Source organism: Bombella intestini (assembly GCF_002003665.1).
GTDB lineage: Bacteria > Pseudomonadota > Alphaproteobacteria > Acetobacterales > Acetobacteraceae > Bombella > Bombella intestini.
Window position 1 is genome coordinate 170,880 of the sequence record NZ_JATM01000002.1, and the last position, 56,284, is coordinate 227,163.

At 54.7% G+C, this 56,284-nt stretch carries 55 protein-coding genes and 1 tRNA gene (1 of these 56 running past the window's edge); 33 read left to right on the forward strand and 23 right to left on the reverse strand.

What is annotated here, in order from left to right; all coding sequences use genetic code 11:
- Positions 1-254 precede the first annotated feature (254 nt).
- On the forward strand, positions 255-965 hold the full coding sequence (locus tag AL01_RS03935) for a MucR family transcriptional regulator (protein ID WP_077396138.1): 711 nt from the start codon (positions 255-257) through the stop codon (positions 963-965).
- A 104-nt stretch (positions 966-1,069) separates the two neighbouring features.
- Here the strand turns inward: AL01_RS03935 and AL01_RS03940 are convergent, their stop codons facing one another.
- The 5 genes from AL01_RS03940 to fliE form a co-directional block, all read right to left on the reverse strand.
- Complete coding sequence (locus AL01_RS03940) at positions 1,070-2,827, reverse strand: flagellar hook-basal body complex protein (RefSeq protein ID WP_077396139.1); 1,758 nt, start codon at positions 2,825-2,827, stop codon at positions 1,070-1,072.
- A 107-nt stretch (positions 2,828-2,934) separates the two neighbouring features.
- The gene (locus AL01_RS03945; RefSeq protein ID WP_077396141.1) at positions 2,935-4,047 is read right to left on the reverse strand and encodes an EscU/YscU/HrcU family type III secretion system export apparatus switch protein; all 1,113 of its coding nucleotides are present in this window, start codon (positions 4,045-4,047) and stop codon (positions 2,935-2,937) included.
- A gap of 6 nt (positions 4,048-4,053) precedes the next feature.
- On the reverse strand, positions 4,054-4,887 hold the full coding sequence (locus tag AL01_RS03950; RefSeq protein ID WP_241502691.1) for a flagellar biosynthetic protein FliR: 834 nt from the start codon (positions 4,885-4,887) through the stop codon (positions 4,054-4,056).
- Positions 4,888-5,163 (reverse strand): EscS/YscS/HrcS family type III secretion system export apparatus protein, encoded by a 276-nt coding sequence (locus tag AL01_RS03955; protein ID WP_077396143.1) that lies wholly within the window; start codon positions 5,161-5,163, stop codon positions 4,888-4,890.
- 29 nt (positions 5,164-5,192) lie between these two features.
- Entirely contained in the window at positions 5,193-5,549 is a 357-nt protein-coding gene (gene fliE, locus AL01_RS03960) for a flagellar hook-basal body complex protein FliE (protein WP_077396145.1), read from the reverse strand.
- Between the two features lie 209 nt (positions 5,550-5,758).
- Between fliE and AL01_RS03965 the strand changes: the two genes are divergently transcribed.
- From AL01_RS03965 to AL01_RS03985, 5 genes are all read left to right on the forward strand, one after another.
- On the forward strand, positions 5,759-6,001 hold the full coding sequence (locus tag AL01_RS03965; RefSeq protein ID WP_077396147.1) for a hypothetical protein: 243 nt from the start codon (positions 5,759-5,761) through the stop codon (positions 5,999-6,001).
- Positions 6,002-6,126: 125 nt separating this feature from the next.
- The gene (locus AL01_RS03970) at positions 6,127-8,880 is read left to right on the forward strand and encodes an ATP-binding protein (RefSeq protein WP_077396148.1); all 2,754 of its coding nucleotides are present in this window, start codon (positions 6,127-6,129) and stop codon (positions 8,878-8,880) included.
- A 25-nt stretch (positions 8,881-8,905) separates the two neighbouring features.
- Positions 8,906-9,307, forward strand: a complete 402-nt coding sequence (locus AL01_RS03975; RefSeq protein ID WP_077396150.1) for a flagellar basal body rod protein FlgB — start codon at positions 8,906-8,908, stop codon at positions 9,305-9,307.
- 41 nt (positions 9,308-9,348) lie between these two features.
- Positions 9,349-9,759 carry a flagellar basal body rod protein FlgC gene (gene flgC / locus AL01_RS03980; protein ID WP_077396152.1) on the forward strand — a complete coding sequence of 137 codons (411 nt, stop codon included), beginning with the start codon at positions 9,349-9,351 and terminating at the stop codon, positions 9,757-9,759.
- A gap of 33 nt (positions 9,760-9,792) precedes the next feature.
- On the forward strand, positions 9,793-10,593 hold the full coding sequence (locus tag AL01_RS03985) for a MotE family protein (protein ID WP_077396154.1): 801 nt from the start codon (positions 9,793-9,795) through the stop codon (positions 10,591-10,593).
- A gap of 42 nt (positions 10,594-10,635) precedes the next feature.
- On the opposite strand, the gene AL01_RS03990 is transcribed toward AL01_RS03985, so the two are convergent.
- From AL01_RS03990 to AL01_RS04005, 4 genes are all read right to left on the reverse strand, one after another.
- Positions 10,636-11,286, reverse strand: coding sequence for a hypothetical protein (locus AL01_RS03990; protein ID WP_077396155.1), 651 nt, complete (start codon positions 11,284-11,286; stop codon positions 10,636-10,638).
- Positions 11,287-11,409: 123 nt separating this feature from the next.
- Complete coding sequence (locus AL01_RS03995; RefSeq protein WP_077396157.1) at positions 11,410-12,279, reverse strand: hypothetical protein; 870 nt, start codon at positions 12,277-12,279, stop codon at positions 11,410-11,412.
- 3 nt (positions 12,280-12,282) lie between these two features.
- Positions 12,283-13,056 (reverse strand): GTPase domain-containing protein, encoded by a 774-nt coding sequence (locus AL01_RS04000; RefSeq protein WP_077396159.1) that lies wholly within the window; start codon positions 13,054-13,056, stop codon positions 12,283-12,285.
- Positions 13,057-13,227: 171 nt separating this feature from the next.
- Positions 13,228-14,208: a helix-turn-helix transcriptional regulator gene (locus AL01_RS04005; protein ID WP_077396160.1), complete on the reverse strand. Its 981-nt coding sequence runs from the start codon at positions 14,206-14,208 to the stop codon at positions 13,228-13,230.
- A gap of 395 nt (positions 14,209-14,603) precedes the next feature.
- On the opposite strand from AL01_RS04005, the gene AL01_RS04010 reads away from it, so the two are divergent.
- Positions 14,604-14,825 (forward strand): hypothetical protein, encoded by a 222-nt coding sequence (locus AL01_RS04010; protein ID WP_077396162.1) that lies wholly within the window; start codon positions 14,604-14,606, stop codon positions 14,823-14,825.
- A 26-nt stretch (positions 14,826-14,851) separates the two neighbouring features.
- Here AL01_RS04010 and AL01_RS04015 read toward each other — a convergent pair whose 3' ends face one another.
- A complete protein-coding gene (locus AL01_RS04015; RefSeq protein ID WP_077396164.1) occupies positions 14,852-15,520 on the reverse strand; it encodes a HEPN domain-containing protein in 669 nt (222 codons plus the stop codon).
- Positions 15,521-15,746: 226 nt separating this feature from the next.
- Here AL01_RS04015 and AL01_RS09380 point away from each other — a divergent pair, with 226 nt between their 5' ends.
- From AL01_RS09380 to AL01_RS04080, 13 genes are all read left to right on the forward strand, one after another.
- Entirely contained in the window at positions 15,747-15,884 is a 138-nt protein-coding gene (locus AL01_RS09380; protein ID WP_158075929.1) for a hypothetical protein, read from the forward strand.
- Positions 15,885-16,232: 348 nt separating this feature from the next.
- Positions 16,233-17,759, forward strand: coding sequence for a methyl-accepting chemotaxis protein (locus AL01_RS04025; RefSeq protein ID WP_077396335.1), 1,527 nt, complete (start codon positions 16,233-16,235; stop codon positions 17,757-17,759).
- Complete coding sequence (locus AL01_RS04030; RefSeq protein ID WP_077396168.1) at positions 17,759-18,061, forward strand: hypothetical protein; 303 nt, start codon at positions 17,759-17,761, stop codon at positions 18,059-18,061. The genes AL01_RS04025 and AL01_RS04030 overlap by 1 nt, the downstream gene beginning before the upstream one ends.
- A complete protein-coding gene (locus AL01_RS04035) occupies positions 18,051-18,434 on the forward strand; it encodes a response regulator (RefSeq protein WP_077396170.1) in 384 nt (127 codons plus the stop codon). The genes AL01_RS04030 and AL01_RS04035 overlap by 11 nt, the downstream gene beginning before the upstream one ends.
- Positions 18,407-20,689, forward strand: a complete 2,283-nt coding sequence (locus tag AL01_RS04040) for a chemotaxis protein CheA (protein WP_241502692.1) — start codon at positions 18,407-18,409, stop codon at positions 20,687-20,689. Before AL01_RS04035 ends, AL01_RS04040 begins: the two co-directional genes overlap by 28 nt.
- A gap of 23 nt (positions 20,690-20,712) precedes the next feature.
- Positions 20,713-21,240, forward strand: coding sequence for a chemotaxis protein CheW (locus tag AL01_RS04045; protein WP_241502693.1), 528 nt, complete (start codon positions 20,713-20,715; stop codon positions 21,238-21,240).
- A gap of 10 nt (positions 21,241-21,250) precedes the next feature.
- Entirely contained in the window at positions 21,251-22,093 is an 843-nt protein-coding gene (locus AL01_RS04050; RefSeq protein ID WP_077396174.1) for a CheR family methyltransferase, read from the forward strand.
- Positions 22,094-22,097: 4 nt separating this feature from the next.
- Positions 22,098-23,144 carry a protein-glutamate methylesterase/protein-glutamine glutaminase gene (locus tag AL01_RS04055; RefSeq protein ID WP_077396176.1) on the forward strand — a complete coding sequence of 349 codons (1,047 nt, stop codon included), beginning with the start codon at positions 22,098-22,100 and terminating at the stop codon, positions 23,142-23,144.
- Positions 23,145-23,224: 80 nt separating this feature from the next.
- Positions 23,225-23,614, forward strand: a complete 390-nt coding sequence (locus tag AL01_RS04060) for a response regulator (RefSeq protein WP_077396178.1) — start codon at positions 23,225-23,227, stop codon at positions 23,612-23,614.
- Positions 23,611-24,072, forward strand: coding sequence for a chemotaxis protein CheD (locus tag AL01_RS04065; RefSeq protein ID WP_077396180.1), 462 nt, complete (start codon positions 23,611-23,613; stop codon positions 24,070-24,072). The genes AL01_RS04060 and AL01_RS04065 overlap by 4 nt, the downstream gene beginning before the upstream one ends.
- 47 nt (positions 24,073-24,119) lie before the next feature.
- The gene (locus AL01_RS04070) at positions 24,120-24,506 is read left to right on the forward strand and encodes a hypothetical protein (protein ID WP_077396181.1); all 387 of its coding nucleotides are present in this window, start codon (positions 24,120-24,122) and stop codon (positions 24,504-24,506) included.
- Between the two features lie 96 nt (positions 24,507-24,602).
- Positions 24,603-25,442 carry a hypothetical protein gene (locus tag AL01_RS04075; RefSeq protein ID WP_077396183.1) on the forward strand — a complete coding sequence of 280 codons (840 nt, stop codon included), beginning with the start codon at positions 24,603-24,605 and terminating at the stop codon, positions 25,440-25,442.
- Between the two features lie 103 nt (positions 25,443-25,545).
- Positions 25,546-27,390, forward strand: a complete 1,845-nt coding sequence (locus AL01_RS04080; protein ID WP_241502694.1) for a carbohydrate porin — start codon at positions 25,546-25,548, stop codon at positions 27,388-27,390.
- Between the two features lie 93 nt (positions 27,391-27,483).
- Here AL01_RS04080 and AL01_RS04085 read toward each other — a convergent pair whose 3' ends face one another.
- From AL01_RS04085 to AL01_RS04100, 4 genes are all read right to left on the reverse strand, one after another.
- Positions 27,484-27,975 carry a phosphate-starvation-inducible PsiE family protein gene (locus tag AL01_RS04085; RefSeq protein WP_077396184.1) on the reverse strand — a complete coding sequence of 164 codons (492 nt, stop codon included), beginning with the start codon at positions 27,973-27,975 and terminating at the stop codon, positions 27,484-27,486.
- A 499-nt stretch (positions 27,976-28,474) separates the two neighbouring features.
- A tRNA-Thr gene (locus AL01_RS04090) sits at positions 28,475-28,549 on the reverse strand.
- A 122-nt stretch (positions 28,550-28,671) separates the two neighbouring features.
- The gene (locus AL01_RS04095; protein WP_077396185.1) at positions 28,672-28,884 is read right to left on the reverse strand and encodes a hypothetical protein; all 213 of its coding nucleotides are present in this window, start codon (positions 28,882-28,884) and stop codon (positions 28,672-28,674) included.
- A 47-nt stretch (positions 28,885-28,931) separates the two neighbouring features.
- The gene (locus tag AL01_RS04100; protein ID WP_077396186.1) at positions 28,932-30,050 is read right to left on the reverse strand and encodes an Mrp/NBP35 family ATP-binding protein; all 1,119 of its coding nucleotides are present in this window, start codon (positions 30,048-30,050) and stop codon (positions 28,932-28,934) included.
- Positions 30,051-30,163: 113 nt separating this feature from the next.
- Between AL01_RS04100 and AL01_RS04105 the strand changes: the two genes are divergently transcribed.
- Positions 30,164-31,780, forward strand: a complete 1,617-nt coding sequence (locus AL01_RS04105) for a Do family serine endopeptidase (protein ID WP_077396187.1) — start codon at positions 30,164-30,166, stop codon at positions 31,778-31,780.
- 15 nt (positions 31,781-31,795) lie between these two features.
- Here AL01_RS04105 and AL01_RS04110 read toward each other — a convergent pair whose 3' ends face one another.
- The 6 genes from AL01_RS04110 to AL01_RS04135 form a co-directional block, all read right to left on the reverse strand.
- Positions 31,796-32,629: a TerB family tellurite resistance protein gene (locus AL01_RS04110; RefSeq protein WP_077396188.1), complete on the reverse strand. Its 834-nt coding sequence runs from the start codon at positions 32,627-32,629 to the stop codon at positions 31,796-31,798.
- A gap of 36 nt (positions 32,630-32,665) precedes the next feature.
- On the reverse strand, positions 32,666-32,953 hold the full coding sequence (locus tag AL01_RS04115; protein WP_077396189.1) for a ribbon-helix-helix domain-containing protein: 288 nt from the start codon (positions 32,951-32,953) through the stop codon (positions 32,666-32,668).
- A gap of 334 nt (positions 32,954-33,287) precedes the next feature.
- A complete protein-coding gene (tgt, locus tag AL01_RS04120; RefSeq protein ID WP_077396338.1) occupies positions 33,288-34,436 on the reverse strand; it encodes a tRNA guanosine(34) transglycosylase Tgt in 1,149 nt (382 codons plus the stop codon).
- Positions 34,437-34,477: 41 nt separating this feature from the next.
- On the reverse strand, positions 34,478-35,542 hold the full coding sequence (gene queA / locus AL01_RS04125; protein WP_077396190.1) for a tRNA preQ1(34) S-adenosylmethionine ribosyltransferase-isomerase QueA: 1,065 nt from the start codon (positions 35,540-35,542) through the stop codon (positions 34,478-34,480).
- Between the two features lie 117 nt (positions 35,543-35,659).
- Positions 35,660-36,265, reverse strand: a complete 606-nt coding sequence (locus AL01_RS04130; protein WP_241502695.1) for an MlaC/ttg2D family ABC transporter substrate-binding protein — start codon at positions 36,263-36,265, stop codon at positions 35,660-35,662.
- A gap of 48 nt (positions 36,266-36,313) precedes the next feature.
- Positions 36,314-37,111 (reverse strand): MlaA family lipoprotein, encoded by a 798-nt coding sequence (locus AL01_RS04135; protein ID WP_077396191.1) that lies wholly within the window; start codon positions 37,109-37,111, stop codon positions 36,314-36,316.
- Positions 37,112-37,451: 340 nt separating this feature from the next.
- On the opposite strand from AL01_RS04135, the gene AL01_RS04140 reads away from it, so the two are divergent.
- The gene (locus AL01_RS04140) at positions 37,452-38,621 is read left to right on the forward strand and encodes an aldose epimerase family protein (protein ID WP_077396192.1); all 1,170 of its coding nucleotides are present in this window, start codon (positions 37,452-37,454) and stop codon (positions 38,619-38,621) included.
- Positions 38,622-38,875: 254 nt separating this feature from the next.
- Here AL01_RS04140 and cysE read toward each other — a convergent pair whose 3' ends face one another.
- Both cysE and AL01_RS04150 read right to left on the reverse strand, forming a co-directional pair.
- The gene (cysE, locus tag AL01_RS04145) at positions 38,876-39,610 is read right to left on the reverse strand and encodes a serine O-acetyltransferase (protein ID WP_241502704.1); all 735 of its coding nucleotides are present in this window, start codon (positions 39,608-39,610) and stop codon (positions 38,876-38,878) included.
- 82 nt (positions 39,611-39,692) lie between these two features.
- Entirely contained in the window at positions 39,693-40,913 is a 1,221-nt protein-coding gene (locus AL01_RS04150) for a UbiH/UbiF/VisC/COQ6 family ubiquinone biosynthesis hydroxylase (RefSeq protein WP_077396194.1), read from the reverse strand.
- Positions 40,914-41,103: 190 nt separating this feature from the next.
- On the opposite strand from AL01_RS04150, the gene AL01_RS04155 reads away from it, so the two are divergent.
- From AL01_RS04155 to AL01_RS04165, 3 genes are all read left to right on the forward strand, one after another.
- Entirely contained in the window at positions 41,104-41,442 is a 339-nt protein-coding gene (locus AL01_RS04155; RefSeq protein WP_077396341.1) for a P-II family nitrogen regulator, read from the forward strand.
- Positions 41,442-42,713, forward strand: coding sequence for an ammonium transporter (locus tag AL01_RS04160; protein WP_143280677.1), 1,272 nt, complete (start codon positions 41,442-41,444; stop codon positions 42,711-42,713). Before AL01_RS04155 ends, AL01_RS04160 begins: the two co-directional genes overlap by 1 nt.
- Before the next feature lie 121 nt (positions 42,714-42,834).
- The gene (locus AL01_RS04165) at positions 42,835-43,329 is read left to right on the forward strand and encodes a hypothetical protein (RefSeq protein ID WP_077396195.1); all 495 of its coding nucleotides are present in this window, start codon (positions 42,835-42,837) and stop codon (positions 43,327-43,329) included.
- Between the two features lie 87 nt (positions 43,330-43,416).
- Here AL01_RS04165 and AL01_RS04170 read toward each other — a convergent pair whose 3' ends face one another.
- On the reverse strand, positions 43,417-44,313 hold the full coding sequence (locus AL01_RS04170) for a 4-(cytidine 5'-diphospho)-2-C-methyl-D-erythritol kinase (RefSeq protein WP_077396196.1): 897 nt from the start codon (positions 44,311-44,313) through the stop codon (positions 43,417-43,419).
- Between the two features lie 183 nt (positions 44,314-44,496).
- On the opposite strand from AL01_RS04170, the gene AL01_RS04175 reads away from it, so the two are divergent.
- From AL01_RS04175 to purH, 8 genes are all read left to right on the forward strand, one after another.
- On the forward strand, positions 44,497-45,303 hold the full coding sequence (locus tag AL01_RS04175) for a uracil-DNA glycosylase (RefSeq protein ID WP_077396197.1): 807 nt from the start codon (positions 44,497-44,499) through the stop codon (positions 45,301-45,303).
- A 246-nt stretch (positions 45,304-45,549) separates the two neighbouring features.
- Positions 45,550-47,493 carry a transglycosylase SLT domain-containing protein gene (locus tag AL01_RS04180; RefSeq protein WP_077396198.1) on the forward strand — a complete coding sequence of 648 codons (1,944 nt, stop codon included), beginning with the start codon at positions 45,550-45,552 and terminating at the stop codon, positions 47,491-47,493.
- 329 nt (positions 47,494-47,822) lie between these two features.
- Complete coding sequence (gene edd, locus AL01_RS04185) at positions 47,823-49,691, forward strand: phosphogluconate dehydratase (protein WP_077396199.1); 1,869 nt, start codon at positions 47,823-47,825, stop codon at positions 49,689-49,691.
- Positions 49,688-50,308: a bifunctional 4-hydroxy-2-oxoglutarate aldolase/2-dehydro-3-deoxy-phosphogluconate aldolase gene (gene eda / locus AL01_RS04190; protein ID WP_077396200.1), complete on the forward strand. Its 621-nt coding sequence runs from the start codon at positions 49,688-49,690 to the stop codon at positions 50,306-50,308. The genes edd and eda overlap by 4 nt, the downstream gene beginning before the upstream one ends.
- A 243-nt stretch (positions 50,309-50,551) precedes the next feature.
- Complete coding sequence (locus tag AL01_RS04195; protein WP_241502696.1) at positions 50,552-52,171, forward strand: MFS transporter; 1,620 nt, start codon at positions 50,552-50,554, stop codon at positions 52,169-52,171.
- Positions 52,172-52,221: 50 nt separating this feature from the next.
- On the forward strand, positions 52,222-53,388 hold the full coding sequence (locus AL01_RS04200) for an HlyD family secretion protein (RefSeq protein ID WP_077396342.1): 1,167 nt from the start codon (positions 52,222-52,224) through the stop codon (positions 53,386-53,388).
- The gene (locus tag AL01_RS04205; protein ID WP_241502697.1) at positions 53,385-54,917 is read left to right on the forward strand and encodes an efflux transporter outer membrane subunit; all 1,533 of its coding nucleotides are present in this window, start codon (positions 53,385-53,387) and stop codon (positions 54,915-54,917) included. The genes AL01_RS04200 and AL01_RS04205 overlap by 4 nt, the downstream gene beginning before the upstream one ends.
- 87 nt (positions 54,918-55,004) lie before the next feature.
- Positions 55,005-56,284 carry the 5' portion of a bifunctional phosphoribosylaminoimidazolecarboxamide formyltransferase/IMP cyclohydrolase gene (gene purH, locus AL01_RS04210; protein ID WP_077396202.1) on the forward strand. Its footprint extends 310 nt past the window's final position, so only the first 1,280 of its 1,590 coding nucleotides appear in the window; its start codon is at positions 55,005-55,007; its stop codon lies beyond the right edge, outside the window.

Sequence of the window (56,284 nt, forward strand, 5' to 3'; positions counted from 1 at the left end):
AAGTAGGCCCGCCGAGAGTGTTTCCGGTGGGCTTTATTTTTTTTGAAGGCTATTTTCAAGAAATGGTCATGTTGGCCATTTTTTTGGCTTTTTCCTGCAGTATGGTCATGCTTATCAGATTGATGGGCTTTGTCTGTTTGAACTGGGATCAGCTTGCTTTTATTAGAGCAATGGCCTTGAAAAAGGTCTTATAGGCAAGGGCGCAACAATCATTTAATGTAGCGCAAGGCGTAGGCCGGAGAAGGGAGTGGGATATGACATTACAATCAGCAAGTACGTTCATTGAGAAAGGGATCGGGCGTCTTCTCTCACGGTTCCAGCAAGAATTTTCGTCATCCCAGACATTGAGTGATATTGTCGGTCAGGCGGATCGTCTGCGTGTAATGACAGAAACTCTTTTGGCACTATCCCAGCATTACCCCGAACGGGCTGGTGCGATATTGAATGTCCTGTCTGGTCTTGCAGATGTTGGTATCATTCATGATATGGCCAGTGCAGCCGATGAGATCGCTGCTCTTGCTCGCAAGATGGAAGCTGGTCTGGTTTCCGAGAAGGAAGGTAGCAACCAGTCGTTCACTGGGCTTCCGGCTCGCTTGCCGCAGCAGGAAAGCTATGGCATGAGCGGGCTTGGTAGCCACTTCGTGCAGGGTATGTCCCCGGAAGTGAAAGAAAAGCCCGGCCAGTGGATTGCAGACCGGAGCGAGCCTTATTGTGCACCGGAAGATTCCGTTTTTAGTGATGAGATCATCTGTCTGCATTGCGGCGGGTCCTTCAGCATGCTGAAGCGTCATATTGAACGGCAGCATCGGCAGAGCCCTGATGGTTACCGTGTTTATTGGGGGCTATCACCAGACTATCCCATGGCTTGTGAGAGCTATTCTACGATGAAGAAGCTGGAGGCCTCCAGAACCGGGCTAGGTCATTATGACCGTGGGAAGAAAGGCCGCTCTCGCATCAAGGCTTGATGCTGCCTAACTGGCATACGAGGTGTGTGAGACTATAAAAGTCAAAGGGCGCAGAGGGTGTTATACCCCTGCGCCCTTTAAGTTTATGGGATATTTTTAGGAAGTTATTGCTTCATGGCAATGGTCTGTTGAAGCAGATTATCCGCTGTTGTCACGGTTTTTGTATTAGCACTGTAGGCTTCCTGCGCCACGATAAGGGCTGAGAGATCGCCTGTCAGATTTGTTGTAGAGGATTCTACATATCCAACGGCGAGAGACCCGGTTCCATTCTCCCCAACAAGACCAGTCTTGGGTGTGCCGGACCGTGCTGTAGCAAGATAAGCCTGGCCATCCACGGCCTGAAGACCGTTCACATTGTTGAAGTTCGTCAGGGCTACTTTGCCAATGAGCTGGCTGTATCCGTTGTCAAACTGTGCCATGACAGAGCCATCGCTTTCGATCTCTGCGCCTTTGTAGGTGCCGGAGGTAATGCTGTCATTGGTCAGGGCACTTGTATCGGCCCCTGTGGATGTGCCAGTTGTCAGGGACGCATTAGAGAGGTCCAGGCTGTAATTGTTGCCATTGATGGTCAGATTTGCCGTGACAGGATTGCCCTTGGTAACGGCTTGGCCGTCAAAGCTCTGCATGCTGCCATCCTTGTTGAAGACGACAGAATGAACTTTGTCAGCTTGGACCGCAGATGTGGCGGAGCTGTCATAGGGGTTAACAGCCTGTACGGACCATGTAGGCGGGGAGGCGGCTGTCTGGGTCCATTTTACGGAAACAGGCGTGTTGGTGGTTGTTCCGTTTTTGTCCTTACTGCTGATGGTCAGCGGGGAACTCATATAGCTTTGCTGACTGTCCGTGGAGGTTCCGAGAGTGGTCGGGCTCATGGTCAGTTTTGTACCAGACAGGGTAAGGGGATTAGCCTGATTGGGAGCTGCAGAATTGTTGGAGGTTACCATAGTGGTGCCGCTGGTACCGCCAATCGTACCGAGGGAGAGCGTCATGGTCTGCTCTTCATTATTCGCATAATGGGCGGTGATGGGGATTTCCGCAGCGGAGCCAGAGGTGGAGGATCCAACAGTCTTACCCGTTTGTAGGTCGGTGATGGAAGATAAAGCACCAGAGTGGTCGAAAGCTACCTGATAGCTGTTCGGTGCAACAGTGCCGTTGCCATCAGCATCATAGGCAGAGACATTCCAGATAAGCGGGTTGGTATCGCTCTCCCGCCATTGCACGGCAATTTTATGCGGGTTGGAGCTAGAGTCGTATGTCGTGGTGGGGGCTGTCGTATAGCTCTGTGGTGTGTAATTTGTGGAGTCCGCAGGTAGCTTTCCGACAGCCGCATTCAGGGTCATGGTTGTGGTGGCTGTCGGTTTGAACCCGATGTTGCTGACATTAATGGGGGTGAGAATATTGCTCAGCGTTCCTGTTGAGTCTGCCATATAGCCATCCAGATAATATCCAGATGTGTTGACGAGATAGCCCTTTTTATCCTGCTGGAAATCACCATTCCGCGTGTAGAATTTCTGCTCGGAGAAGTTGGTTACGCCTGCATTGGCTGAACCGGCACCTGTCGGCTTGGAGGTAACGAACATGCCACTGCCGGAAATATCCATGGCCAGACCATTGCTGCTGCTGGTGGCTGTCCCAGAATTGTCGACATGCTGGACAGTAATGGCCTGAACCGTGTTGGACTCCGCCTGCGAGGCCGAATTGCCTGTGATGTTGCCAGCCACGAAGTCGGCAAAGGATGTCGTGTTGGCTTTGTAACCGACTGTCTGGCTGTTGGCGATATTGTTACTCAGGTTGGTAAAGGCGTCTGACTGGGCATTGATACCGCTGACAGCCGTCGTAAGTGCATTGAACACACCTGCCATGATTCTATCCTTGTCTGTGACCTGGTGATGAAGGCTATTTAGGAGAAAACCCTATGAAATGGCTTTGAATAAATCAAACATAACATGCTCATTTCCTGAACAGGGTGTTAAAGCTTTGGTGGTTCTGCCTCTGGTGAGCGCATTGTACGGGAGCCGGGTGTTCTGAGTCTGACGACATAGGCAATGATGGTCGCTACTGGTTTCCAGAATTCTTCAGGGATTTCACTGTCCAGCGGCAAGGCATGTAGGGCGCGTGCCAGAGGTGGGTTAGACATGATGGGAATCTTCTCCTCCCGGGCAACCTCGCGGATGCGGAAGGCCAGTTCATCTGTCCCTTTGGCTACGATCTGCGGTGCTGTGCCACTATTCTGGTCATAGCGGATAGCAACGGCGTAATGGGTCGGATTGACCACAATAACCGTAGCGTCTTGGACAGCCTTCTTCATATGGCGGCGAGAACGGCTGAGTCGGAGTTGTCGAAGGCGGTTTTTTACCTGAGGATCACCTTCGCTTTGCTTCATTTCATCTTTGATGTCCTGAAAGCTCATACGCAGTTTGGAAAAACGGTGATAACGGGACCAGACCTCATCCAGCCCGGTAATGACGCATTGTATGGCCAGAACCATAAAGCCCGCATAAATGAACCAGGATTTCATGGCATCGATAAGCTGATAGGTTGTCCATCGCTCTGTCTGTGGTGCTAAGGCGATGGTCTGGAGGGCCACTTTATAGAGGATCAGGCCAAACACGGTGATTTTGGCAATGGTTTTGAGCAGCTCAATGAGATTATTGAGGCTAACAATTCTTTTAATGCCCTTCAGGGGAGAGAGACGGGTGATGTCTGGCTTTAACGCTTCGGGTCGGAAGAGGAACCCAGTCTGAAGAAGGCCGCCCATCAATATGGCACAGGCCCCTGTCCCTACCAGTGGGCCTATGAGATGTAGCCCTGTCATGATGGCTTGGAGAGTGAACCCGTACAAGGCTGCAGGATCGTTGGGAACACGACCAAAATTGAGAAAGAGACTGCTCATTTCCCGCATGAACCGGCGTGCCGAGGCGGGGATGCTCAATGCAAAGACAAGAAGAAAGGTACCCAGTGCTACAAGGATTAGAAGCTCCTTAGACTGGGCAATATTCCCTTCTTCTCGGGCTTTTTGGAGGCGTTTCTCTGTTGGGGCTTGTGACTTTTCACCGCCCCCGCTGCCATTCTCTTCTGCCATGCGGGGTTAAGCGGGGGCCATGAGGCCGGGGAGTGTGGAAAGGTAAAGCTGCATTTTTTCTGTCCATGTGCCTGTCAGAATCTGGATCAGAAGGGCCATGAGTAGGATTCCCCCCAGAATCTGGGCCGGAATAGCGAGAGAATAAACCTGTATGGAGGGCATGAGGCGGTTCAGCACACCCAACATAGCCGGCCAGAGTGTCCCGAGTAGCAAATAGGGGGCGGCTAATTGCATGGCGATGAGAAAACTGGTGCTGACAGCCCGGGTAATATCTATGGCCATATCCCCGATGATCATGGCTGTTACATGCCCCGCTGGGAAGAGTGTATAAGACCCAGAAAGAGCCAGAAGCGGAAAAGCATAGAGGCCAGTGGAAAAGAGAATGATGGGTACCAGAGCACTTGTCATGTGGCTAACTGCTGTGCTGGAGGCCCCAAGCTGGTTATCGGTCTGGATGACACTGGCCATGCCAGTAAAAACGGCAATGATCTGCCCTGCAATGGCGAGAGACATGGTGAGTAGCCGGGCCAGAGCCCCGAGGAAGAAGCCGCAGAGCAGCTCTCCTGCAATCAGTTTGAGGGCCATGGCCGGCATCCGCAATGCCTCCCCGGATACAGCCGTCAGGCGGCTTTGGAGTACGGGTAACAGTGCCAGAGTGATCATTAAGCAGAGGCCAGCCCGCACCCGTGCCGGGGCACCACTCTCTCCTAATCCCGGTGCCAGCATAACAACGGCACTGACCCGGCAGAGAATGATGGCAAACATACCTGTCAGCACAGGTAATGAGCCATGCGGCGCCGTTAGATCAGGCGAACCGAAGAAGTCGGAGAGGGATAACATTCAGACGCCCCCAGCCTTGATGAGCTGGTCAAAGATCATTTCGGCATAAGCATGAATAGTGGCATGCATGAAGGAGGCTGTCAGGATTAATGTGGCTGTGGCGGCAATGAATTTCGGCACGAAGGACAGCGTAGCTTCACTGATCTGTGTCATGGCTTGGAAGAGGGATACACAAAGCCCCGCCAGCAAGGAGGCCAGTAGAGAAGGGGCCCCCAGCTTGACGGCAACAAGAAGCGTCTGACGTAGGACTTCCTGAACATCAACAGCGTGTCCCATGAACTGTCCTCCTGTTTTTGTTGTATCGGTCAGACCGACATCCGCATGACATCCTGATAAGCACTGACGAACCGGTCCCGCAGGGTCGTGACGGTCTGGAGGGTCAGTTTGGCTTCCTCCACAGAGGCTACGACGTCGGACATGTTGCCTTTGCCAGAAAGGGCTTGAGCTGTCTGGCTTTCAGCAACCTTACCTGTGTTGATGGCCCCCTGGATGGCATTGTTGAGAACAGAGCTAAAGCTGGAGACCGCATCGCTATTGTCGCCCTCGCCTGCGAGTGCGTTACTGGCGGAACTGCTGGATTGGCTGAGTTGCTGCGCACGCCCATAGGCTTGTCCGGCATCAAAATTATGCGCTGCGGAACTGGTAATGCTGGAGAGAGACATGGCTGATTCTAACCTCCTTTCCTTCATGGGTTAATGGCATGTTTGTAATATCTACACCTTGATAACGCCATGTTTTTTATCTTAACATAAGGTTTATGTAAGGTTATTTTCATATCTATGCACGTAAATGGCTTTGTTTTTCCTTTTGTATTCGGTATCAGGAGGGGCGGTTAGAGCGATACAGAATGCACTATCAGGGAGGATAGATCATGTCGGACACATCAGTAGCTTCCGAGATCGGTACAGCCATGCGACTTAAAACAGTTCAGCAGGCGAATGAGATGCGCAAGGCGGCCATGTCGGAGAAAGCCGCCCGTGTGCAGCTTTCGTCCCATCGCAGCAATGGGGCTGAGGCCTCCATGCAGTTTGATGCGACCGGTCAGGTCGTTCCTAGTGCCAAAGGAGTCCGCAAAAACTCCGCCACAGCTAGCTTTGTTAATTTGCTGGCCTAATGGCCGGTTGCGTCATGCGGAGCCTCTGTCACTTCGTATGACGTAGGGGATGCGGAAACGGATCAAGCACCACGGGGGAATGTGGCACCATGCTATGCGCTGTTCATAAGGCTGTCTCTAGAGCCATGGCGGGAGATGGAATCTGGCGCAGGGCTGGCTATGGTGTTGCCAGTCTGATCATGCTTAGCGGCGGGTCTGTAGCTGGTGGTTCGTCATGGTTGCTATGTGGCACGGCTTTGGCAGAGCAGACCACGTCCGGAGCATCCCCTTTTATGGATGCAGCCGCGGTTAATCATCCACCTCCGAAGCCTGTAGCAGACCATAAGCGGGCTCCTGTGAGTGCCCACCATAATCGCCCGCATGTGATGCAGAAGCAGGCGCAACCAAATAAGCCAGATTCATCGTCTCTACATGTGCAGGATCACGTAAAACCGGGTGATCCCCTTCTTCAGGGGGTTCCTTCGGGGTGGGGAGCGCATGTTCTAGGCGTTGGAGCTGCACAGGGAGGGGCCGTTGCGAAGAAGCAGGACCCAGCCGCTCCAGCAGACCACAAGGATCAGTCCCTTAATCAGTTTCTGGAAGAAGCGGGTCGGGAGCAGGCCAGCGCAGCCGGGCCTCGTGGCACAGAATCCAGTCACGTCTCTCAGACGGTAAGTAACGAGCCGGCTGCTTCCGTGTCGTCCCGCAATAGGGTTTTACTTCCTGTTCCCGAGCAGATGGGTATTGCGGCTTATCAGAGTGGGGATCGTTTCATCATTTTGGTGGATGCCCGCCAGCCCATGGATGTCTCAGCCCTGCATGGGGATGGTATATTTTCCCGGTTGGGTGTGACAACGCTGCCGGACCTAACAATGATCAGCCTACCCGTGCCAGATACACGCCAGCTTTATCTTTCTCAGCAGAGTGATGGATGGGTGTTGGGCGATCAGCCGCCACCTGGCATGGATTATACAGATAGACCAGAAATTACTCCTCAACCACGGGGGAATGGGTTGCTTTTCCCCATGCGGCGTCCAGGGCGTGTCTTTTCTATTAAGGACCCGGCATCAGGAACACCTCTGGTCGTGGGGACGACCGCTCTGGATGATGGTGGTCTGCTTTCTTTGCGTAAAGGCAAGGATTATGACGTATGGCCATCTCTGGAAGGTGTCGTGATTGCCCAACATGAACCGCCGCAGGTAGTCATGCGGGCTATCATGCAGGGAGACTTACTCCAACGGGCTGATGACCGCCCGTTGGCGGATATGGACAGAGCCGTCTATGCCAGTGATGTGGACTTGAACTGGCTTGGTCTGAAACATCTGACAGCATCGCAAGCGCAGGAGCGTTACCGTCAGGCTCTTGTGGCTGCAGCAGATTCATCCCCAAAAGATCGTTTTAGGAAACGGCTAGAAGCGGCGCAGGCTGCCTTGGGTGTCGGTGCTTTTCCGGATGCGCGGGCCATCATGGATGTAGCCTTGGAGGATGACCCAGAAGAGGCGTTTCGTCCGGATATACGGTTCTTCCTGGCAGCGACTGACCTGCTGACGGGCCAGATGAACGCTGCGGCTCAGTTGGTACAGGAATGGCCGGAGCAGGCCATGCGGGCTACGAAACTGTGGCAGGGCTTGTATGAGGCTCTTTCTGGCGAGAAAGCCAGTGATGCTACTCGTTTGCTGGCCCGGGATATGCCCCGCTTGTTGAATTATCCCGAACCATTGCGGTCGTCCTTGTTGCCTGTGGCGGCAGAACTTATCGCGCGCCGTGGAACGCCAGAAGAGCGTGAAGCCCTGAACCATCTGCCGGAAGACAGCAAGTTCCGTTTCATTCAGGCGGTGCGGGCGTTGCGTGATGGTGACGAGAAAAAGGCCACTAGTCTTCTGGAAGCGCTTTCGGTGGATCATGATCCCGTCATTGCCGAGAAAGCTATGGAAGAGGGTGTGGCTCTGAGCTTCCGGGATGGTCATCTGTCTGCCGAGAAGGCTGCCCGGCAATATGCTTCCCTGTTGCCGGATGCTCGTTTGTCTGGCCGGGACGGTATTGTGAATATGTTGCGGGCCGGGGCCGATATACGGGCGCATCAGTGGGAGCCAGCAATTCAGGCGTTGGATCAGGCTCGACAGGCCCCCCCACCACACGATGAAGCCCGTATGCAAGCCCTGCTGTCCGCTGCACTTTCCGGTGTTGTGCAGGGACTATCTGAGCCGGCAGGTGCAGGGCATAAGGTTACACCGCAAGATGAAGCTACCTTGCTGCATGAGGCTGCTCTTCTTAGGGCGCATATGCCAGACTTGCCCGCTAGTGCGAAGAAAGGGGACTTGCTGTTGGCTTACGGTAAGCTGCTAGGCAGGTTGGGGCTGGATGAACAGGCCGGAGACGCCATGAGTACGGCCATCCCCATGATGAAAAACCCACAGGACAAAGCTGCAGCCGGGGATGCTTTGGCCGAAAATGAAATCAGGCGAGGCCTGTTTGATAAGGCTTCTGACATACTGGCAAGCACAGGCAATACGTCTCTGCCTGCACAGGAAACTGCCAGACGGACCCGCCTGATGGCCAGTATGGCGGCGGCCTCGGGCAAGCCGGAAGTGGCCCTGTATCTGCTGGGGGCGGATCAGGACCCGCAAGCGGCGGATATGCGGGTGCATATTCATGAGAACCGGGAAGAATGGTCCCCTGCCATTACAGACCTGCGCAGCATGGCGGAGCAGCTTTTGCCGCCACAGGGAGAGTTGACGGTGGACCAGCAGCTTCTTGCCCTCCGTTTTGCCTCGGATGCCTCCCGTGCTGGGGATGCGGGAGCATTGGAATGGATACGCAACCGTGTAGGAGATCGGCCTTTTGAGGGTGATGCCGGGCGGATGTTCCGTCTTCTTGTGTCTGTACAGCAGGCCCCGTGAACCCACGAAGCAGGAGTGAAGTGAGATGAGCATGACGCATACAGGCGGAACGGACCTTCTAAATCTGGCGGAACGGCGGATGAGCTGGCTTCAGAACCGTGAATCCGTGCTGGCGGGTAATGTGGCCAATGCCAATACGCCCCATTACAGCCCTAAGGATGTATCGCCGTTTCAAGGTGTTTTGGAGAATGCCCATACCGTAGCACTGAAGCGCACGCAGCCGGGGCATATGTTGGGGCCTGCGGGGGAGACGCATGCCCGCAAGCAGGGCGGGCGGGCCTCTCTAGATGGCAACCGTGTGGTGCTGGAGGATGAGCTGGGAAAGATTGCCCAGACGAGTGATCAGCAGCGTTTCGCCACTACTGTTTATGGCCGGTACATGGGGCTTTACGGCATGGCTCTTGGTGCAGGTGGCGGCGGACAGTAAGGCCCGGGCGGGCAAAGCGGGACAGGAGAGAGGAGGATAGAATGGATTTTTCCGATACAATTGGTGTTTCAGCCGCCGGGATGCGAGCACAGACAGCCCGCTTGCGTGTTGCTGCCGAAAATCTTGCCAATGCGGAGACAACAGGGTCTTCCCCCGGTGCTGACCCATATCGCCGCAAAACGGTGACCTTCCGGGAAGCGTTGGACCGTGCCAGTGGTGTTTCCAGTGTGGCGGTGCGGTCTGTCGGGGAGGATCAGTCTGATTTTCAGATGCGGTATGATCCTGCCCATCCGGCCGCCAATGAGCAGGGTTATGTGAAGATGCCTAATGTCAGCTCCATTGTGGAGATCATGGACAGTCACGATGCCCAACATTCTTACGAGGCCAATCTTAATACCATGCAGGTTACCCGCTCCATGCTGGCACGGGCTATCAATCTGATGAAGGATTGAGGGGGAAACGTCATGAGAGGGACTGTCAGACCCATGAGAAAACCCGGATTTTCGCTGAGCAAGATCACCAATCTCGCCTCTTGCCTGATGACAGTGCTGCTGGCGTTGAACCTCCATTCTCTTGCGGCACAGATCAGTACTCCCTCTGCTCAGAGTGAGGAGCCTTCTAGTAAATCGAGGGGGGCTTCCCCTCATGGTACGGGTGCAAAGGCTGCGCCTGTAACGCCTGCCCCTGCCGGTGTGAAGGCACCTGAGAGCTTGCGGCCTAGTAAGCAGCGTCTTTTCATGAATCATCTTCAGGGATGGACGCCCGCCAATGGTCTGGCAGATGATGACCCCGCTACGGGTCAAGTTGACGAGGAGCAGCCGGACTCCCGTGTTCGTTTGGCTGAACAGGGGCTAAGTGGAGAATTGGCTACTCATCGGCGGGCCGTACAGGGGCAGGAAGAGAGTTTCCAACAGCAGCAGAAGGCTCTTGAGCAGCAACAGAAAGAATTGGATGAGAAGTTGCAGGCGTTGGGTCGGAATGCGTCTGAACTTTCAGCCCAGCAGGAGCAGCGCCGGCAGGATGTAGAGCAGAGCATTGCCCGGTTGGCTCATATTTATGAGCAGATGCCACCTCGTGATGCTGCTGCCATGTTCAATATTCTGGACATGAGGGTGCTTGTTCCCGTGGCACAGCATATGATTCCTCGTCGGATTTCGGATGTCATTGGCAACATGCAGCCTGACCGTGCGAATATTCTATCTCAGTATCTGGCTGGCATCCGCAAGCTCAGTTCCGATACGATTAACCGTATGAATAGTCCGGTTGATTCTAATATTGCTCCGTGAGGTTGCTGCCCCCCTCCGTAGTTATGGGAGGGGGGGATGATCTCACTGGCCTTGCATGCAGCCATCGGGTGCGACCCCGGGGGGGAGGGGCTGGTTGAGGAATGTGCTGAGGGCCACGGTGCTATTGCAGTAGCCGCCCATGGGAAGGGTGGCGATTTCTTCAAAGTAGTTATTCTCTGGCATGGCGACATCCGATGCCTGCGGAGCTAGTTTGAACAGGCTGATATGGGCTGTTGTCTCTGTTTTCGCATAGGTTGAATCACCAAGCGGCCGTTCCATGCGGATCATGAAGAGATTCCAACGGCCTTGGCTGCTCTCTACTCTGTAAAACCCGATGGTGGTTAGCGCATCTTCTTCGTTATGAAGGGCATCTTTCAGGGTGTACTCTTTCCCTTGTGTATCTTGGAAAGGCACAGCACAGCGAAGGGTCGCATTGCGGGGGCAGGGTTCAAAGGCGAGATATTCGTTCCATGACCATGCATTAGCGTTGTCGTGATAGAGCTTGAGGAGTTGAAGGACCTCACCTTTTTTGATGGGTACTTGCGCTTCTGCATCTAGTTTGACGGGAATGGCTTGGACTGTATCACGGACATCCCGAATTGTAGACGCCGCATAGCTTGCGCTGGATAGGCACGTTTGCATAAGTGCAATAGCAACTTTGAAAGTTATGGAGTGTTTTTTTTGTTTTGTCATGATGATGCGGAAAAGGTGGTTTCACTGAAGATATATACTGGTGCCCTAGTGGGCTTTGTATATTGTAGTCTACTAAAGCGTTAGTGATAAGTAAGTCATCACTAACGCTTTTTATCTTAATGTTTAGAGAGAGTTATCCTCTTTTAGGGGAGGCGTATCAGTCGTCGTTTCCACTGTTGCCACGGATGAGGTGCTCGCCTCGTTCTGTGCAACTGTTTCGAGAGACGGTTGTGCTATTGGGGCGTCGTTTTTGGACTGCCGAGTATTGTGAGGGGGATGGGGGGTGTTGTCTTGTGGACTGGAGCACTGCCGGACCAGAATAATGAAGCAAATCAGCAACACTATCGCAGAAACGAGATACTTGGCTTTCCCAGCCCCTTCGGCTAAAGGGCTACCCTGCCCTCCAGCGCCACCAAAGCAGGCAAATTCACTATCCGGTGGGTAGGCAGATGCCCCTTGGAAAGAGACGCTTGTGAAATATTGATACTGCCTTTTGGTCTGGAAATTATTCCACATTTTTTGCAAAGCCGCCTGACTGGCAGCATCACCACGGCTGTTCAGGGTGCTAATGGCCTTTTTCAAAGCGGGGAATTGATCATCCGGCACAAGGGCTTTCAGGTCATTTTCCAGAGATGAAAGGATATTTTCAGGGATATGTAAGGTAGGTTCTTCGCTATTGAGCGATGACGTGGGGCCTGTACTCACCAGTGTTAGAAAAACGGTGCGTCCAGTGTTATCTTGCCCCGCATGGCAGGCAAGAAAAACAACGGGGATATTGCGACGGATTATACGGCCTAGGACAAAACCGTCACGATTATTTTGGCCGACTATAGAGTTCGGTATACCACGGCTTGCTCCTTTAGGAAGATCAGAAGGTATTTCGCTTCTGTAATCTGATATCTTCCATGATTCATTAGGATTTTCCTGTACAAGAACAGGAATTTCCGGGTTTTTATTATAGTTTGGCAGGATTAATATTTTTTTCTGCGACATGACTCAGGCCTTTGCAATATTGCGTAGGATGACAGGGAATAGCTGGGCAAACATTTCTGAATCCTTGCAGCTTAGGGGAAAGACGCCAGCAAGAATATTCCTATGGACTCCGAGACCGCTCTCAGCAATTTTCGTTACGGCATTTTTAAGTTCCTGCAAGTCTTGTGAGTAATGTTGCATTTTTTCGTCTATTGTATCGCCCTCTGCATGCATCAAAGGAAGATCAATTTTATTAAGGATAATGGCTAGTCTTGCTGATTGCTTCTTATTTGCCACTAAGAAGCGCATATCGTGCGAAACGCGCTTAAGAGACGGAGAGGCCTTACGTAGCTCTCTTTCGTCCATTGAATTTAATTTTGTTGGAATATGGTTTATTTCGTCAAGGAATCTTCCAGTATCGACTAGATAAAAGATGACATCAGCATCTTGGGCAACATCAGCCCAATAGTCATCAACGTCATCGTCTTCGCCACCAACATTCATGCCTTCCGTGACATTGAAGCAAATGGTGTCGCCTAAGCCATCACTATATTCAATTTGAAAGGAAGACCTGCGCTCTGGGTCTGTCGTGTTCATGTGGACGGTTGGTATCTCATGGCCTTGTAGGCGCGCGAGAAGGGAATCTTTCCCACAACCTGTGATCCCTAAGATGGCAACACTTTTGCGGTCCCAATAGGCCTTGATGTTTTTCCAGATCGTAGGGCCGTAGCTTCGTGCCAGTTCCCAGCCGATTTCAAGGAGTATAGCCCAGATGCCACCTTTTATTTTTGTCTTCATGCTATCAGCCCTCATGAGATTCGTGTTTTTATGACAAAATGGTAAGCAGCTTGATTCTATCAAAGTCAAGTAAGAAATGTGTGCACTTATGACTAAATAGAGCTGCATGCCATTTATATGTGGTGTGTCTATATGTTATTGATACGGCAATAACGGTCGTATCTATGTAGATTATTTCTGATAACACTGTATCACATTCTGACACATCTCCAGTAGGATTGTCCTAAGCTCAGTAGGGGCAAGGATGGTGACTTCCTTGCCCCATGTGAAGAGGTGATAGGCCATTTCGTGCAGTCCGCTTGCCGTGAAGGTGACGTGTAGGCTACCGTCTTTTTCATCCGTTACGGTTTGGCTAGGGTGGAAGAGAAAACGGCGGGCGTCGGCAGCGGCAGTGGGTGAGAAGCGGAGAGCAACGTCATATTGCTTGTTCTGCCATACTCCAAAGGAACGGTTGGCAAAGTCTTGCAAGGACCAGTCTTCTGGGGGGAGGGTAGCTGGTCCTGCCTCTGTCACATCTTGGAGGCGGTCTAGCCTCCAGAGGACCGGCGTCTCCACGCCCTGCATGGGGCCGACCAGATAATAGGCCTTGCCGTACAGAAGTCCCCAAGGTGAAACAGTGCGTTTTTTTGCATTTTTGGTGGCTTGATAGGTGAAATGTAGAGCATGCCCTGCTTTTAGGGCATGGCGAATTGTGTGTAGAAGGGTCGCATCAGCCGTGGGGCGGGGGCCAGCCTGCATAGCATCGCCTTCTGCCAGAACAAGCGCATTGATGTCTGGTGCAAGACGGGTACGGGCTGGTGGGCGAAGCATGCTCTCAATTTTTTTGTAAAGTTCGGAGAGGAGAAGGGCCCGCCCTGTGGCATTCTGTCTCTCAAGTGATGTCGCTGCATTTTGAAGGGCGGCCATCTCATCGGCAGTTGGTGTGTTCATGAAACGGTCCATGATACCGGCAGGCAAGCGGAAGCGGTGTTTCGGTCCATCTGTTAGGACATCCATACCGGGAAATGCTTCTTGAAGAACATCACGGATGCGCTCGGCGGTGCGGCGACTGACCTGCATATAGCTGGCTATTTCATCTAGGGTCATGCCCTCAGCGGAGACAGAGAGGCGGCGGGCAAGTTTTATAATGTCGGCCAGTTTTTCTTTTCTCATAATGTGCTTTCCTTAGTGTATAGCTGTTGTGTCTATGTAACGGTTAGTGCTTCTACATAAGCTTTAACATATTGTTTTTTCAAGCTTCTTGGCTGTGCATAGTGGCGTTCAGCACGAAGATTGCTCGTGAGGTGATTAATAAGGCTGCATGAAGTGCAGCCATAGTAATAGCTTCTTATCTGTTGGTATGGGGTATGAAAGGAATAGTGATGAGATTTAGCTCGTTGTTACGTCAGAAATGGTCATAGGGGGCAGGAACAGCCCCGTTTTAGGGTAGAGATTTTGGGATAGAGAGGCGTATAGTCATCCACGGTAATGGAAGGGAGATTTCTTGGGTGATGGATTTCCTAGTGTCGTACGAAAAGATTCTTATATTTAGAGATGAGGAATGAGTGATGCCACGCAAATCTATTGCAGAAATCATGACGTTGGCTCAGCGGGGCGCAGGAATAAAGGTTTCGGCCTCTGTTTATAATGCCTCGGAGATTACAACATTGGCCCAATATGTTAAGCCGGGCTGTTATCTTATCATTACAGACGCATCTGGAGCATCAACGGCGGCACTTAGTAGCATTCTGTCTCAAGCGAAGTGCCAGATTATTTTTGATTATACCTGACTACCTTCGCCAGATGGTTTGAGCCGTTAATCCACGACCGGATAGAAGGGGCGCCCCCAGTTTTCATGAGGGTTAGCCATCATGATTTGCACGAAGAGGGGCATGAGAAAGGCGAGGATGGCGGCTCCATCACGTACTTGGTGACGGTTGATGCGGCTGTTCCATGTTGCTCCACCATGTACCAGCTGGTTGCGTAGGACATAGAGGCGATCGAAGACAAAACGGAGAACTTTGGAGACATTGCCATCCTGAAAGGCTTGTTGGAATGACCGCGTGGATGTCTGGAATGTCTCTTCCCAGTTTTCAAAGCCTTCCATACCATTCTGATGCTGCCAAAACTGATGGAATATATAGTGGTTGTTCATGAGGGTGCGGATAGGGCCGGAGAAGCGATGCCATAGGGCGGTGTAGATGGTTTTTTCTTTCATGTCATGCTGGGCCAACTTATTGAAGAAATTGATGAAGGTAGCCCGTTCGCTGATGGTAGTTCCCTGAAAATCGGTTTCATCAGCGTAAGCGGCATTGAAAGAAATCCAGAGGAAAATGAAGCGGGCATCTTCATCATTTCCGCACTGTTCGGCCCGGCCAATCCAGCTGATAGCACGGTGGACTCGCAACCCCATGGTTTCGGGGAAATCATGCCGAAGGTTACGTTGTCTTTCTTTCAGGGCTTCATAGTGTAATGCGGTGGTCATAAAGCCTCTCTCTGAGTGTATTTTCTATATAGCCTAGGGTGATATTATGCTGAAAAACAATGCTTCACATAGGGTATTTGTCATCTCATTGATTTTTTTAATGCTTGCGGGAGGGATATTTCCGGAGCCTGCAATGGCGGGGCGTCTATCTTTTCCAGTCAGGGGCGTTTTTAGGTTGTTCGGCAAGGTGCATCCGCCGAGATTTCACCTGAAGGGACGGGAGACCGTGCCTGCCCGTCCTTCCTCTGAAAAGCAGGCATCTACGATGCAGTTTTTCCGCTTTGTGGGAGCGGGTAGTGCTATTGCCCGCATGACGGACTGTCAGAAGGATGCCAAACAAGGGCAGGCCTGCAAGGCGAGGTGAGCGTTGGACCGTATAGAGGTTGAAGACTCGTAGGAGGGAAGGAACCCCGCCATAGAATGCCGTCCAAGTTTATATGAAGGACTGCATAGCTATTAACAAATAGCCAACTGTAAATAAGGCATAACCTAAATATTAACGTAAACCTTAATTTAAGGAATATTGTTCATCTATTTTGAAAAATGTCTTTTCTTTCGTTAAAAATTTCATCATGTTTTTGGCATAAGCAAGTCTAATCCATGCATTTTGTATGGTTTTTTTGAGAAATTATGTCTTGAGACTCTGTCATCAGCCAAGCCTTTGGTCATGCTGGCGGAAGGAATGAAATTTCTGGAGGGATGGGACATTTTCATGTTCAACTGGTTGTATAAGTCAGCTCCGTTCCGTGTGCAGGTACGGGTAGCAATGCTGGCCATCGAGCTTTATCTCGCTGTACAGCTCTTTGTAGAGACTGTCGGCTATATCCAGAGTGGTATATTCAGCCGTGTTTCCATCATTAATATGGCAACGCTCCTTTTTGGTATGGCCCTTACGTGGGCTATCTGGCTGTTCCTGACCAAAGCTCTGACTGAACCGATTGAGAAACTGACAGATATGGGCATGGCTCTGGGGCGTGGGGAAACGCCCGACCTCGGCCCGTATGAGAATAGGACAAACTGTGTCGGGCGGGTTGGCAAGATGCTGGCCTCGTTTGCCTTGAGCCTTCAGGAGCAGAAGGCAGCAGAAAAAGCGCATAGTGAGGCAGTCAATAAAGCTCTGGACACTACGGAGAAACTCAAAGAGCGTGAGGCTCGTACTCATGCCGTTGTGGAAGAGCTTAACCGTGTGATGCAGATGCTGGCGCAGGGTAATTTGTCCATTCGCATTACGAGTGCCCTGTTTGACGGTGAGTTTGGCCCTGTGCGGGAGGCCTTTAATGAGTCTCTGACCGGGCTGGGTGGTGCCCTGTCTGTTGTGGCAGAAAGCTCCAACATGATCGCCAATGGGGCCAGCGAGATTTCTACAGCATCGGACGATCTGGCAAAACGCACGGAGCGTCAGGCGGCAAGTCTCGGGCAGGTGACAGCGTCTGTTAAATCCATTGCTTCTGGCTTCAAAGTTACGGCCAGCAACTGTTCGCACGCCAGTAGCGAGACCAAGGCAACGCTGGAGAAGGTCAAAACGGCCTCCAACGGGATGGAACAGACCAGCGTAGCGATGAACTCCATCAAGACCTCCTCTGACGATATCGTACAGATCACACGGTCTGTGAGCGATATTGCCTTCAAGACCAATGTTCTAGCTCTTAACGCCAGTGTGGAAGCCGCTCGTGCTGGTGAGGCCGGACGTGGCTTTGCTGTGGTCGCTAAGGAGGTTCAGTCCCTTGCGGAACAGTCTGCCAAGGCGGCCGATATGATCCGTGATGTGCTGGAGACAGCCACGGCCCATGTGCAGGAAGGTGTCCGCCTCGTAGCCCGGACTAGCGGCCTACTTAAGGACGTAGAAGAAGGGACAGAAGCACTGGCGGACAGGGTAGAGGTTGTCTCTAAAGCGACCGAAGAGCAGGCCCGTAGTCTGGCAGAAGTATCGGATGCTGTGAGCAACATGGATGGCATGACCCAGCAGAATGCCGCTATGGTCGAAGAATCTACAGCCGCCAGCCACAATTTGACAACACAGACCGTCAAGCTGCGTCAGACATTGGCGACCTTTACCATTGGCTCCAACCAGAATCTGCAACTCTCTCATGAGAGACCGGCCCTTGCCAATGAGGCTCCTGCCCAGATGCCTCCAAAGAGCAGAACACCGATGCTGAGCAGTCAGCGCGGCGAGATTCAGCAAGATGGCAAGGTTCTGCCAACCCATTCGGATGATGAAACAGGGTGGGATCATTTCTAATGGCGGAGGCAGTACAGGGAGGGAGTCCTCTCATTTCTCTGCCGCAGCGTCTGGATACGAGTGCGGCGGCAGAGCTGAAGGCTCTCCTGCTGGAAGAGACCGGGGCGGCAGAAGGCGCAGTGCCGTTGTTGGATGCATCCGAGGTCGATTACGTTGGAGGACTCTGCCTTCAGCTTCTTCTGGCTAGCGGGCTGAAAGTCGGTCCGTGTTCTGAAAAAGCAGCGGAAGCCTTTGCGCTGTTTGGTGTTCAGCAGCAGCTTCTGGAAGCGATGGATGAGAAGGAGAGCCGCCATGACGGCTGAACAGAAGGTAAGAGTCCTGACGGTAGATGATTCCCGCACTATGCAGGGTGTTCTACGCAAGGCACTTAGCGAAGCTGGCTATGATGTTATTCAGGGGGGGGATGGTGTCGAGGGGCTGGAGGTCCTGCAGCAGGCTTCTCCAGCACCGCAGGCCATCATCACAGATATCAACATGCCTCGTATGGATGGTTTCCAGTTCATCGAGGCGGTGAGGAAGCTGGACGCTTTTTCCCGTATTCCCATCATTTGCCTGACCACCGAAACGGATGAGGAGAAAAAGAACCGTGCCCGGTCCCTCGGGGCTACGGGCTGGATAGCCAAACCCTTCAATGCCGAGAAGCTCGTATGGGCTATTCGGCGGGTTACAGCGTAAGGGAGCGTGATATGGGCGATGTCATGGACGATATTCTCAAGATATTCTTTGAGGAATGTGATGAGCTCCTCCCCGAGCTGGAAAGGGGGCTGGGCGAAATCTCCGAGGAAGAGTCCAGCCAAGAGACCATCAATGCCATCTTTCGGGCGGTACATTCCATCAAGGGTGGAGCGGCTTCCTTCGGTTTGGACCGTCTTGTTCGCTTCGCCCATGTGTATGAAAGTGCGCTGGATGGCTTGCGGTCTGGCAAGGTAGAACCGGACCAAGCCATCATCAAGACGTTCTTCCTTGCGATGGATGTTCTGAGTGATCTTGTCGCTGAGGCAAAACATACGGGTGATGAGGTCGATGAAGGGCGGATAGATGAGAATGTCCGTAAGCTGGAGGCGATCATTGGTCAGGGCGGGGATGCGCCAGCGTCTTCTGAGGTTGGTGAAACACCAGTGCCAGAAGATTTCACTCCCGTAACAGTTGACCTGGGCGGATTTGATTTTGATGATCCCGCTGAAGGTTTTGGCGAGACACCGCCGCAAATGCTGACAGTGACCTTCCGGCCGCATAGCGAACTATATAGCCGTGGTGACGATGCTCGGAATCTTCTGTTGGGGCTGCAAGAGCTTCTGCCGGTAGAAGAGGCCGGTGCTATGGATGTTGTCTGTAGCACGCAGGAGCTGCCCGCTCTGGTAGACCTCCCCGCTGAGGATGCCCGTTTGGGTTGGACAGTCCGTTTGCCAGAACCGCCGGGTAGTGCGCTGGAAGAGGACATTCAGGCGGTATTTGATTGGGTTGGTGATGTCTGTGATTTTCAGATTGCCCGAGACGGTCAGGCCGGAGAAGCCGTCGAGCCGGAGCCCGCAGAAGATGCCGCCGTGCAGGAAGATGTACCGGTTGTTCCGGTTCCAGCTGAGATGGTGGAGAGTGTACCACAGGCTGACCCCGCTCCTTCAGCTCCGGCGTCTGCTCCTGCCTCGGCTCCAGCGAAAGTGGGGCGTAAGCGGGAACAGAATGCTTCCATTCGTGTGGATATCGGGCGGATTGGTATGTTGATGGACATGGTCGGTGAGATGGTCATCGGTCAGGCCTCTCTTGAATCCGCTTTGACACGGGATGGGGCCTTGTATGACCCGGAATTGCTCAAGCGTTTGGCTGTTATCAAAACACTGACACGGGATATTCAGGAGGCTGTCATGGCGATCCGTGCGCAGCCCGTCCGTAATGTGTTTCAGCGGATGCAACGTGTGGTGCGAGAGGCCAGCAGTCTGGCGAATAAAGATGTCGCCCTCGTGCTGGAAGGGGAGGAAACAGAGGTTGACCGTACCCTGATCGAAAATCTGACAGACCCGCTAACCCACATGCTGCGCAATGCAGTGGACCATGGAATTGAAAGCCCGCAGGCTCGTCAGGCCGCAGGGAAACCGGCGCAGGGCACAATTTGGCTCTCTGCCCGACATCGTTCCGGGCGCATCCTGATCGAGATTCGTGATGATGGTGGTGGGATCAATACCCAGCGTGTTCTCCAGACAGCTATCAAGCGGGGCATTGTTGCCTCGGGTGCATCGCTTGGGGAGAATGAGATTAATGAGCTGATTTTCGCCCCCGGCTTCTCCACGGCAGAAACCGTATCGGACCTTTCCGGTCGTGGTGTAGGGATGGATGTGGTCAAACAGGCCATTCAGAATCTCGGTGGGCGTGTGAACATCCAAAGCACGCCGGGCAAGGGGACACTTTTCACCCTTAGCCTGCCGCTGACATTGGCCGTGCTGGATGGAATGCTCATTGAGTGCCGTGGCTCTACCATGGTTGTGCCGGTTTCATCTGTTGTGGAACTGGTTACGGTGCAGATGAAGGAAGATGTGTACACCATCCCCGATGGTAGCCATGTCGTTTCCGTACGAGGCCGGTGTATTCCGTTGATCTATCTGGGAGACGAGCTAACCCTCCCTGAGGAGAACGGTACGCAGGAAGAGCCTCACCATATGGGCCGTGCCGGAGAAGAAGGGCAGATGATCGTTCTCGTTGTGGAGAATGAGGCAGGTGCCCGGGCGGCATTGGTTGTGGATGGTGTCCGGGATCAGGCTCAAGTCGTCATCAAGAGCATCGAGAAGAATTACCGTCAGATCAAGGGCGTTTCGGCTGCCACCATTCTTGGGGATGGTAGCGTGTCGCTCATTCTTGATGTGTCAACGCTGATTGTGTCCGCAACGAAACGTGTAGACACCCGCGCGCTGGAAGCCATCGCAGAGCGGGCAGCGTAACAGGCGGGTTAGAAAAGAAAGTCATGGATCTTATGTCTCTGGAAGAAAAGAAACAGACGGACGGACAGGTAAACGGAGTTTCCCCCGTATCCTCAGGAGGGCGGGAGCAGATGATCATTTTCACGGTAGGGGAGCAGCGATATTGCATTCCTATCCTGAGCATCAAGGAGATCAGGGAGTTTGAGGACCCGACCTACCTGCCGCATTGCCCTGCCTATGTGGAGGGAGCCATCAATATCCGTGGTAATATTGTTACGGTCGTTAATCTTGCCAATTATCTTGGTACAGCCCCGCAGGCTGATAATGAGCGGCGTGTCGTTATCATCATAGAGGATGGTGCGAGCCGTGCCACATGCGGGCTGCTGGTGGATAGTGTCATTGGCATTACGGAGATCGCTCTGGATGAAATTCAGCCCATTTCTGTTGATGGTGGTGCGGCGGAGCTAAGCGGTCTTGTCAGCATAGGGGAGCGTGTTATCCGCATTTTGCGGTTGGATACTGTCCTGAGCCGTCTGCTGGGGGATCAGGCTGTCAGCACGGCAGCAGGGTGAGGGCAGGCCGATGACGACTATGGAGCCACAGGGCGGCTTTTCCTATTCGGAGGCTGATTTCCGGCGGGTGCAGGACATTGCCCGGAGGGAAGCGGGAATTAATCTGCCCATCTCCAAGCGCAGTCTTGTTTTCTCCCGTGTGTCCCGGCGCATCCGTGCGACTGGGCGGGCTTCCTTTCGTGATTATCTGGATTATGTCAGCGGGCGGGAGGGACAAGACGAGCTAAAGGAGCTCATTTGCGTTCTGACAACCAATGTGACGCAATTCTTCCGGGAGAAAAGCCATTTTGAGCATCTGGAAGCGCATGTCCTGCCGCAGCTGGGAGAAAAACTGCGTGCCGGGGGGCGGGGGCGGCTTTGGTCGGCGGCCTGCTCGACCGGGCAGGAACCGTGGAGCATGGCAATGTCCGTTATGGCGGAGCTGCCAGATGCCTTGCGGATGGACCTGAAGATTCTAGCTACGGACATCAATCACGCTGTGGTGGAGACGGGGCGCATCGGCCAGTACCCCGCAGAGGAGGTCCGAAGTGTGCCCCAACGCTGGCAGGATGCCTATATGGAACCTATGGAGATGGAGCAGGTTAGCATGGCGCGGGAGATACGGCGCCTTGTTACGTTCCGGCCGCTCAATCTTAATCGGGAATGGCCTTTCAAGGGCCAGTTTGACGTCATCTTTTGTCGGAATGTCGTGATCTATTTTGATGACGAAACCCGTAATGCTCTGTGGAAGAGGCTTGCGGATCGGCTGGTGCCGGGTGGATTCCTCTACGTTGGTCATTCCGAGCGGGTGGACTGCATTAGGGAATGTCACCTTGAGGCTGTGGCACCGACAATCTACATGAAAAAGGGTTGAGGCCATGAAAGAACGGGTCAAGGTTCTTGTAGTGGATGATTCAAGAACCGCCAGAGAGCTGATCAAACGCTCTTTTCTCAAATATCCCGAGATTGATGTTATTGGCATGGCCTCGAACCCGATCGAGGCACGGGATCTCATCATTGCTGACCAGCCGGATGTCATTACGCTGGATATTGAAATGCCGGGCATGAATGGACTTCAGTTTCTGGAGAAGATCATGCGGTTACGACCAATCCCGGTGGTGATGGTGTCCAGCATGACCACACGGGGGGCCAATACGGCCATTACGGCTCTTCAGATGGGGGCTTTTGAATGTTTCCCAAAACAGGGCGGGACAGGGGAGGCTTTTGCCGGTTTGGGGCAGATCGTGTTGGAGGCTGCCCGGTACCAGCCCGGCCTGCGGCAGGTTGTTCCAGCGGGGGGACGGCCGGTGCGGATGGCACCCCTCACGGGAAGTGCTGCCGCTACATGGCGTACATCGTTCGATGTAGTGGGCATTGGCTCCTCCACTGGCGGGGTGGAAGCGGTGGAAGAGGTGATCAAGGATTTCCCGGCTAACAGCCCACCCATCGTTATTTGCCAGCATATGCCATCACTTTATACATCCAGCTTTGCCGCACGGTTGGATAGCCTCATCCCTCAGCTTTCTGTTGCCGAGGCGCAGGATGGGGAAATGCTGGCCCCCGGTATGGTCCGCATCGCTCCCGGTGGAGAGACGCATCTTGTTTTGGAGGGCCACGCGCCGCGGCTCTTTACAAAATTGCGAGCGGGAGAGCCTGTTGGTGGGCATCGGCCCTCGGTGGATAGGCTCTTCCATTCCATCGCCCAGACGGCAGGCAGTACCTCGCTGGGCATTATCCTGACGGGAATGGGGCGGGATGGAGCCGAAGGGCTGCTGGCCATGCGGCAGGCTGGGGCCCGGACCATCGGGCAGGACAGGGCTTCCTCCGTTGTGTATGGCATGCCCCGTGTCGCTGCTGAGCTGGGCGCCGTAGAGAAGGTGGGATCCCTGATGGAGATCCCCGGTCTTGCTATGGGCATGCATTAGAAGACAGGAGTGCCCGATATGGCACTCTTTATGTCAGGCGATCCTGACGAGTGATTATCAGAAGGCAGAAAGGTTCATAAATGCCGTCCGCATCTCAGATTCGAGCTTTAATTGTAGATGATCAGGCTTCCATTCGGCAGGTTCTTGCTAGCCATATGGCGGCTCTTGGCTTTAAGGGAGTCGTGCAACGCAAGGATGGGAAAGAGGCTCTGGATTATCTGGAAGCTAATCCTATTCATCTGGTGATTTCCGATTTCAATATGCCGGGAATGGATGGCCTAGCCTTGCTGGAGGCTGTGCGCTCTAACCCGAAGACGGCTAAACTGGCGTTTATCATCCTTACGGGTGAGGCTAATGCCGGGCTTGTGCAGAAGGCCGTGGCAGCCGGAGTTAATAACTTTCTGGCCAAGCCGTATACGGTCGCCAAGTTGAAGGAAACCCTAGAGAAAGTTTTCGGGCCCATCAGGTGACGGAAACGCTGAAGATCACGACTGTTATTCAGGGGGAGATCGCCATTTCGGACGATCCCAGCGTGGTGTTCGGCACGTTGCTGGGGTCGTGCATTTCGGTCTGCATGTATGATCCTCAGGCAGGTGTTGGGGGAATGAACCATTTTCTCCTGCCGGGGGAGGACTGCCTAGGAAGCATGGATGCAGCAGCTTATCTGTATGGGATCAACGCCATGAAAGCGTTGGAGGCCGGGATCATAAAAGCAGGGGGTGGGCGGGAGCGTCTGCAATGCAAGGCTTTTGGCGGGGCCGCTGTGCTGTCCATCGCAAGCGATGTTGGGCAGGAGAATGTCGGTTTCCTTCTGGATTATTTCCGGAGGGAGGATATTCGCTGCGTGTCTTACAGCTTTGGTGGTAGCCAGGTACGGCGTATTCGTTTCTGGCCGACAACAGGAAAAGTCTTGCAAAACCTGTGCTGAGGTCTGGTTTTACAAGCCGGAGGCACTGGTATGGAGAAAGAAAGATAATGTCCAAGGAAACAGGAGCCCAGCCTGTCGGAGGGGCAGATACCATAAGGACTTCCGTGCTGATGGAGAGGCTGGGAGCCATTCTGGATGATGTCTGTGGTCGCCTTGCCGATGTTCAGGCCGTTGTCTCGGATTATGTCGGAACTGGGCAGCTTGACCACGGCCAGATGGAGCGGCTCCAGAGTCTTGACGCCCTAACGCAGGAGGTGGAGGCTGTCCGCACCGTGCTGGAGCAGGTAGAGCAGGCCGCTCCGGGGACTGGAAATCCATGTTACGGCATGGGAGTTGTTCTTGATGGTGTAAGGCTCTCCCAGATAAGGGACATGCTACGGCATGGTCAGATAGTGGCCAAGCAGGAAGATAGGGGTAATTTTACATTGTTTTGACCCTAACCTATGCTCTATGTGACGGGTAGAGCAAGGTTATACGTGGTGGCACTGCATGGTTGTGGCTGATCGCCCTGGAGTATCTGGAGGCAGGTGATGGCAGGCAGAGAACAGAGAACGGATCTGATTGGTGTCATCACTGAAACTGCGTATGGTGCTGTTTTTCAGCCGCAGGGCCGTATTGAGAAGCCAGCGGACCGTTTTTTGGCAGGATACCATGAGTCAGCCGGACTTGTGGGCATGGGTGTGCAGATGCTTCCTGTCCTTTTGCAAGGGCCATGGCCCTTCCCCGGTACGGGTAGGCCGGGGCATGAGAAACGCTGCCTTATCGGGCTGAATGATGGTAGCGGCAACAATAGTATTTATGACTCAATTTTGCGTCATCATCCACCATTGATACGGGAAGTGGATGAAATTGTTATTTCTTTTATCCCAGTTGATATGTTTCAGCACTGCTCTGTCAATGAAGCTTTGAATATTGGCCGACTCTCAGCTTGTTTTGACCTTGCTGCATGGTTTGTTGATACAATGCCTGGTCATGCAAGTAGTGGTTTTTATGAGCTGACAAAGCAGGATGTCAAAGTGCTGTCATTAGGTATTCTAACAAATATTCTGGTGACATGGCTTTATGGTATGGACGTTCTCTCTCGTAGAGCCTTGCAGAAGATGCGTCTGGCGATCTCCGGGATTGTGATGGAGAATCTGGCAGTGCTGAAGCTGGGGTCTAGGGCTTATAACGGCACTGCTGTTGCATCTGGAACATGTTTGGTGGAAGCGTTCATGAGGTTATATCCCGGTATGATGGACCGGGTGGCCAGAATGCTCGCTTGTTGCTCGGAGGAAGATATCCTCCAAACGGCTGTCAGCCCGGAAAGGCTGTGCCATGATGTGCTTAATAAGTCACTTAATTTTTTTCAAAGCGAACGACCCGTGTAAATCACTTTTTTTTGTCAGATTTTCCTTATAGATAGGCGCTGAACACCGCTTTGTAATGCGTTTTTGTGGTAGTCTGGGTTGGTCATTGGGGAGAATTAGGAATATGGCAGCGTCTTCTATGCTGGCTATTCTGCGTCTTTTTGAGAAAAAAGTATTTATGAGAGCAGGTTCTTCCTGTTTTTCAGCAGCGGCCGTTGTATGTTTGGGGGTTTCTTCTGCATGGGCGGCAGAAAGTGGCAGGGATGGTCAGCCTCTGCTCTATTCGGCACAGGGTGCATTGTCCCATGCTATGCAGACGCCTTCTGTTGTGAAGCGGACAGAGACAGCACCGGGAAAGCAGGCCGCCTTCACACGGGACGGCAGGACGGTATCTCAGCCTTCCGTGGTGAAAAAGCCAGAGATGGTGAATGCGGAGAAAGCCGCTGCGGCTTATATTCACCACATGGGGTTGCGGCGGCGTCCTTACTCTAATTACCCGGATCAAGAATTCGGCGTGTTTGGTGAGAACGGACGAGAACTGCTAGAGCGTGTGAACATTCCTCTGCATGAGGGAGATCCGCTTAACAATGATGGTCCGCCGCTTCCTCGGCCGGAGGCCATCTTGCAAAAAATGCATTGGAATGAATGGCTGCGTGAGCGTGGTGTGGCCTTCATGTTGGATAATACCAACGAATTTGCCGGTGCTATTACCTCCCCTACAAAAGGGCTGGGGCTGAAGCAGGGTTCTTCCAATGCTGGGCAGTACAGTCTTGAGAATGATATCGACTGGAACAAACTAGCGGGAATCCGTGGGTTTCAGACCCATATCATTGGTGTTGGCCGTTACGGTATTCCGGCCAGCAGGATGTTTGGCGATAATGTGAACCCCAGCCAGGAAATCTATGGCGGTGGCGGCAATGTGGTGTTCCACCTTATTCATTTCTATGGTGAGGAAACCCTTTGGGGAGGGCGGCTGAATATTGCTGCAGGCCGTATGTCCACCAATACGGACTTCGCCAACAGCCCGATCTACTGTAACTTCATGAACAACGCCTTCTGCGGAAATCCCAAGGCGGTTACAGATACATACACACGGTCATCTTACCCGGGGACGAGCTGGGGTGCCCGTGTTCGTGGGCGGCCCACGGACAGCACTTATATTCAGGTTGGTATCTATTTTCCTGAACGAGGCATCTATGGGGTGCAGGAAAACCGTACGGGTTTCAAGTTTAACGGTGCCAATATCAGTGGTGTGCTGACCCCGATCGAAATTGGGTGGGAGCCTGAATTCGGCAAGGCGAAGTTGCCGGGGCATTATAAATTTGGTTTTGCCCCAGATACATCAGATCATTACTTGGGTGTGTATAACCCGCCGAACCGCCGTAATGCGTGGCGAACTCGGATGACCGTTCCTAATTGTCCGACCTGTCAGGGGGTTGGTGATGAGGTACCGGGTACGGGTATTCGCCGTAACTTCAATTGGGGTCTTTGGTTCCTAGCGGATCAGATGATCATGAAGAATAAGACGGCTGATACGCTTGAAGGTGGTCTTGTTGCCTTCTTTGATGCCTACTGGAATAAGGCTGACACGGCCATGCGTGGTAAGCTCTACGCTTTCGGGCTGGTCGATACGGGTTTCTGGGCGGCTCGCCCGCTGGATACAGTGGGTATTTCCTTCTCCTACACCGGCTCCAGCCGTTACACTCGTGATGCTCAGCGGTTCCAGATCGCACATGGTATGGTCCCGGCCGCAGGCAGTGCTTATTACCAGAGTGGCGGTGCACCGCTCATGTGGGGGTCTTATGGTGAGCAGCGTTGGGGCGGTACATTTGAAGCAACTTATCGCATCCATGTCATGCGTGGTGTGACCTTCGCACCGGACTTCCAGTACTTCTTCAACCCGGGTATGCAGCGGGTTTTGAAGGATGCGGCCATGCTAGGTTTCAAGTCGCACATTCAGTTGTTCTGATGATGAATACAGCCTGCCGCTCCTGATGAAGGAGCCGGGCTTTTTGCCCCCTTTCCGGCGCTACGGCTGGAGAGGGGGTTTTTTATAAGGTGGTTACTGATTGGGTGATGATGTTTGCTGGGGAACAGCAGAAGGGTCCGTACGGGCCATGGCTTTGCCACGGACGAGCCAGTAAGCAGCGGAGAGGGATAGAACAGCGGCTGAAAGAGCCAGAAGCTCACTGACATTCACGCCATTCAGGTCTAGCACGATGAATTTGCGCACAGCGGCCATCATGCCGATGAGAAGAACAGAGCGCATACGGATCATCCCCTGCGATTCAGAACCGGGGAGAACGAGAATGGAATGGCGGAACTCCAGCGCAATGAGAACAGTGAAGAAGAGGCCGAAGATTTCCTGAAGGACAGCTGGCTCTGTCGGATTGAGGCCAGCATGGATGGTCAGTCTTGCCACTGCCACCACGACATGCAGCAGCCCAAGGCACGCCACCAGCGTAATACAGACAGACAGGATCAGCATGGCCGCTCCCTCGAACATGTCGAACAGACGGGACAGCCTGAGGAAGCCGGGCAGTGTGTTTTTCATAAGGTAGGGGGTGCCTCTGTTATGGGAGGGTAATGAAATTATGCCGCTTCTAACTTATTCTACCGAGGGAAGGAAAGCAGGGGGGAAGTGAAGGCACGGGAAAGGCGCTTTGGCGGCTATGTGGATATAGAGAGCCATTATTTTACGGCGATTCATGAGATGCTGCCGTACGGAGGGAGGCTAAATAAGATGGCGAGAGCGACCGTATTTTTACGGTTTTAGACGCAGCATTGCTTGTGAGCGATGGGGTCGTAATAGCTGTATGTCGTAGCTGATTAAGGCATGACGTGCAGAAGCACCGATATACGATGTGACCCGAGGCCAGGTCATAGCCTAATGAAAATGATCGAGATGTATGGAGGGCTAACCAAACGAATCTAGTAAGGGACGATTCGTCTATATCCGGGTTTTTATCCGATCCTGTACACGCCATATGCGCTGCGTGCGCTACATGTGCGCATCCTGAGATGCCTAAAAACGGCAGAATGACGGGAAACTGTGGTGCCGGATGAGAGATTCGAACTCCCGGCCTTCGGTTTACAAAACCGCTGCACTACCACTGTGCTAATCCGGCGACGGAGGCGTACATCTCATCTTTTCTCTTAGAAATCAAGTGAAAAATCATGAAGTGGAGAAAAAAATCCCGGCCATTAGCCCAAGCCGGGATAAAAATGAGTGAAAACTCACCCGGTAATATCAATGGGTTGTAGGGACGGTAGGTGTCTGACGCTGCATGAGATGCTCCGGAGGTGCCAGAACAGGGCCATCTTGTACGAAGCCATACCCATCAGACGAAAGGCCACGATGGCTGACAGTCTGGTCGGCTCTGGTGCAGGCACTTACGCTGAGCAGAGACAGGACGGCGAGCCCGGTCGGGAGAAGAGCGTGTGAAAGAGAGAAACGGAACATGGTTTTTTCAGTGCTCAATCAGAAGAGGATAGGACGTCTCTGGAGGGTTAGCCTTGGGAGGGGAATAGTCTGTCCTTCAGGGCAAGGGCTATAGCCCTATAGGCCTGAGATGCCTGATGCTCTGGCTCCCGCAGGACAAGAGGTGTGCCCTCATCTGCACTGCATCTTATGTCCCGTAGGAGGGGGATCTCACCTAGGAAAGGAATATTGAGTTTTTCTGCTTCTTTTCGTGCCCCACCATGCCCGAATAGATCGGTTCTTTCTTGGCAGTGTGGGCAGCAGAAGTAGGACATGTTTTCAATTAGCCCTAGAATAGGCGTGTCTGTTTTTTCAAATAGCGTTACACCCCTGCGGGCATCCAGAAGGGCAATATCCTGCGGGGTGGAGACAATGACAGCACCACCAGCCTGCAATTTGTCTGAAAGTTTACGGGTCAGGGTCAGTTGGGCATCGCCGGTGCCGGGTGGCAGATCGACCACCAGCACATCTAATGCTCCCCATGAGACATCACTCATGAGCTGGGTTAAGGCACCCATGACCATTGGGCCACGCCAGATCATCGCCTGTTCTTTGTCCACCAGATAGCCTATGGACATGCTTTCCATGCCCCAACGCTCTAGCGGGCGTAATTTGCCATCCTCGACAGTAGGCTTTTGGTCTTCTCCGAGCATGTGGGGCAGGGAAGGACCGTAGATGTCTGCATCTAGTAGGCCAGTTTTTAGGCCCAACCGGGCTAAACTACATGCCAGATTAACGGCTGTAGTGGATTTTCCTACCCCACCCTTGCCAGAGGCCACGGCAATGACGGACCGGACGTTTGGCAGGCACGCCTCCGGTGGGGCCGAGCGGCCTGTTGGTCGCTTCCCTAAGGCCAGAGGACGATGCCCGCTCTCTGCGCTGGCCTTGCGGGGAGTGGCTGCAGTAGGGCGATGAGCAGTCAAGGATAGGGTCAGATTGTTGACAGAAGGATGCTGCTTGAGCCTCTCCTCCAATGTGGTTTGAGCTTTATGAAGAAAAGCTGCACCGTCTGCGGTAGTCCGCAGAATGAGGTGGAGATGGCCATTCTTTAATGTCAGGGCCTCTATACTGGTTGGGGTTGAGGGGCCTTCTGCTGTGAGAAATTCAGAGATGAGGTCTTTCAGGGAAGACATGTCGGTAGCTGTCATGGGGCAAGACCTCTCATGCGATGCCCTTTGTGAGGCAAAAAAACATAAACTTATCGGCTGGAAGGATGACGTCCGCCCTGCCGTGGAGTAGATTTTACAGCATGATCCGATTCATGTCTTCCTGTCTTCCGTCTTCCTCCCGCAAGAGGGTAGCCCGCTGGCTCTCCTGCGCTGTCGTATCTGGTGTTCTGGGGAATACTGCTGGGGCTTGGGCGCAAGCCTCCGAGCCTGAGCCGACCTTGCCGGTTGAAGAGACGCAGCAAGGGAGCAGCGCAACCACTCGTGCAGCGCATGAGGCGGCCATGATGCCCGGTTTTGCGGCGTTGGTGGATAGGCTCTTGCCAGCGGTGGTTAATATTTCCGTCTCTAGTGTGATCCATCCTGATGATCACCAATCGGAAGGCCCGGATGGCAGTACGCCGTCTGGTCCACAATCATCGCCTTTCCCACCGGGGTCGCCACTGGAGAAGTTCTTTCATGATTATCTCCATCGCCGGCATGGGGATGGCAAACCAGCCCGACAGGTGCAGGCATTGGGGTCTGGCTTCATCATCGACCCATCCGGTGTGGTGGTAACGAATAATCACGTCATTGATAATGCTCAGCAGGTGAGCGTGACTCTGTCGGATGGAACAGAATATCCAGCCCGGATTGTGGGCCGGGACAGCAAGGAGGACCTGGCCGTCCTGCAGGTGAAGGCTGATCGGCCTCTGCCTTCTGTTCCTCTGGGGCATAGCGATGAGGCCCGCATTGGTGATTGGGTGCTGGCCATTGGTAATCCGTTCGGGCTGAGCGGCACAGTGACGGCAGGCATCATCTCATCCCGCAAGCGTAATGTGGATCATGGTTTGTATGATGACTTCATCCAAACGGATGCGGCTATCAATCATGGGAACTCAGGTGGGCCGCTTTTTAATCTCAAAGGTGAGGTTATTGGGATTAATACGCTGATCTATGGTGGCTCTGGCGGGGATTCTATTGGCATTGGTTTTGCCATCCCTTCTGATGATGCACGGGGCATTATTAACCAGTTACGGCAGACCGGTTATGTCCGGCGGGGTTGGCTGGGGGTGCGTTATCAGGATGTCACTCGGAGTATGGCAGAAGACCTTGATTTTCATAAGATTGATGCTGGTAAAGAGCGAGGTACGGGGGCCATTGTCGCAGAAATTGACAAGGGGGGACCTGCCCAGAAGGCGGGGGTGCAGATTGGCGATATCCTAACCTCTCTGAATGGCCAGCCTGTGACAGGTCAGACCTTACCGCGGCTTGTGGCGGGGTATCAGCCGGGAGAGACGGTACATTTTATTCTTTGGCGGCGGGGGGTGTATCAGAATCTGGACCTAACGCTAGGTCGAAATCCTGAGGAGAAAGACCCTCTTCCTTCCGATACGCATCCGCCCGAGCATCCGGTAAAAACTCTGCGGGAACTTGGTGTGAAACTGGGGGTAGTCGACCAGACAGCACGCACACAGTACGGTCTGACGGATAGCCAACGTGGCGTGCTGGTGATGCGGGTTTATGATGGTAGCCCCGCTGCTAGCCGTGGGCTGGCGGAAGGGAATCTTATTCTTCAGGTCGGGCAGCAGGAGGTCAATACGCCAGAGTCTTTACAGACTGCGCTGGATCGTGCTCGTGAGCTGAAGAAGGCGGATATTCTGCTGCTAGTGCAGGATGGTGAGGGTTTGCGCTGGGTGGCCGTACCGTTGGGGGGACAGCCCCAGCCCTAAGGGGAAAGGCCTGTTTTACAGGCCACGGTCCCGTTTGATCTGGTCCCATGCGGCATTGATGCGGGCTACACGTTCTTGCGCTGCTTGACGTTGGGCATCGCTCATAGGCCGCTGGGCGAGACGGTCCGGGTGATATTCACGGATCAATATGCGCCAGCGGGCTCTGACCTCGCCGTCACTGGCTGTCGCACTGATCCCCAGAATGCGATAACATTCTGCTGCGGAAGAGGTAGAGGCAGCTCGGGACTGCCCTTCCTCAGCTCGTTCCCATGCTCGTTTTGAGAGGCGGAAAGCCTTGTGCGTGCGGAGGAGGTAATCCATTTCCGCAGGATGTAGCGGCGCACCGGCGGGTAGGTCTGCCTTAGCGATACGGAAAAGAACGCTAAGTAGTGTTTCCAGTGGTTCCGGCTTGTCGGCAAAAGCCCGGCCTAGCTCCCGTGCGTAAAGCTCGAAATCATCTGTCCTATTTCGGGCTTTGTCAAAAAGCAGACCAACTTCTTTCTGGTTTTCTTCAGGAAAGCGGAAAGCCCCTTTGAAGGCATTAATCTCTGCCCGGTTTACGGGGCCATCAATGCGAGCCAATTTTGCCGAGAGCGTAACAACCCCCAACCCGTAAAGCTGATCTGTCTTGCCCATGAGGGCAGAGAGCTTGGCTGCGGTGAAGAAGGCGGCATTATGTGGGTCAGGCTGCCCCCGTGCGGGGAAACGGTCCCCCCATGTGCCAGAAAGTGGGGTGAGGAGTCTGTCCGTGTCGCTCATATGCCCTAAGACAGCCCCTAGAACGCCGCCAATGGGCCCTCCTGCGGCAAATCCGGCAATGCCACCAAACATCTTACCCCAGAAAGCCATTATTGCCTCTCCCTGTTTATATGGTCCGAAACTCTATCATGGGGATGGAAGAGGCGGAACAGGAATATCGTGTCCCTTTGCGCTGGTAGGAGGCTGACGTAGGGCAAAGCGCAGCGCGGTAAGGCGGAGCAGTGAAGCTAGAGTTTGTTCTGGGGGGCGGTGCCGGTCCAGCCGGGCTATAAAGGCCGCAAGGGCGAGATTCTGGGAACGGGCTATGCTTTCCACTACCTGCCAGAATTCGGGTTCCAGAGCGATGGACGTCCTGTGCCCGTATAGGCTGAGGCTACGTTTCTGAAGCTGGGGAGGGGGCGAGTTTTCGTTCATCTAGGAAGTGTGGCAGCTAGTATTATAGATGGAAAGGGATTTTATTTTTAGTTCCAGCGTATTCCGTCTTTATAGGCCCCGAATTTCTTGTGCTTATTTGCTGTTATTATTAATTTTTTCTTTGTGAGGGCGGTAGATTAGACGCTGGAGTTGTAGGTTTGATATGCCCCCGATGGGTGCCCCGGTCCTCATGCTGGTCCATGCCGACATGGGGAACAGCTACCGGGCCTTTATGCCTCTACCAGCGCAGCCTATCAGGTGGCCAGTCCAATCATGCTGGATCTGGCCACTTATCGGGGGAATATGAAGGGGGCAAGCCCCCCGAAAGAATGGTTTAGCCCTGTTGATAGCGGGGCATGGGCCATTCATCTTCACTCCAGTCACCTTTAGCCCAGTTTTGGCGGAGTTCGGCGGCAGTCTGTTCCAGCGTTCCAGCCACGATGGCGGCTCGTATCTGGCGCATGAGCCGCTGGTAATAGGCAAGATTATGGAGTGTCAGGAGCATCGGCCCTAGCATCTCATTAGCCCGGAAGAGATGGTGCAGATAGGCGCGGCTGTATCGGCCTGCCATGGGGCTGTCATCCTCAGGGGAGATGGGGCGGGTATCCTCGGCAAAGCGTGCATTGCGGAGATTGAGCGTGCCGCGCTCTGTATAGGCTCGAGCAGTACGGCCCGCACGGGAGGGCATGACACAGTCGAACATGTCACAGCCTCGCATGACGGCACCTAACAGGTCATCCGGCGTGCCGACACCCATTAGATAACGGGGCTGGTCCTCGGGCAGCATGGGAGTGGTGTAATCCAGCGTGGAGAACATCAGCTCCTGCCCTTCGCCTACAGCCAGCCCGCCGATGGCATAGCCTTCAAAGCCGATCTTTCGCAGGGCAAGGGCGGAGCGTTCCCGCAGGTCTTGCTCCGTGCCACCCTGCACGATGCCGAATTGCCCATAGCCGGGGCGGGCGATGAAGGCCTCACGGGAGCGGGCAGCCCACCGCATGGAGCGTTCCATGGAGGCTTCCAGAACATCCTTTGTGGCAGGGAGGGCGGGACATTCATCAAAAGCCATAGTGATGGTGGCATCTAGCTTGTACTGGATGTCCGTTGAGCTTTCGGGCGTGAGCCGATGGGAGCTGCCATCAATGTGGGAACGGAAGGTGACACCGTCCTCATCCATCTTCCTCAGCGGCCCTAGAGACATGACCTGAAATCCGCCAGAATCTGTCAGGATGGGGCCGGGCCAGTCCATCATGCGGTGCAGTCCGCCGAGACGTTGGACACGTTCAGCCGTAGGGCGCAGCATGAGATGATAGGTATTGCCCAGCACGATGCCAGCCCCGGTAGCCCGGACATTATCCATCGTAATTCCTTTGACGGTCCCGACAGTACCAACCGGCATGAAGGTCGGTGTCGGCACACTGCCGTGGCGGGTATGCAACCAGCCAGCACGTGCTTGCCCGCATTGGGCGTCTTTCTGCCAGTGCATATGGTCAGACGGGGTCAGGGTGGGGCGGATGGATTCAGTCGTCATGGGGCACGTTCCAGAAGGCAGGCATCACCGTAGGAATAAAAGCGCAGCCCCTCGGCGATGGCATGATGATAGGCATGGCGCATGGTCTGTGTACCGGCAAAAGCGCAAACCAGCATAAAAAGCGTAGAACGGGGCAGATGGAAGTTGGTCAGCAACGCATCTACGGCCCGGAAGCGATAGCCGGGTTTGATGAAAATGGAGGTTTCGCCCGTCCATGGATGGACGATCCCTTTTTCATCAGCGGCACTTTCCAGAAGGCGCAAGCTGGTTGTTCCTACGGCAACGACACGCCCCCCATTGGCACGGGTCTCGTTGATGAGGCGGGCCGTTTCTTCGTCAATATGTCCCCATTCCGCATGCATTTTATGTTCGGCAATGGTGCTGCGTACGGGCAGAAACGTGCCAGCCCCGACATGCAGGGTCAGGGTCTGTTTTCTGATTCCTTTAGAGGCCAGAGCCTTCAGTAGGTCTTCTGTAAAGTGCAGTCCCGCTGTTGGGGCAGCTACTGCCCCACGGAAGCGGGAAAAAATGGTGCGATAATCGCTATTGTCCGCCTCGGTTGGGCCGTGAGGGCGGGCAATATAGGGCGGTAGGGCCAGGGCAGCCCGACGTTCCAGAAACGCATCAAACTCATCACCTTCAACCGAGAAACGGATGGTGACGGCACCGTCGCCTTCGTTGGTCAGCACTTCGGCGGTGACAGGGTCGTCCTCAAAGCGAAGTTGATCGCCGGGGCGGAGCTTGCGGGCATTGCGGGCTAGGGCGTGCCATTGGCCTTCTGGCAGGATGCGATCTAGCGTGATACCGATTTTTGCCTCGCCCCGCCGGGCTTCCATCTTGGCCCGTATAACCTCTGTGTCATTGGCTATGAGCAGATCGCCGTCTTTTAGCAGGTCAGGCAGGTTGCGGATGCGATGGAGGGAGAGGGATGCCTCATCGGTCCCGGCAAGGGCAGGTGGGACAACATGCAGGAGCTGCGCCATATCACGGGGGCGGGCAGGCTCTGTGGCGATATGATCCCGAGGGAGGGTGAAGTCAAAAAGTGCGAGATCGTCAGTCATTCAGGGCGATGGTAGTGGGGAGTGCGGGGTAGCTGAAAGGTAGAGTCTTCATTCAGCTAATTAGAGAAAAGGGGGCCGGAGCCCCCTTCCATTGGTTGATTCGTCGCAGGGATGTGCTCAGTCACGACCCAGCTGGTGCTTGAGAGCCATGATGAGTGTCTGCACCTGTCCACCATGACGGGTGAGATAGGTCGTATAATCACTGCGCTGTGTCAGGCGCATGCTGGCACCCTCGCCGTATAGGTCTACGACTTTGGGCGGCTCGCCATCAATGACTGCCGTCATCATGATGGACGGCTGATGGGGGCGGGAAATTTCAAGGGTCACTTTCTGGCCAGCGGGTGAGGGCACAGTGTCTACCAGACGGATGGAAATGTTCTGGTATTCTCCCACACGGGCCATGATTGCGTTCAGCAGGACATCTTGAAACAGTTCAAGATAGAGTTTCTGCTGCTCTGGTGTAGCAACCCGCCAGAAACGGCCGAGGCAGTAGCGACCGATTCCTTGTACATCCACATTGGCAAGCAGAAGTGGCAGAAGGACCTCACGCTTCTTCTCTAGGGAGCCGTCACTATTGAGAACATTGACCAGTTTCCCGCCAAAGTCATTGACGAATGCTTTGGCCTCATCGCCGGAGGGTGCGGCAAAGGCTAGTGTGGGGACGAGAGCGAACAGGCTGGCAGCTCCCAGAATGGTGCGGCGTGTAAGCTGACGGAGCATCATATGTAGGGATCCTTCCAATAAAGGCTATCCTCGGGGAGGATGGAATGGTCAGTACCAGTCAGGGGTAGTAGCGCGGTGGTCAGCCTTAAGGGCGTCGATCTGGCTCTGACGTTGCTGCTGCCATGCACTCCTCATGAAGGCGTAAGGGTCGAGGCTTTGGTGTTCCAGCTGGTCTAGCTGGTCTGTACTATCTGCAAAGGTATTGAAGGTACCAAGAATATTATAGCCCCAGTTGAAGCTAATGAGACCATATCCTCTTGGCACATAATTGATGGGTGTCAGGCCCTGCCCGATGGCATAGCCTGTGGCGTCACGGAAATTGGTAGGCCCTAGGCCGGGCAGGAAGATGTAAGGCCCGGACTTGATGCCCCAGAGGGCCATTACCATGCCGGGGTCTGTCTCATGCTGTTTGTAGCCGAGATGCTGGGCTACGTCATAGAAACCAGCCGTTGTCATGTTCAGCAGGAAACGCATGAAGGAATCACCGGCCCGCCGTGGGCGTCCAGCTCCCACATCGGAGAAGAACACAGCTGGCTGGCGCCATGTTTCATTCAGCGTAGCCACAGATGTGCGGATGGGCTGAGGGATATTGTTCTTCCAGAAGTGGCCTACTGGCCGCAGGGCCTTGTGATAGACCCACATGTTCAGGTTGAACATTTTGCGGTTGAACGGCTCGTAAGGATCGTTGACAGCCTTATAGTCCGCCAGATCATCCGGGTCGGTTGGCGGTTTAGCATGGAGGGAGCCGCACCCGCTAAGGGACAGCAGAGCCAGGCAGCCGACCAATGCGGAAAGTACAGGGAGTCTGCCCCGATGATGCCGTTCTGTGCTGCCTGTGCACGCCATGCTGCTGCCGCTCCTGTTTCTTCTTTCTCAAGGCCCGGCTATGGGAGGTGTTGCCATGGCCATCCATGAAGGGGGGCAATGGTGAACCTAAACGGGAACGGGCCGTAACACACAATTTTGATTCTGCATGTGTCAAATCGAGAGACCGACACTCCGCAAGCATATGGCACTTACCTCATGCTGCCTACCCCTTTCAGATATTCAGGAATATTAAGAAAAAGAGGTATTGCATTTTTGCATCGTTAGGGTCTCTGATGAAAGTCAACCCCGGCGGGAAACGGGTTTTCTGTCCATCTCACGCTGACGGGTTATGTATTTTCATAAGGTTATGAGAGATTTTATGTCCCGTTTTCTAAAGAGTCGTAGTTGGCTTCTCTCTGCCAGTGCCTTGGTTGCTAGTGTGGCCCTGTCTGGCATGGCTTCTGCAGCACCAACGGTCCAGACGAAGAGTTGGGGCCGTCTTTCTACTGGCCAGAAGGTGCAGGCTGTTACCCTGACCAACGATCATGGCGTGAAGGTTGTTGTGCTGACTTATGGGGCGATCATTCACGAAGTGGATGTGCCGGACCGTAATGGTCACTTGGACAATGTCGCTCTGGGTTTCCCGAACCTTGCCGGGTATGAAAATCATAACTCCGACCCGCATTTTGGTGCCGTTCTGGGACGTGTTGCTAACCGCATTGCCGGTGGTACTTTCACTCTGGAAGGTGAGAAGTACCATACGAATGTCAATGAAGGGCCGAATACCCTGCATGGTGGCATTGATAGTTTCGACCGCAAACTCTGGAAGATCGTACGCAAGGGCGTAGATTCTCAGGGTGCCTATGTTGTGCTGAAGCTGGTTAGCCCCGATGGTGATCAGGGCTTCCCCGGTGAGCTGAAGACGCAGGTTACTTACCGCCTAAGCGGCAATGATACGCTGAGCTTGAAGTTTAATGCGGAGGTTGCGAAGGCTCCGACCGTTGTTAACCTGTCCACGCATAACTACTGGAACCTCAACGGTGAGGGGTCAGGGACTATCGCTCCGGAAGTGGTGCAGATTTATGCTGACCGTTTCTTGCGGACAGACGATCATTCTATCCCGACAGGTGAGCTGGCTTCTGTTGATGGAACGCCGTTTGATTTCCGTCAGCCCCGTGCCGTGGGTGAAGGCCTGCTGAGCCGTGACCCGCAGATGGTGCCTCAGGGCGGCTATGATAAGTGCATGGTGCTGATCGGTCCGTCCCAGCCGGGTAATACGGAGCGTGTCGTTGCCCGTGTGACGGATCCCCGTTCTGGCCGTGTGATGGAAGTCGCCACCAACATGCCGGGTATGCAGTTCTATTCTGCTAACCATCTGTACGGTAACTATCAGGGGCCTTCAGGTCGTGCGTACAACAAATGGGATGCTCTGGCTTTCGAGCCGGAATTCTACCCGAATAGCCCGAATATGCCGAGTTTCCCGAGCATCGAGCTGAAGCCGGGTCAGACATATGATTATGGGATGAGCTTCCATTTCTCCCATCAGTAAGGGCCAAGGCGTGTAACGCCTTTGGTTGAGAAAGGGCCGGACTGGTGCATGAGCACGGGTCCGGCCCTTATCTATAGGGGCTGTAGGGGCTGTGAAACGGATGGGAAGGGCTGCTCCAGATGAGAATAAGTCATCAACAGCTGGATTCAGCGGACTCCCAAGAGATGGTGGATTTTATCCACATTTCTCCCGTTATGGCACACAGGATGATGCCCCAACCTGTCCCCTGAACTGGGGATAAGTAGGGTGGCTGGTTATATTTGGTAGTTCGTGAAGTCTTGGTCCATATCGCCAAAACGGACGATGCGGGCAGGGTTGCCGACAGCGGTAGAATGAGGCGGTACGTTGCCCAATACGACCGAAGCGGCCCCGACACGGGCATGGGCACCGATTTCCAGATGGCCCAGTATTTTGGCACCGGCACCAATCATGCAGCCCCGACGGATGATGGGATGGCGCTGCCCGCTGTTTTTACCGGTTCCGCCGAGCGTCACACCCTGAAAGAGTGACACGTCATCCTCGATGATCGTAGTCTCCCCGATGACGATGCCTGTCCCGTGGTCAATGGTGATGCGTTGGCCGATCCGGGCTGCCGGGTGTATGTCGATCCCGAATTTCTCATTCACACGGCTTTGGAAGTGATAAGCCAATGGCTTACGTCCTGCCTGCCAAAGGTGATGAGCGATGCGGTAGGATTGCAGGGCATGAAAGCCCTTAAAAAACAGAAAGGGAGTGGCAAGGTCCGGGCAAGCCGGGTCCCTTTGGAGGGTTGCCACGATGTCCGAAGCAGCGGAACGAATGATGTCGGGGCTGGCCTCCAATATGGAAGCGATCAGGTGTATCAGGGCTGGTTCCGTCATGGCCCGATCGGCGAGCTTTGCACTGATTAGGGAGGCCAGTGCTGAGGCAAAATCGGCATGATTGCAGATATTGACGGCAAAAAGACCTTGAATCAGCGCATCGGAACAGCAGCAAGCCTGTGCCCGCATATTGACCCAGAACTCTTCCAGAAATCCGGGCTCTGATGAGGATTGTGGAAACCTGTCGAGAAAATTGGCCATAGCTGTTGTCTTATAATCCCATGGCTCGCTGAACAAAACCATGCCGCAGAGAGGGCAGGCGTTTCAGCATCATTAGCCCAGCATGACGGGCATGGCGGATGAGGGGCATGTCTGTGCTGAAGAGCCGCTCCATCATGTCGCAGCCCGCCAACATGGCGAGATTGCCCGGGCGGCTGAGGCGTTGATAACGCTGGAGCAGTGCTGGGCCCCCAAGGTCTTCTCCGCAGGCGTAAGCTTCGCCTAGAAGGTCATTGAGAGTACGGACATCACGGAAGCCAAGATTCATACCCTGTCCGGCGACAGGGTGCAGCCCGTGGGCGGCATCGCCTGCCAGAAGAAGGCGTGTGGCGTAATAGCGGTGGGCATATTGGGAGGCTAGCGGGTATGTCCAATGTTCGCCAGCTAGCTCGATAGCACCGAGGTCTTCCCCACAGAGGCGGTCTTTTACCAGTCGGGTGAAGCTGGCGGCATCAAGGCGTGTAAAATGTTCGATGCGTTCCGGTCGGTCCGTCCAGACAATGGCAGAACGGTGGGGGTGGGCTTCCGTACCGGGCAGAGGCAGGCGTGCAAAAGGTCCTTGAGGCAGGAAATTCTCAAGCGCACTGCCATGATGGGGGTTTTCATGGGCTAGCACGCTCACGAGGGCGAGCTTGTTGTAGGGAATGCGGGTCAGGCCGATACCTGCCTGCTGGCGGAGCAGAGACCGCCGCCCATCCGCTGCAATAACGAGAGAGGCCGTAACGGTCTCTCCTGTATCAAGGGTGATCTGGGCTTGTTCCGGCGAGAAGGTGAAGCGGCCTGTTGCCGGTGCCCGGACATCAAGACCCGGTTGGTTCATCAGGGTGCGAGCAATGGCTGCCAGCAGGTTATGGGCCTCCACCATCCAGCCGAAGGGGCGGTCTTCCGGAGCATCCTCGCCTGTAAAACTCAGCCCGTCTGCAATGGTGGTGCGGGAGGTCGAAGGAATACGGCCCTGACCATCCGTGACATGAATGGTGGTGATGGGTTGTGGGGCAAGTGGTAGAGCCTGCCAGATTCCGGCGTCCTCCAGCAGGGGGCGGATACCTTCGGCGAGGGCATAGGCCCGACCATCGGGGTTTTGGGCCGGAGCGGTCGAGAGGGGGGAGCGTTCCAGCAGGAGGATGCGTAGTCCCTTTTGCGCCAGCAGGCAGGCCAGTGTTGCCCCGATGGGACCACCACCATTGATGCAGAGGTCGTAATCTGTGCCCATAACAGATGCTCCTTTCCGGCCCGACAGATGGCTGGACGCTCCCACTATAGCGGCACTTTTTGCTGGGGGAGCAGGTTTATCGTGTCTAACGCTATCCTTGCCGAAAAGAAAGTCTTGCAGAAATCGTTATGAAGGTGGCACGATTTCACTTTCAAGCAGCAAAAGAGCCATGGGAGAGGGGCCGCAGGGGATGAAACTTGTAACGGCGATCATAAAGCCATTCAAACTGGATGACGTGCGGGAGGCTCTGGCTGAGCTTGGCGTGCATGGCCTGACGGTAACGGAGGTGCGTGGCTTCGGGCGCCAGAAAGGCCAGACGGAGATCTACCGTGGGGCGGAATATACGATCAATTTCATCGCCAAGATTAAGGTAGAAACGGTCGTACCGGACGAGCGTGTGCCCGACATTATTCACGCTATTACCGAGGCAGCACGGACAGGGCGCATCGGTGACGGGAAGATCATGGTTGCCAATGTGGAACAGATGGTCCGCATCCGGACGGGTGAAACCGGTGAGGGGGCTCTCTGATGCACGCGATTGATACAGGTGATACCTCGTGGATGTTGGTCAGCACGGCTCTGGTGCTGTTGATGACCATTCCCGGTCTCGCGTTGTTCTATGCGGGTATGGTGCGGCGGAAGAACGTGTTGTCCACCATGATCCAGTCTTTCGGCATATGCTGTATTGTTAGCATTGTCTGGATAGTGCTGGGCTATAGTCTGGCGTTTACGACAGGCACGGCATGGATCGGAGATATGTCTCGCTTCTTCCTGCGTGGGATTGCCGACCATATCCATCAGGGAGCGGACGGAGCGTTCACGCTGGGGGCTGGTACCTCGGCTGAGACTCCCATGACCATCCCTGAGAGTGTCTATCTGATGTATCAGATGACCTTTGCCATTATCACACCTGCCCTGCTGACAGGTGCTTTTGCGGGGCGTATCCGCTTCTCGGCACTTTGCGTCTTCACAATCCTTTGGTCCCTGCTGGTTTATTCTCCCATTGCCCATTGGGTATGGAGTCCTCTGGGCTGGGTTGCTGGTCTTGGAGCTGTGGATTTTGCTGGTGGAACAGTCGTGCATATCAATTCCGGTGTGGCCGGTCTGGTGTGCGCTATCATGATCGGCCGTCGTTATGGCCTAAAGCGTGATGATATGTCCCCGCATAATCTGGCCTATGCCATTATCGGGGCGGCTCTGCTCTGGGTGGGTTGGTTTGGCTTCAATGCCGGGTCGGCACTGGGTGCGAATGGCCGTGCAGGTATGGCCATGTTGACAACACAGGTCGCTGCGGCTGGCGGCGGTGTTGGCTGGATGCTTGTGGAATGGTGGCGGCATGGCAAGCCAACGGCACTGGGTATTGTCTCCGGTGCGGTGGCGGGTCTTGTGGCCGTAACCCCGGCGGCTGGTTTCGTGCTGCCGGGTGGGGCCTTGGTTATCGGGCTGGCAGCTGGGGGTATTTGCTTCTACAGCGCAGCGGTGTTGAAGAATAAGCTTGGTTACGATGATAGCCTTGATGCGTTTGGTGTGCATGGTGTGGGAGGGATTGTTGGTGCCCTCCTTACAGGTGTGTTCGCCTACGGGCCGCTTTCAGCTACGGCCTCCAACCCGGCCGGTGTGAGCGGCGGATGGAGCCAGCTGCTCCGACAGGTTGAGGCTGTTGGTGTGACGATCATTTGGTCTGTTTTGTTGACAGCACTTATCTTCTGGGTTGTGGACCGGCTGATCGGGATGCGTGTCTCTTCTGAAGAAGAGCAGATGGGTCTTGATCTGACTCAGCATGGTGAGCGGTTGAACTAAGGTGAGCTTGAGGGGATGTTTTGCCTCTTGTCGGAGGCAGAGCAGCCCTATAAGGCTGGAATCGTCTATTTTTGGTGTCCGGCATTCAGCCTGATCACGAACAATGAGAAGGGGTACGTCTATGAAGTTTCTACGTCTGTGCCTGCCTGTGGTGGTATGTTCTGTATTGGGTGCGCAGGGTGCCTTTGCGGTTCCGGCCTCGGCCCCGGCGGGGAAAATGTCCGCAGCAGCCTGCCATCAGGCTTTTGACGAGGCCAAAAAGGCTAATGCGTTGGGTGGACAGAAATATGCCGACTTCAAGCTGGGGTACTGCGCTAAGAATGGTGGCATAGCCCCGTCCCAGTCTTCAGCTCCGGCCCAGCCTGTAGCTGCTGGAGCCAGTAAACCAGCTGCTGCACCTGCTGTTGCTCCAGTCGTTGGTGGTGCCGCTCTTTTCCCGGCTCGGGTTGCGCCAGAGTTCGCCTCCCTGACACCGGGTAAGGCCCGCATGAAGACATGTCTGGCACAGTATAATGCCAACAAGAGTAGCGGGCGGAATGGTAATCTGAAATGGATTCAGAAGGGCGGTGGTTATTATTCTGAATGTAATGCCCGCCTGAAGGGAACGGCGCAGTAAGTTGCCCTTAGGTTCCTTAGTGTTCCTATAGAGAAGGCCCGCTTCTGTAGCGGGCCTTTTTTATTGTGGCGGTCAGTGCGGGTGAGGTCAGGGTAGGACAGGGCCAGCCCAGTGCCACCATGTCCGGGCGGCGTTTTGTTCTGTAAGGTGCTTCGCAGCCTGCAGGGCACAGTCTGCACTATCGAATAGAGCAAAACAGGTGGCACCAGAACCGCTCATACGGCTGAACCGCACACCCGGTAGGGCTGCCAGATGCTCCAGAACTGTGGCTATAACAGGCTCCTGAGCAATGGCGTGGGGCTGGAGGTCATTGTCGGTTTGTTTCAGAAAGGTGATGAGAGCATCCAGCGTAGGCCAGCCTTCTTTGGGGAGGCTAAGCGGTCCACGGGTTTTGATGCCTCCTGTTGCTGCCAGCCGTTTGAAAATACTGGGTGTTGAGACGCTAACACCCGGGTTGACTAGTATCATGCCCATTGTGGGTAGAGGTGGGGCTGCTGTCAGGATTTCGCCAATACCCTCCATGCGTGTGGCCTTTTGTACCAGACAGACCGGAACATCCGCTCCAAGAGTAGGAGCAACACGGAGGGCCGTTTCTGACGGCAGCTGCCAGAAACGGGTTAGGAGCCGTAGAGCACAGGCGGCATCAGCCGAACCACCACCAATGCCAGAAGCAATGGGTAGGTGTTTTTCGAGCAGCAGGGAGGCGGCCGGGAATGTGTCACCGGTATCTCTCTGAGCCTGACGCAGGCCTCGGGCGGCTTTTAAGACGAGATTGTCACCATTGGCCTCCAACCCCTCCGAGAAAGGACCTTGCACCGTAAGATGTTCCTCGTGGCCCTGTGTGGCGGGGGAAAGGTAAAGGCGATCGCCCGCTCCGGCGAAGACGGCCAGACTGTCCAGTAGGTGGTATCCATCTTCACGACGGCCAGTGACGTGAAGGTACAGATTGATCTTGGCGTGAGCCATATCCTGATGCAGCACCATGCAGGGCATCCTTGCAGAAAGAGGCGGACGGGGTGGGCGGACCGGTCTGTCCTGCCTTCGTGTCCGGGGGAGGGGTGTTCATTTCTGATAAGGCTATGTAACAAATTGGGAGGTCAAAGACCATGAGGGGGCGGTAGCCGTCTCTTTTCCCTTGGAACCGTTAGAGACGAGTCCCTGTTCACTATGGCATCTTTCCCAGTCTGTTCCACTCAGGACGCCCTCGCTGCCCTTCGCCTGCATCAGGAATGGGGGATTGATGGTCTTATGGAAGATATGCCGTGGGATGTTTGGGAAGAAAGCCCTGTCCAGTTTAGGCGGGGCCTTGCTCGTTCGCCTGTAGCCCCCGTACAGCGACCTGTCACGCCCCGGCGTATCGTAAAAGGGCTGAAAGAAGTGCTGGCGGAGATTGCGGCTGCTCAGGATGCGTCTGCCCTGATGCAGGCCAGTCGGCAGCTTCCCGGGGTCAGTCTGATGCGGACAGCCAAGCACCATCTAGCACCGGTCATTGTGCAGGGTGCGCCGCTCTTGCTGGTTGGGGATGTCCCAAATGAAGATGAGGACCGGCACGGGACTTTGTTTGCCGGTCCTGTAGGGGCTTTGCTGGACAAAATTTTGTCGTCCGTGGGGTTAGATAGGGCGCAGCTTTCCATGGCCCCAGCTATTCCGTGGCGGCCACCGGGGGGGCAGCGTGTTTCACAGCGTGATGTGGAATCCTGCTTGCCTATCTTGCACAGGGCGGTGGCTTTGGCTCGGCCTAGGCGGATTGTCACAATGGGCAGTACATCTGCTTTTATGTTGTTGCAGAAAACATCTCGCCTTAGTCAGCTGCGGGGTCGTTGGCATGAGGCGCATATTCCGGGGCTGGAAGGGCCTGTTCCTCTCCTGCCTCTTTGGCACCCGGCTCAGTTGGGTGAGAATGTTGGCCGCCGGAAGGCACTGTGGGGGGATATGCTCCTTCTGGGAGAGACTCTGTCTACAGAGAAGGAGTAAATTACCGAGTCGTGCCTAGTAAGAGACTCTGGAAAGAGGGTACGAGAGATACGGCGGAGATAAAATTGACGGTTTTTTAATCCCGTTGGTGGTTGAGTGTAAAAAAAAGGCTAACAGCGTGTAAAATCAAAAGAATATTCTGGATTCTTCACTAGGGAGCGGTTACTGTAAAAGGCACGCTGGAATTATTTGCCTGAACGTCAAGGGTTGTCAGAAACGTAAAACCGGGTTACTCCCCCCAGCATTATGCGATGGATATTGCCATGTGGGTCTCCCGCAGTGTGGCGTGGTGCCGTTCTCGGTGCTGCCATTCTGGCGGGAAACACTGTTTTTCCGGCGCAGGGGCAGGCTCTTCCTTTTCCGTCCCATGTGCCGGAGCATCCAGACGGTGAGGGCCACGATGCACCACCTTCTTCCATAGCGGGGGGTTCCCTGCCACATCCGTTGTCGGCTCCTGTAGCCAGACACTATAAGGCACTCTTTGCGGCAGTTCGTGCCGGGGATATTGCTCGGATTGGAGAGCTTGCCCACGGTTCGGAAACGAAGAGTGCGGCAGGGCAGCTCCTTTTGCCAGACTATCTGGCAGAATGTTATCTGAGCATATATTTTCACCCGTCCGAGGCTCAGCTTACAGATTGGCTTCGCCGTTATTCCGCTCTTCCCGATGCGCCTTTGCTGAGGCAGAAGCTGGAAGAGCTGCGCAAAGGGGCATCGGCCCCAAATATGACCGTCTCCCCCGGGTACTGGGATGTTGCTGATATCCAGCACTCCGACCGGGCTGTGCCCTTTTCTCAGACGCTGACACGCAACGGATTGTTGGAGCGTGACCTGCTGGACAAGGCGTCCTCAGGTGAGAAGGGTGTTCATAAGGCACTTGTTCAGCTGCGTACTGTGCCGGGTATGTCCTCCACTTATGCGGCGCAGCTGCATGGTGAGATTGCTATGCAGGCTCTCAGTCAGGGGGATACACGGACGGCACTGCGTGTCGGGTCTGCTGGACTGGAGAAAGGGGAGCATCGGGTCGGTCTTCCTGCCTATGCGGCTGGTCTGGCTGCATGGCGGGAGGGGCAGCTTGATGCCGCCTATAGCCTGTTTGAGACTGCTGCTAATGCCGAGCAAACGGATGGTGACATACAGGCAGCAGCGTCCTTCTGGGCTGGTCGCGTCGCAGAGCGGCACGGTAATGCGGCTTTATACCATACGTGGTTGCGCCGGGCCTCCGTGCAGAGTGAAAGTTTTTATGGCCTGCTAGCTGGGCGTTTGCTTCATTCGGATAAGTCGCAGGCTGCGGTTGCTGCTTCTGGTGTCCTCTCTACAATCGGGCGGGCAGGGGTCAAGCAAGCGACCCTGAGTGAAGTTGATATTAACGTTGTTGCCGCCATGGGCGAGGGGGCGCACCTTTTCGCACTGATTCAGATCGGGGAGCAGGGACGGGCCGAAATGCTGGCCCGGCAGATGTGGCAGGATGCGTTGATGGACCCTGTCCGGGCACATTCTCTTCAGCTTGTTGTCAGAAAGGCGGGGATGCGTGCCTTGGCCGACCAGATGCAGCAGGCATTGGCTAGGCTGGATCATAAAGGCTTCAAGGATGTTCTGGGGCCTCTGCCAGACCTCCATCCACATCATGGCTTCCGCCTCTCTTCGGCTCTGGTGTATGCGGTGGCTCGGATGGAATCTAACTTTGATGCCGCTGCATCATCTGCCGCTGGGGCTTATGGAATGATGCAGGTACGACCGACAACGGCCAGCTTCGTGAGTGAGCAGTACCATCTACCGCAGACAGTGGCAGCGGCCTCTAGCGATGACTTCAATCAGGCCATGCAGCAGCGTTTAAGAGAGCCGGGTTACAATTTGGAGGTTGGCCAGCTTTACATGCTTTATCTGGCTCGCAGTCTTGCCCAGAGTGAGCAGCGTGATGGGGCCTCGTTGTTGAAGGTTCTGGCGTCCTACAATGCGGGACCGCAGGCGATCATCCGGTGGGAAAGCGGGCAGAAGGACCTTCAGGACCCTCTGATGTTCATTGAGTGTTTGCCGAGTGCGGAAACACGACAATATGTCCGCAATGTTCTGACGAATGATTGGGTGTATGGCCGCCGCCTCCATGTGGCTACACCTTCTCTTGTCTCTCTGGCGGATGGGCAGTGGCCGAGCTTCCAGGAGGAGGAGCAAGGGCGTGACTCGCCCAGCTGAGTTCCGCTCTGCCATGTTGAGGGGTTCGTTTCACAAAGCCCAGACTGGAGTTTCATGCATGGCAGCATGAGGCTTCAGCTGGGTTTTTTCTTGGGAAACTCTCAAAAATTAAGGTGTTTTATAGCAGGGCCCTGCCGTGGGTGAGATGGTGATGGCTAAGATGTGCATAGGTGGCCCGCTTGCCCGTGGAGGCGTCTTTCCTTACAAAAGGCAGTGCATGCTTTCCCTGTTAGAAATGGAAAGCGAGCGGATGATAATATGATGCCGTGTCTCTCAGGGGGAATTATCCGTCTGTCTGTGGGGTGTCCAGCCGAACAGCGAGTGCTTCAATGTCTCTGAATTCCGTTGTTGAGAGTGTAACGTCCAGAATTATTGAGCGGTCCAAGACGTCCCGCCGTCGTTACCTCACTCTTATGGAGCGTAATCGTGAAAAAGGTGCAGATAGGTCCCGGCTGACCTGTGGCAATCTGGCTCACGCCGTTGCTGCTTCCAGCGCTGCCGATAAGCAGGAGCTGGTGTTTGAGCAGCGCCCCAATCTGGGGATTATTACGACCTATAACGATATGCTCTCTGCACACGAGCCTTATGGCCGTTATCCAGAGCAAATGAAGGTCTTTGCACGCGAGGTTGGTGCCACAGCTCAGGTCGCTGGTGGGGCTCCGGCCATGTGTGATGGTGTCACGCAGGGGCAGGAAGGGATGGATCTCTCCCTGTTCTCTCGTGATGTGATTGCCCAGTCCACGGCTGTTGGCCTTAGCCATGCCATGTATGACGGTGTCGCCCTGCTTGGTATCTGCGATAAGATCGTGCCGGGCCTGCTGATGGGTGCGCTGCGCTTCGGTCACCTGCCGGGTATGTTGATCCCGTCTGGCCCGATGACATCCGGCCTGCCGAATAAGGAGAAGGTCCGTGTCCGTCAGCTCTATGTGCAGGGCAAGATTGGCAAAGATGAGCTGATGAAGGCCGAAATGGCCTCTTATCACAGCGAAGGGACCTGTACCTTCTACGGTACGGCTAACACTAACCAGATGATGGCAGAGTTCCTTGGGCTGATGATGCCGGACTCCTCCTTCATCCCGGTTGATACCCCGCTGCGTCAGGCTATGACACGCGCTAGCGTGCATCGTCTGGTCGAGATCAGCAACAAGGGTAAAAACCCTCGCCCGATGGCTGAGGTTGTCAACGAGAAGGCCATCGTCAATGCGATTGTTGGTCTGATGGCAACAGGTGGGTCCACAAACCACACCATTCACATTCCGGCCGTGGCTCGCGCCGCTGGTATCATCGTGAACTGGGAAGACTTCTCTGAGCTGTCCGCCGTTGTGCCGACACTCTGCAAGGTCTATCCGAGCGGTCCGTCTGATGTGAACAAGTTCAATGAAGTTGGTGGCCTGCCAACAGTCATCTCCGAGCTGGCTGGTGCTGGTCTGCTGCATCGTGATGCACCGACCATTTCTGAGAACGGTCTGGATGACTACGCTAAGCGTGCCCTGATGGGTAACGACAAGAACGTCGTTTATACCCCTGCCAAGCCGTCCAGTGATCTGGAAATCCTGCGTGGTGCAAAAGAGCCGTTCCATCCGGTTGGTGGTATCCAGCTGCTTCAGGGCAATCTGGGCCGTGGCGTGTACAAGTCCAGTGCCGTGGCAGATAATCTGCTGACCATCGAAGCACCGGCTCGTGTCTTCCAGTCCCAAACCGCTGTGAAGGAAGCTCAGAAGGCTGGCGAGCTGCATCGTGATGTTGTGGTTATCGTTATCGGCCAGGGCCCTCGTGGCAATGGGATGCCAGAGCTGCACAATCTGATCCCGTCCCTCGGTGTTGAGCTGGATCAGGGCTTCAAGATCGCACTGGTGACAGATGGCCGTCTCTCCGGTGCCAGCGGTAAGGTCCCGGCGGTGGTGCATGTGGGGCCGGAAGCACAGGTGGGCGGTCCGCTTGCCAAGGTGCGTGATGGCGATGTCATCCGTGTCTGTGCCCGCACCGGTAAGCTGGAAGCTCTGGTGGATGAAAAAGAATGGGCAGCCCGCACGCCGACCAAGCCGCACCGTGCAACAGCCGGTACGGGGCGTGAACTTTTCGCCCTCATGCGTGAGGCGGCTCCGTCCGCTGAGGAGGGTGCTTCACCGATGTTGTTCATGATGGATCGTGAACTTGAAGAAATCGGTGATGATGTTGAGAAAGGAACCGAGGTATGAGCTACATCGAGAGACTGGATGCGGTGATGGACCGCAGCCCGATTATGCCTGTTCTGGTTGTTGAGGATGTGGCTAAGGCCCGTCCGATCGCCGAGGCTCTGGTCGCTGGTGGTATCTCCACTCTGGAAGTGACACTGCGTACACCGGCTGCTCTGGATGTCATCTCTGAGATGTCCAAAGTGGAGGGTGCGCTGGTCGGTGCCGGTACGGTGCTGAACACCGAACAGATGGACAAGGCCATGAAGGCCGGCGCAAAGTTCATCGTCAGCCCTGGCATTACGCCGGCTCTGGCTAAGGGTGCGCTGGAGCGTGACGTTCCTTTCCTGCCCGGTACAGCCAATGCTAGCGATATCATGATGGGTCTGGACCTGGGGCTTCGTCGCTTCAAGTTCTTCCCGGCCATGACGAATGGCGGCATCCCGGCTCTTAAGGGGCTGTCTGCCGTGTTCGGTAACCTTGGCGTGCGCTTCTGTCCGACAGGTGGCATCACCGAAGCTACCTATAAGGACTGGCTGGCTCTGCCGACTGTTGGCTGTGTCGGTGGTTCTTGGCTGACCGCCGGCGATGCTTCCCCTGAGGAAGTTGCCAAGCGTACGAAGGCTCTGGGCTTGCGCTAAGAGCGAGCGTTTGATGTGATGGGAAGGTTTTTGCCTTCTCATCTCGAAGATGGCGGGACATGCAGCGTGGCTGTGTGTCCCGCTATTTTTTTAAGCGTTTATCCGGGGCAGTATGGGTGAAAGAATGGGCTGTTGTATCCATGTAACAGACTGGTCGAATAATCATAAGAATGTGATCTTTTAGTTAAACCTGTTTCAGTTCCCTGATACAGTCTTGCTTGACCATTCAGTCAGGAGAAACTGTTGCAAACTGTTCGTGCTCATATGACGTCAATTATCGGCCTGTCGGGCGTGTTGCTGACGGCCATCATGACGACACTGAACGAACAGGTATCGGCGCAGGGGCTTAATGACATCATGGGCGGTATGGGGCTTAGCCACGATCCGTCTCGCTGGTTTGTCAGTCTTTACACATCGGCACAGGTGATCGGGGCCGGGCTTTCCCCGTGGATGGCCATAACCTTCAGCTTGCGACGCTGGGCCTTTTTTGTGCTGACATTGGCTGTATGCAGTATTGTGCCTATGGCGTTTTGTCAGACGCCGCTTTTGCTTTACATTCTGCGGAGCATGCAGGGGCTGGCCGGTGGCTTTGCCATTCCGCTGTTGATGTTCTCTATCCTTAAGATATTACCTTTTAATCTGCGGGCTTATGGGCTGGTGGCCTATACGTTGGTTTCCACATGTTTCCCCTATCTTGGTACAATGCTTGCTGGATTGTGGACGGACCTGCTTAGCTGGCAGTTTATTTTCCTCCAAGCCATTCCGCTGGGAGCACTGGCAGGGCTGCTCATTTGGTATGGCATGCCCATTATGGAGCCACAGCATCACCGGCTTCAGATTTTCAACGGGTATGGTCTGCTGTTTTTCGCCGTGGCAGCTTGGTGTTTGACGACCGTTCTTTCTCTTGGGGACTGGCTGGATTGGTTTAATTCACCGTTGGTCTGCGTGTTGGGGGCTATCGGGCTGGCGGCTGTCCCATTGTTGGTCTGGAATGAATGGACGCATCCTTTGCCTTTCTTCCGGTTTCAGCTTCTTAGCCGGAATAATTATATCTACGGAGTTGGGGGGATCAGCCTGTTCGTGGTGGTGTCTCTCTCGGCATCCGCTGTGCCGTTGCAGTTTCTCACCAAGGTTGTGGGATACCGGCCCGAGCAGAGCTATCTCGTAACGCTGGAAGTCGCCGCTGTGGAGATCGCTATAGCCCCACTGGTAGGTTATCTGCTCAACCGGCGGGACGTGGATTGCCGGATTGTCGGATTTTTCGGCATGCTCTGCATGTTTATTGCCTGTTGTGGGGATTCACTGGTTACCTCCGTATGGCAGCGGCCGGAATTTTACATCTGGCAGTTTCTTCAGGGTATTGGCGGGGTGATGGTACTGTCCTCCTTGTTGCTGATGTCCACTAATGCCGTGGTAGCAGAAGAATCTCCCTTTGCTGTGGCTCTGGTGAATATGCCTCGGGCCTTCATGATGGTTGGTGGCACATGGCTGATGGAGCTGGTAGGCCGGTGGCGGGGTGGCCTCCATTCAGATAGGTTGGCGGACCATCTAGGGCAGTATCGTTATTCCCTAGTGCAAGGCAGTAGTCCGCTTATTCAGAGTCCGACCCCGCTTTTGCCGGATGGACGCCCTCGCTTTCGGGGTAGCATGAGTTACCTCAAAGAGCAGTTTCATCATCAGGCAGCCGTGCTGACTCTGTCGGACCTGTTTTGCGTTTTGGCGGCTCTGTTGGCGGTGTTGATGGTCTTCATTCTGCTCGTCCCGGTGCGGACCTACCCGCCGTGGGTTGTTTTTGCGCCTCGTGGAGCAACGAAATCTCCTGATCATCCGGTGGCTCATTACAAGGAAACCATCAGGACATGAGGGAAAAGCAGGCGCAGGATGCAGGCCATAACAAAGCGGGAGAAACAGGGATGACACAGAAAGCAGACAAAAGGGCCGGGGATGCTCGTCCGCAGGCTAGTGTCACAAAGGATGTTCCGGCTGATGGAGATGCACTGGCCAGAGAGAGGCGGCGACGCTGGCCTTTCCTGCTGGCTGGAGGAATTATTGGTGTTTTCATTGTCAGTGTGTTGGCCATCGTTTTTATTCCCGCTGCACAGGTCTGGACGAACGATGCCTATGTGACAGCGCATTACAGTGTCATTGCGCCGCGTGTGCCCGGTCAGGTCATTTCCGTTGCAGTGGATGATAACCAAACCGTCCATGCTGGGGATGTTCTGGTGCAGCTTGACCCTCGGGATTATCAGACGACTTTGGATCAAGCCCGTGCGGTAGAAGCGCATGATCGTGCTCTCGTGATGGATGCTGCCGCTAGTGTGGCCCGTCAGCCCGCTATTATTGCTGAAGCAAAGGCTCGGGTGGCTCAGCTTTCCGCTCAGCTTCTTTTTGCCAAACAGAATGCTAATCGTTATGCCCATTTGGCTCTCAATGGTGCAGGAAGCCGGGAGGAGGGCGAGCGGACCCGTGCCAATCTGGATGATCTGACAGCCTCTCTTCAGGCGGCGGAAGCCCAAAGAGATGCCGCCGAGGCGCAGCTGCGTGTGCTGGAAGCTCGGCAGGATTCAAGCCGCCGTCAGGTGGATGTTGATCGGGCACGGGTGCATCAGGCTGAGCTGAACTTGTCTTATACAGCTATCCGTGCCCCTTTTGATGGTATGGTGGGGGAACGTACCGTCCAGAGTGGTAATTATGTACCCGATGGGGCGGCTTTAATGGTTCTCGTGCCGATGGATCAGCTCTGGATTGAGGCGAATTACCGGGAGCTTGCCCTCCAGAACATGCGCCCCGGTCAGAAGGCCCGCATCCATGTGGATGCCTATGATATCGACCTTGATGGCGTTGTGGATAGTGTGCCACCGGCCTCTGGTGCAGCTTTTGCGCCTTTGGCACCGGAGAATGCTACAGGTAACTTTACTAAGATTGTCCAACGGTTACCCGTCAAGATTACGCTGGTTCCGGGGCAGCCTCTGGCCCGTTTGCTGCGGATGGGCTTCTCTGTTGAGACGACTGTGGAAACGGGGTTGAGTTCTGTGGTTAGGGCGCAGACACGGACAGACCGGGCGGTGACGGATAAATGAGTATGCAGGGTCTGTCGGTCCGGTATTGGAAGGCAACAGTGGGGCTGGCTCTGTTAGCTCTCGGTGGCTGTGTGCGGATGGGGCCGGATTATCACACGCCGAAGGAAGCTGATCAGCCTGCGGCGTGGCAGAAGGCGGCAGATGCACGGGAAAAGCGGAGCCGTGGTTTTACAAGCCCTGCCACGGTGGATGTTAGCTGGTGGCAGCAATGGCATGACCCGGTTCTGAACCGGCTGATTGAGCGGCTCTCACGGGAGAATCTGGATATCCGGCAGGCGGCCACCCGTGTTCTTCAGGCTCGTGGGCAGTTGAAGGTTGTGGCCGCAGAGGGTGTGCCAAGCCTGAATTGGGCCGGGTCATACACATGGACACAACAGAGCCGGAAAGGTTTTCTGACACTGGCCCAGCCAGCACCGGGTTCTAATCTGCAATATGAGCAATATGCCAATATTGGCTCTGTCTCGTGGGATTTAGACGTTTTTGGCCGTATTCGTCGCCTTGTAGAAGCCGGCAAGGCCCATGTGGAAGAGCAGCAGGCTTATGCTCAGGGTATTGCGCTGGCCCGTCTTGCCGATTTTGTGGAAGCCTATCTACGCCTGCGGGCAGTCCAAGCACAGATAGGCCTGACAGAGCGGCATCAGGCCCTTGTACGGCATGATCTGGCCCTCGTTCTGGCCCGCCAGAAAGAAGGTGCGGCGAATGATCTGGAAGTGGCACAGGCCCGTGGGCAGGTGGAACAGACAGACAGTGCCCTGCCAGCGCTGCGGGACATGCAGGCCGCCTTGATTAATACGATGGGTGTTATGCTGGACCTTCCACCTCGTGCGCTGGAGGAAGAGCTGATGCCAGTTCGGCCCCAGCTGGACGTACCTGTTTCGGTGGGGGTGGATGTGCCTTCTAGTCTGGCACAGCGGAGGCCGGATATTATGGTGGCGGATGCCCGCCTCCATGCGGCTACGGCCGAAGTTGGGGCTGCAAAGGCGGCGTTTTATCCAGATATTAACCTAGCGGGTAATTTAGGGACGCAGAGCCTCTCGGCAGGAGACTTCTTCATGCCTGCGGCCAAATATTTCACCCTCGGCCCGACTGTGAATGTACCGATCTTTGAAGGTGGACGCCTGCGGGGCACATTAGCTTTGAAGAAAGCCGAGCAGCAGGAAGCGGCTTTGGCTTATCGTCAGACGGTCCTGAATGCATGGCGGGATGTAGATGATGCCATCACGCGGTTAGCTCAGATTCAACTCCGTTATCAGCATGTTACGGAGTTAGTGCAGCAGAATCGTAAGGCCTATAACGCCGCCCGTCTGCAATATGCGGATGGGGCTGTCCCCTTTTTGGAGGTGGATAGGGCGGAATCCATGCTGCTTTCTAGTCAGGTAACGTTGGCGGATCTGCGGATGGAAACAACGCTGGCCGCCGTTAGCCTGTATCGTGCTTTGGGCGGGGGGTGGCAGCCCGTGCTTGCCGCTACCGAACAGCGCATGGCCGCTGATGCTAAGGATGAAAAGGAAGAGAACGCAGCCCGATAAGGCACAGATGGTGAGAAAGTGGCTTTTTGCGGTCTGTTTACATGAATCTGTCTTGCACAGCGGGAAGGCCGGGGATATGCCACAAACATGACTGATACACGCTTTTCTCCCCGTCGTGCCCTTCTGTCCGTTTCCGACAAGACAGGGCTGGTTGATCTGGCTCGTGCCCTTGTGGCCCAGAATGTTGAGATCCTTTCCACTGGTGGTTCCGCCCGCACATTGCGTGAGGCTGGCCTGCCGGTAAAGGAGGTCTCCGAGCATACAGGCTTCCCTGAGATTCTGGATGGTCGGGTTAAAACATTGGTGCCATGGATTCATGGTGGCATCCTTGGCCGGCGGGACAAGGCAGAGCATAAGGCGCAGATGCAGGAGCATGGCATTGCTCCGATTGATCTGGTTTGTGTCAATCTCTACCCCTTTGCTGCCACTGTGGCTTCTGGTGCGGATGCAGAGCAGTGCGTAGAGAATATTGATATTGGTGGCCCGGCTATGGTGCGGGCTGCAGCCAAGAATTTTGCGTCTGTTGCTATTCTGACAAGCCCTGCTCAGTATGCAGGTTTTCTTGCCGCTCTGGAGCAGGGTGGAACGACACTGGCAGAACGCCGGGAGTGGGCAGCTGCGGCCTACACCCATACGGCAGCCTATGACGGGATGATCTCCGCTTGGTTTACTCGTCAAGGTAGTGAAGAAGGCAAGGTTGCTCTGCCGCCCGTCCTTACACTGTCCGGCCAGCGTGATGAGCTGCTGCGCTATGGTGAGAACCCCCATCAGGCAGCAGCTTTCTATCGGGATGGCAGCACACGGCCCGGTTTGGCGACTGCAAAGCAGATTCAGGGTAAGGCCCTGAGCTACAACAACCTGAATGATACAGATGCCGCCTTTGAAGCCGTGGCCGAATTTGACGAGCCAACGGTGGTGATCGTCAAGCACGCCAACCCGTGCGGTGTAGCCTCCGCCGCTACGCTGGTTGAGGCATGGAAGGCCGCTCTGCGCTGTGACCCGGTCTCCGCCTTTGGTGGCATTGTGGCCCTGAACCGTAAGCTGGATGAAGCCACGGCTGAGCAGATCAGTGCGATCTTCACCGAGGTGATTGTGGCTCCTGATGCTGATGAAGGGGCGAAGGCTATTCTGGCCAAAAAGAAGAATCTGCGCCTGCTGCTGACAGGCGGCGTGCCAGATGCACAGGCACCGGGTCTGTCCTTCCGTTCTGTTTCTGGCGGATTCCTTGCCCAGAGCCGGGATAACGGGCATGTCACGGAAGATATGCTGAAGGTTGTGACGAAGCGTAAGCCGACAGCGCAGGAAATGGCAGACCTTCTGTTCTCCTTCCGTGTTGCCAAACATGTGAAATCGAACGCCGTGATCTA

Excerpts from the sequence above, each read along its gene's own strand:
- AL01_RS03935 (WP_077396138.1), top strand. The coding sequence starts at position 255 with ATGACATTACAATCAGCAAGTACGTTCATTGAGAAAGGGATCGGGCGT.
- AL01_RS03940 (WP_077396139.1), bottom strand. The coding sequence starts at position 2,827 with ATGGCAGGTGTGTTCAATGCACTTACGACGGCTGTCAGCGGTATCAAT.
- AL01_RS03945 (WP_077396141.1), bottom strand. The coding sequence starts at position 4,047 with ATGGCAGAAGAGAATGGCAGCGGGGGCGGTGAAAAGTCACAAGCCCCA.
- AL01_RS03950 (WP_241502691.1), bottom strand. The coding sequence starts at position 4,887 with ATGTTATCCCTCTCCGACTTCTTCGGTTCGCCTGATCTAACGGCGCCG.
- AL01_RS03955 (WP_077396143.1), bottom strand. The coding sequence starts at position 5,163 with ATGGGACACGCTGTTGATGTTCAGGAAGTCCTACGTCAGACGCTTCTT.
- fliE (WP_077396145.1), bottom strand. The coding sequence starts at position 5,549 with ATGTCTCTCTCCAGCATTACCAGTTCCGCAGCGCATAATTTTGATGCC.
- AL01_RS03965 (WP_077396147.1), top strand. The coding sequence starts at position 5,759 with ATGTCGGACACATCAGTAGCTTCCGAGATCGGTACAGCCATGCGACTT.
- AL01_RS03970 (WP_077396148.1), top strand. The coding sequence starts at position 6,127 with ATGGCGGGAGATGGAATCTGGCGCAGGGCTGGCTATGGTGTTGCCAGT.
- AL01_RS03975 (WP_077396150.1), top strand. The coding sequence starts at position 8,906 with ATGAGCATGACGCATACAGGCGGAACGGACCTTCTAAATCTGGCGGAA.
- flgC (WP_077396152.1), top strand. The coding sequence starts at position 9,349 with ATGGATTTTTCCGATACAATTGGTGTTTCAGCCGCCGGGATGCGAGCA.
- AL01_RS03985 (WP_077396154.1), top strand. The coding sequence starts at position 9,793 with ATGAGAAAACCCGGATTTTCGCTGAGCAAGATCACCAATCTCGCCTCT.
- AL01_RS03990 (WP_077396155.1), bottom strand. The coding sequence starts at position 11,286 with ATGACAAAACAAAAAAAACACTCCATAACTTTCAAAGTTGCTATTGCA.
- AL01_RS03995 (WP_077396157.1), bottom strand. The coding sequence starts at position 12,279 with ATGTCGCAGAAAAAAATATTAATCCTGCCAAACTATAATAAAAACCCG.
- AL01_RS04000 (WP_077396159.1), bottom strand. The coding sequence starts at position 13,056 with ATGAAGACAAAAATAAAAGGTGGCATCTGGGCTATACTCCTTGAAATC.
- AL01_RS04005 (WP_077396160.1), bottom strand. The coding sequence starts at position 14,208 with ATGAGAAAAGAAAAACTGGCCGACATTATAAAACTTGCCCGCCGCCTC.
- AL01_RS04010 (WP_077396162.1), top strand. The coding sequence starts at position 14,604 with ATGCCACGCAAATCTATTGCAGAAATCATGACGTTGGCTCAGCGGGGC.
- AL01_RS04015 (WP_077396164.1), bottom strand. The coding sequence starts at position 15,520 with ATGACCACCGCATTACACTATGAAGCCCTGAAAGAAAGACAACGTAAC.
- AL01_RS04025 (WP_077396335.1), top strand. The coding sequence starts at position 16,233 with ATGTTCAACTGGTTGTATAAGTCAGCTCCGTTCCGTGTGCAGGTACGG.
- AL01_RS04030 (WP_077396168.1), top strand. The coding sequence starts at position 17,759 with ATGGCGGAGGCAGTACAGGGAGGGAGTCCTCTCATTTCTCTGCCGCAG.
- AL01_RS04035 (WP_077396170.1), top strand. The coding sequence starts at position 18,051 with ATGACGGCTGAACAGAAGGTAAGAGTCCTGACGGTAGATGATTCCCGC.
- AL01_RS04040 (WP_241502692.1), top strand. The coding sequence starts at position 18,407 with ATGGGCTATTCGGCGGGTTACAGCGTAAGGGAGCGTGATATGGGCGAT.
- AL01_RS04045 (WP_241502693.1), top strand. The coding sequence starts at position 20,713 with ATGGATCTTATGTCTCTGGAAGAAAAGAAACAGACGGACGGACAGGTA.
- AL01_RS04050 (WP_077396174.1), top strand. The coding sequence starts at position 21,251 with ATGACGACTATGGAGCCACAGGGCGGCTTTTCCTATTCGGAGGCTGAT.
- AL01_RS04055 (WP_077396176.1), top strand. The coding sequence starts at position 22,098 with ATGAAAGAACGGGTCAAGGTTCTTGTAGTGGATGATTCAAGAACCGCC.
- AL01_RS04060 (WP_077396178.1), top strand. The coding sequence starts at position 23,225 with ATGCCGTCCGCATCTCAGATTCGAGCTTTAATTGTAGATGATCAGGCT.
- AL01_RS04070 (WP_077396181.1), top strand. The coding sequence starts at position 24,120 with ATGTCCAAGGAAACAGGAGCCCAGCCTGTCGGAGGGGCAGATACCATA.
- AL01_RS04075 (WP_077396183.1), top strand. The coding sequence starts at position 24,603 with ATGGCAGGCAGAGAACAGAGAACGGATCTGATTGGTGTCATCACTGAA.
- AL01_RS04080 (WP_241502694.1), top strand. The coding sequence starts at position 25,546 with ATGGCAGCGTCTTCTATGCTGGCTATTCTGCGTCTTTTTGAGAAAAAA.
- AL01_RS04085 (WP_077396184.1), bottom strand. The coding sequence starts at position 27,975 with ATGAAAAACACACTGCCCGGCTTCCTCAGGCTGTCCCGTCTGTTCGAC.
- AL01_RS04095 (WP_077396185.1), bottom strand. The coding sequence starts at position 28,884 with ATGTTCCGTTTCTCTCTTTCACACGCTCTTCTCCCGACCGGGCTCGCC.
- AL01_RS04100 (WP_077396186.1), bottom strand. The coding sequence starts at position 30,050 with ATGACAGCTACCGACATGTCTTCCCTGAAAGACCTCATCTCTGAATTT.
- AL01_RS04105 (WP_077396187.1), top strand. The coding sequence starts at position 30,164 with ATGTCTTCCTGTCTTCCGTCTTCCTCCCGCAAGAGGGTAGCCCGCTGG.
- AL01_RS04110 (WP_077396188.1), bottom strand. The coding sequence starts at position 32,629 with ATGGCTTTCTGGGGTAAGATGTTTGGTGGCATTGCCGGATTTGCCGCA.
- AL01_RS04115 (WP_077396189.1), bottom strand. The coding sequence starts at position 32,953 with ATGAACGAAAACTCGCCCCCTCCCCAGCTTCAGAAACGTAGCCTCAGC.
- tgt (WP_077396338.1), bottom strand. The coding sequence starts at position 34,436 with ATGCACTGGCAGAAAGACGCCCAATGCGGGCAAGCACGTGCTGGCTGG.
- queA (WP_077396190.1), bottom strand. The coding sequence starts at position 35,542 with ATGACTGACGATCTCGCACTTTTTGACTTCACCCTCCCTCGGGATCAT.
- AL01_RS04130 (WP_241502695.1), bottom strand. The coding sequence starts at position 36,265 with ATGATGCTCCGTCAGCTTACACGCCGCACCATTCTGGGAGCTGCCAGC.
- AL01_RS04135 (WP_077396191.1), bottom strand. The coding sequence starts at position 37,111 with ATGGCGTGCACAGGCAGCACAGAACGGCATCATCGGGGCAGACTCCCT.
- AL01_RS04140 (WP_077396192.1), top strand. The coding sequence starts at position 37,452 with ATGTCCCGTTTTCTAAAGAGTCGTAGTTGGCTTCTCTCTGCCAGTGCC.
- cysE (WP_241502704.1), bottom strand. The coding sequence starts at position 39,610 with ATGCGGGCACAGGCTTGCTGCTGTTCCGATGCGCTGATTCAAGGTCTT.
- AL01_RS04150 (WP_077396194.1), bottom strand. The coding sequence starts at position 40,913 with ATGGGCACAGATTACGACCTCTGCATCAATGGTGGTGGTCCCATCGGG.
- AL01_RS04155 (WP_077396341.1), top strand. The coding sequence starts at position 41,104 with ATGAAACTTGTAACGGCGATCATAAAGCCATTCAAACTGGATGACGTG.
- AL01_RS04160 (WP_143280677.1), top strand. The coding sequence starts at position 41,442 with ATGCACGCGATTGATACAGGTGATACCTCGTGGATGTTGGTCAGCACG.
- AL01_RS04165 (WP_077396195.1), top strand. The coding sequence starts at position 42,835 with ATGAAGTTTCTACGTCTGTGCCTGCCTGTGGTGGTATGTTCTGTATTG.
- AL01_RS04170 (WP_077396196.1), bottom strand. The coding sequence starts at position 44,313 with ATGGTGCTGCATCAGGATATGGCTCACGCCAAGATCAATCTGTACCTT.
- AL01_RS04175 (WP_077396197.1), top strand. The coding sequence starts at position 44,497 with ATGGCATCTTTCCCAGTCTGTTCCACTCAGGACGCCCTCGCTGCCCTT.
- AL01_RS04180 (WP_077396198.1), top strand. The coding sequence starts at position 45,550 with ATGCGATGGATATTGCCATGTGGGTCTCCCGCAGTGTGGCGTGGTGCC.
- edd (WP_077396199.1), top strand. The coding sequence starts at position 47,823 with ATGTCTCTGAATTCCGTTGTTGAGAGTGTAACGTCCAGAATTATTGAG.
- eda (WP_077396200.1), top strand. The coding sequence starts at position 49,688 with ATGAGCTACATCGAGAGACTGGATGCGGTGATGGACCGCAGCCCGATT.
- AL01_RS04200 (WP_077396342.1), top strand. The coding sequence starts at position 52,222 with ATGACACAGAAAGCAGACAAAAGGGCCGGGGATGCTCGTCCGCAGGCT.
- AL01_RS04205 (WP_241502697.1), top strand. The coding sequence starts at position 53,385 with ATGAGTATGCAGGGTCTGTCGGTCCGGTATTGGAAGGCAACAGTGGGG.